Annotated in this window: 51 protein-coding genes, 2 tRNA genes and 1 pseudogene (2 of these 54 running past the window's edge); 27 read left to right on the top strand and 27 right to left on the bottom strand. The window is 68.3% G+C overall.

The genetic code is table 11. The features are described from left to right. Positions 1-1003: the 3' portion of an aldehyde dehydrogenase family protein gene (locus AB0M14_RS30125; protein WP_365000810.1), read on the top strand. It extends 524 nt beyond the left edge of the window; the window shows 1003 of its 1527 coding nt (coding positions 525-1527); its start codon lies beyond the left edge, outside the window; the stop codon is at positions 1001-1003. 20 nt (positions 1004-1023) lie between these two features. On the opposite strand, the gene AB0M14_RS30120 is transcribed toward AB0M14_RS30125, so the two are convergent. Next, positions 1024-2040: a nitroreductase family deazaflavin-dependent oxidoreductase gene (locus AB0M14_RS30120; RefSeq protein WP_365000807.1), complete on the bottom strand. Its 1017-nt coding sequence runs from the start codon at positions 2038-2040 to the stop codon at positions 1024-1026. Positions 2041-2170: 130 nt separating this feature from the next. Here AB0M14_RS30120 and AB0M14_RS30115 point away from each other — a divergent pair, with 130 nt between their 5' ends. Then, entirely contained in the window at positions 2171-2920 is a 750-nt protein-coding gene (locus tag AB0M14_RS30115) for an enoyl-CoA hydratase-related protein (protein WP_365000804.1), read from the top strand. Between the two features lie 9 nt (positions 2921-2929). Here AB0M14_RS30115 and AB0M14_RS30110 read toward each other — a convergent pair whose 3' ends face one another. Beyond that, on the bottom strand, positions 2930-3712 hold the full coding sequence (locus tag AB0M14_RS30110; protein ID WP_365000801.1) for a methyltransferase domain-containing protein: 783 nt from the start codon (positions 3710-3712) through the stop codon (positions 2930-2932). Positions 3713-3977: 265 nt separating this feature from the next. On the opposite strand from AB0M14_RS30110, the pseudogene AB0M14_RS30105 reads away from it, so the two are divergent. The 3 genes and pseudogenes from AB0M14_RS30105 to AB0M14_RS30095 form a co-directional block, all read left to right on the top strand. Next, a pseudogene (locus AB0M14_RS30105) lies at positions 3978-4165 on the top strand (acyl-CoA dehydrogenase family protein); the annotation flags it as partial. Between the two features lie 72 nt (positions 4166-4237). Beyond that, positions 4238-4732: a DUF6285 domain-containing protein gene (locus AB0M14_RS30100; RefSeq protein WP_365000798.1), complete on the top strand. Its 495-nt coding sequence runs from the start codon at positions 4238-4240 to the stop codon at positions 4730-4732. A gap of 1 nt (position 4733) precedes the next feature. Beyond that, a complete protein-coding gene (locus tag AB0M14_RS30095; protein ID WP_365000795.1) occupies positions 4734-6026 on the top strand; it encodes a phosphotransferase in 1293 nt (430 codons plus the stop codon). A 6-nt stretch (positions 6027-6032) separates the two neighbouring features. On the opposite strand, the gene AB0M14_RS30090 is transcribed toward AB0M14_RS30095, so the two are convergent. Further along, entirely contained in the window at positions 6033-6506 is a 474-nt protein-coding gene (locus AB0M14_RS30090) for an SRPBCC domain-containing protein (RefSeq protein ID WP_365000791.1), read from the bottom strand. Between the two features lie 82 nt (positions 6507-6588). On the opposite strand from AB0M14_RS30090, the gene AB0M14_RS30085 reads away from it, so the two are divergent. Beyond that, positions 6589-7263: a class I SAM-dependent methyltransferase gene (locus tag AB0M14_RS30085; protein ID WP_365000788.1), complete on the top strand. Its 675-nt coding sequence runs from the start codon at positions 6589-6591 to the stop codon at positions 7261-7263. Positions 7264-7297: 34 nt separating this feature from the next. Continuing rightward, on the top strand, positions 7298-7780 hold the full coding sequence (locus tag AB0M14_RS30080; protein ID WP_365000785.1) for a dethiobiotin synthetase: 483 nt from the start codon (positions 7298-7300) through the stop codon (positions 7778-7780). 139 nt (positions 7781-7919) lie between these two features. On the opposite strand, the gene AB0M14_RS30075 is transcribed toward AB0M14_RS30080, so the two are convergent. Further along, positions 7920-8402 (bottom strand): MarR family transcriptional regulator, encoded by a 483-nt coding sequence (locus AB0M14_RS30075; RefSeq protein ID WP_365000782.1) that lies wholly within the window; start codon positions 8400-8402, stop codon positions 7920-7922. 101 nt (positions 8403-8503) lie between these two features. Between AB0M14_RS30075 and AB0M14_RS30070 the strand changes: the two genes are divergently transcribed. After that, positions 8504-10105: a DHA2 family efflux MFS transporter permease subunit gene (locus tag AB0M14_RS30070; protein WP_365000779.1), complete on the top strand. Its 1602-nt coding sequence runs from the start codon at positions 8504-8506 to the stop codon at positions 10103-10105. 216 nt (positions 10106-10321) lie between these two features. On the opposite strand, the gene AB0M14_RS30065 is transcribed toward AB0M14_RS30070, so the two are convergent. The 3 genes from AB0M14_RS30065 to AB0M14_RS30055 form a co-directional block, all read right to left on the bottom strand. Further along, on the bottom strand, positions 10322-11365 hold the full coding sequence (locus AB0M14_RS30065) for an AraC family transcriptional regulator (protein ID WP_365000776.1): 1044 nt from the start codon (positions 11363-11365) through the stop codon (positions 10322-10324). Between the two features lie 245 nt (positions 11366-11610). After that, complete coding sequence (locus AB0M14_RS30060) at positions 11611-12249, bottom strand: TetR/AcrR family transcriptional regulator (protein WP_365000772.1); 639 nt, start codon at positions 12247-12249, stop codon at positions 11611-11613. Positions 12250-12252: 3 nt separating this feature from the next. Then, entirely contained in the window at positions 12253-12849 is a 597-nt protein-coding gene (locus AB0M14_RS30055; protein WP_365000769.1) for a helix-turn-helix domain-containing protein, read from the bottom strand. A 207-nt stretch (positions 12850-13056) separates the two neighbouring features. Between AB0M14_RS30055 and AB0M14_RS30050 the strand changes: the two genes are divergently transcribed. From AB0M14_RS30050 to AB0M14_RS30015, 8 genes are read left to right on the top strand one after another with little or no spacing between them, the layout of a single operon-like run. Then, a complete protein-coding gene (locus AB0M14_RS30050) occupies positions 13057-13875 on the top strand; it encodes an ABC transporter permease (protein ID WP_365000766.1) in 819 nt (272 codons plus the stop codon). Then, on the top strand, positions 13875-14741 hold the full coding sequence (locus AB0M14_RS30045) for an ABC transporter permease (RefSeq protein WP_365000763.1): 867 nt from the start codon (positions 13875-13877) through the stop codon (positions 14739-14741). The genes AB0M14_RS30050 and AB0M14_RS30045 overlap by 1 nt, the downstream gene beginning before the upstream one ends. A gap of 6 nt (positions 14742-14747) precedes the next feature. Continuing rightward, positions 14748-15800, top strand: a complete 1053-nt coding sequence (locus AB0M14_RS30040) for a mammalian cell entry protein (protein ID WP_365000760.1) — start codon at positions 14748-14750, stop codon at positions 15798-15800. Beyond that, positions 15797-16819: an MCE family protein gene (locus AB0M14_RS30035; RefSeq protein ID WP_365000758.1), complete on the top strand. Its 1023-nt coding sequence runs from the start codon at positions 15797-15799 to the stop codon at positions 16817-16819. The genes AB0M14_RS30040 and AB0M14_RS30035 overlap by 4 nt, the downstream gene beginning before the upstream one ends. Beyond that, positions 16816-17835: an MlaD family protein gene (locus tag AB0M14_RS30030; RefSeq protein ID WP_365000755.1), complete on the top strand. Its 1020-nt coding sequence runs from the start codon at positions 16816-16818 to the stop codon at positions 17833-17835. Before AB0M14_RS30035 ends, AB0M14_RS30030 begins: the two co-directional genes overlap by 4 nt. Position 17836: 1 nt before the next feature. After that, entirely contained in the window at positions 17837-18919 is a 1083-nt protein-coding gene (locus tag AB0M14_RS30025; RefSeq protein WP_365000753.1) for an MlaD family protein, read from the top strand. After that, the gene (locus tag AB0M14_RS30020) at positions 18919-19956 is read left to right on the top strand and encodes an MlaD family protein (RefSeq protein ID WP_365000751.1); all 1038 of its coding nucleotides are present in this window, start codon (positions 18919-18921) and stop codon (positions 19954-19956) included. Before AB0M14_RS30025 ends, AB0M14_RS30020 begins: the two co-directional genes overlap by 1 nt. Next, a complete protein-coding gene (locus AB0M14_RS30015) occupies positions 19953-20957 on the top strand; it encodes an MlaD family protein (RefSeq protein WP_365000749.1) in 1005 nt (334 codons plus the stop codon). The genes AB0M14_RS30020 and AB0M14_RS30015 overlap by 4 nt, the downstream gene beginning before the upstream one ends. Here the strand turns inward: AB0M14_RS30015 and AB0M14_RS30010 are convergent. Next, positions 20950-21588 (bottom strand): hypothetical protein, encoded by a 639-nt coding sequence (locus AB0M14_RS30010; protein WP_365000747.1) that lies wholly within the window; start codon positions 21586-21588, stop codon positions 20950-20952. The genes AB0M14_RS30015 and AB0M14_RS30010 overlap by 8 nt on opposite strands. Positions 21589-21695: 107 nt before the next feature. Between AB0M14_RS30010 and AB0M14_RS30005 the strand changes: the two genes are divergently transcribed. The 5 genes from AB0M14_RS30005 to AB0M14_RS29985 all read left to right on the top strand — a co-directional run bounded on the left by AB0M14_RS30005 (position 21696) and on the right by AB0M14_RS29985 (position 28252). After that, a complete protein-coding gene (locus AB0M14_RS30005; RefSeq protein ID WP_365000744.1) occupies positions 21696-22439 on the top strand; it encodes a TetR/AcrR family transcriptional regulator in 744 nt (247 codons plus the stop codon). A 264-nt stretch (positions 22440-22703) separates the two neighbouring features. Beyond that, positions 22704-24296 (top strand): DEAD/DEAH box helicase, encoded by a 1593-nt coding sequence (locus tag AB0M14_RS30000; protein WP_365000741.1) that lies wholly within the window; start codon positions 22704-22706, stop codon positions 24294-24296. 495 nt (positions 24297-24791) lie between these two features. Further along, complete coding sequence (gene thrS, locus AB0M14_RS29995; RefSeq protein ID WP_365000738.1) at positions 24792-26009, top strand: threonine--tRNA ligase; 1218 nt, start codon at positions 24792-24794, stop codon at positions 26007-26009. A gap of 67 nt (positions 26010-26076) precedes the next feature. Continuing rightward, positions 26077-26610, top strand: a complete 534-nt coding sequence (locus AB0M14_RS29990; protein ID WP_365000735.1) for a nuclear transport factor 2 family protein — start codon at positions 26077-26079, stop codon at positions 26608-26610. A gap of 67 nt (positions 26611-26677) precedes the next feature. Beyond that, positions 26678-28252: an FAD-binding protein gene (locus AB0M14_RS29985; protein WP_365000733.1), complete on the top strand. Its 1575-nt coding sequence runs from the start codon at positions 26678-26680 to the stop codon at positions 28250-28252. Here AB0M14_RS29985 and AB0M14_RS29980 read toward each other — a convergent pair. From AB0M14_RS29980 to AB0M14_RS29955, 6 genes are all read right to left on the bottom strand, one after another. Next, positions 28249-29295, bottom strand: a complete 1047-nt coding sequence (locus AB0M14_RS29980) for a mechanosensitive ion channel domain-containing protein (protein ID WP_365000730.1) — start codon at positions 29293-29295, stop codon at positions 28249-28251. The genes AB0M14_RS29985 and AB0M14_RS29980 overlap by 4 nt on opposite strands. Before the next feature lie 49 nt (positions 29296-29344). Continuing rightward, positions 29345-30193, bottom strand: coding sequence for a response regulator transcription factor (locus tag AB0M14_RS29975; protein WP_365000727.1), 849 nt, complete (start codon positions 30191-30193; stop codon positions 29345-29347). 52 nt (positions 30194-30245) lie between these two features. Continuing rightward, positions 30246-31556: a preprotein translocase subunit SecY gene (gene secY / locus AB0M14_RS29970; RefSeq protein ID WP_365000724.1), complete on the bottom strand. Its 1311-nt coding sequence runs from the start codon at positions 31554-31556 to the stop codon at positions 30246-30248. 113 nt (positions 31557-31669) lie between these two features. After that, positions 31670-32356, bottom strand: coding sequence for a hypothetical protein (locus tag AB0M14_RS29965; RefSeq protein ID WP_365000722.1), 687 nt, complete (start codon positions 32354-32356; stop codon positions 31670-31672). Beyond that, positions 32353-33756 carry a condensation domain-containing protein gene (locus AB0M14_RS29960; RefSeq protein ID WP_365000719.1) on the bottom strand — a complete coding sequence of 468 codons (1404 nt, stop codon included), beginning with the start codon at positions 33754-33756 and terminating at the stop codon, positions 32353-32355. Before AB0M14_RS29960 ends, AB0M14_RS29965 begins: the two co-directional genes overlap by 4 nt. A gap of 28 nt (positions 33757-33784) precedes the next feature. After that, positions 33785-40147, bottom strand: a complete 6363-nt coding sequence (locus AB0M14_RS29955) for an SDR family NAD(P)-dependent oxidoreductase (protein WP_365000717.1) — start codon at positions 40145-40147, stop codon at positions 33785-33787. A gap of 254 nt (positions 40148-40401) precedes the next feature. Here AB0M14_RS29955 and AB0M14_RS29950 point away from each other — a divergent pair, with 254 nt between their 5' ends. After that, a complete protein-coding gene (locus tag AB0M14_RS29950; RefSeq protein WP_365000714.1) occupies positions 40402-42585 on the top strand; it encodes an MMPL family transporter in 2184 nt (727 codons plus the stop codon). Here the strand turns inward: AB0M14_RS29950 and AB0M14_RS29945 are convergent. Beyond that, positions 42578-43561 (bottom strand): alpha/beta hydrolase family protein, encoded by a 984-nt coding sequence (locus AB0M14_RS29945; RefSeq protein ID WP_365000711.1) that lies wholly within the window; start codon positions 43559-43561, stop codon positions 42578-42580. The genes AB0M14_RS29950 and AB0M14_RS29945 overlap by 8 nt on opposite strands. Before the next feature lie 162 nt (positions 43562-43723). Then, positions 43724-44191 carry an NUDIX domain-containing protein gene (locus AB0M14_RS29940; protein ID WP_365000709.1) on the bottom strand — a complete coding sequence of 156 codons (468 nt, stop codon included), beginning with the start codon at positions 44189-44191 and terminating at the stop codon, positions 43724-43726. Positions 44192-44436: 245 nt separating this feature from the next. On the opposite strand from AB0M14_RS29940, the gene AB0M14_RS29935 reads away from it, so the two are divergent. Together AB0M14_RS29935 and AB0M14_RS29930 are read left to right on the top strand one after the other, a co-directional pair. Then, positions 44437-44508: transfer RNA gene (locus AB0M14_RS29935), tRNA-Ala, on the top strand. A gap of 2 nt (positions 44509-44510) precedes the next feature. Then, a tRNA-His gene (locus AB0M14_RS29930) sits at positions 44511-44587 on the top strand. A gap of 42 nt (positions 44588-44629) precedes the next feature. On the opposite strand, the gene AB0M14_RS29925 is transcribed toward AB0M14_RS29930, so the two are convergent. The 11 genes from AB0M14_RS29925 to AB0M14_RS29875 form a co-directional block, all read right to left on the bottom strand. Continuing rightward, positions 44630-45124 carry a hypothetical protein gene (locus AB0M14_RS29925; protein ID WP_365000706.1) on the bottom strand — a complete coding sequence of 165 codons (495 nt, stop codon included), beginning with the start codon at positions 45122-45124 and terminating at the stop codon, positions 44630-44632. A gap of 11 nt (positions 45125-45135) precedes the next feature. After that, positions 45136-45963 carry a hypothetical protein gene (locus tag AB0M14_RS29920; protein ID WP_365000703.1) on the bottom strand — a complete coding sequence of 276 codons (828 nt, stop codon included), beginning with the start codon at positions 45961-45963 and terminating at the stop codon, positions 45136-45138. 42 nt (positions 45964-46005) lie between these two features. Then, positions 46006-46344, bottom strand: a complete 339-nt coding sequence (locus AB0M14_RS29915; protein WP_365000700.1) for a hypothetical protein — start codon at positions 46342-46344, stop codon at positions 46006-46008. A 169-nt stretch (positions 46345-46513) separates the two neighbouring features. Beyond that, positions 46514-47680 (bottom strand): hypothetical protein, encoded by a 1167-nt coding sequence (locus tag AB0M14_RS29910; protein ID WP_365000697.1) that lies wholly within the window; start codon positions 47678-47680, stop codon positions 46514-46516. Between the two features lie 124 nt (positions 47681-47804). Next, on the bottom strand, positions 47805-49448 hold the full coding sequence (locus AB0M14_RS29905) for an alkaline phosphatase D family protein (protein ID WP_365000695.1): 1644 nt from the start codon (positions 49446-49448) through the stop codon (positions 47805-47807). Then, on the bottom strand, positions 49445-50251 hold the full coding sequence (locus AB0M14_RS29900) for a crotonase/enoyl-CoA hydratase family protein (protein WP_365000692.1): 807 nt from the start codon (positions 50249-50251) through the stop codon (positions 49445-49447). Before AB0M14_RS29900 ends, AB0M14_RS29905 begins: the two co-directional genes overlap by 4 nt. Before the next feature lie 41 nt (positions 50252-50292). After that, complete coding sequence (locus tag AB0M14_RS29895; protein WP_365000690.1) at positions 50293-51912, bottom strand: FAD-dependent oxidoreductase; 1620 nt, start codon at positions 51910-51912, stop codon at positions 50293-50295. Between the two features lie 9 nt (positions 51913-51921). Beyond that, positions 51922-52809 (bottom strand): diiron oxygenase, encoded by an 888-nt coding sequence (locus AB0M14_RS29890; RefSeq protein ID WP_365000688.1) that lies wholly within the window; start codon positions 52807-52809, stop codon positions 51922-51924. Positions 52810-52936: 127 nt separating this feature from the next. After that, the gene (locus AB0M14_RS29885) at positions 52937-53677 is read right to left on the bottom strand and encodes an MBL fold metallo-hydrolase (RefSeq protein ID WP_365000686.1); all 741 of its coding nucleotides are present in this window, start codon (positions 53675-53677) and stop codon (positions 52937-52939) included. Beyond that, on the bottom strand, positions 53674-54222 hold the full coding sequence (locus AB0M14_RS29880) for an SRPBCC family protein (RefSeq protein ID WP_365000684.1): 549 nt from the start codon (positions 54220-54222) through the stop codon (positions 53674-53676). The genes AB0M14_RS29885 and AB0M14_RS29880 overlap by 4 nt, the downstream gene beginning before the upstream one ends. Next, complete coding sequence (locus AB0M14_RS29875) at positions 54219-55190, bottom strand: alpha/beta hydrolase (protein ID WP_365000681.1); 972 nt, start codon at positions 55188-55190, stop codon at positions 54219-54221. Before AB0M14_RS29875 ends, AB0M14_RS29880 begins: the two co-directional genes overlap by 4 nt. Positions 55191-55341: 151 nt before the next feature. On the opposite strand from AB0M14_RS29875, the gene AB0M14_RS29870 reads away from it, so the two are divergent. From AB0M14_RS29870 to AB0M14_RS29860, 3 genes are all read left to right on the top strand, one after another. Then, positions 55342-55995, top strand: coding sequence for a TetR/AcrR family transcriptional regulator (locus tag AB0M14_RS29870; protein WP_365000678.1), 654 nt, complete (start codon positions 55342-55344; stop codon positions 55993-55995). 17 nt (positions 55996-56012) lie between these two features. Beyond that, a complete protein-coding gene (locus AB0M14_RS29865) occupies positions 56013-56642 on the top strand; it encodes a TetR/AcrR family transcriptional regulator (protein WP_365000675.1) in 630 nt (209 codons plus the stop codon). Positions 56643-56734: 92 nt separating this feature from the next. Continuing rightward, on the top strand, positions 56735-57171 hold the start of the coding sequence (locus tag AB0M14_RS29860) for an NAD(P)/FAD-dependent oxidoreductase (RefSeq protein ID WP_365000672.1). 1078 nt of this gene lie beyond the right edge of the window; only the first 437 of its 1515 coding nucleotides appear in the window; it begins with the start codon at positions 56735-56737; its stop codon lies beyond the right edge, outside the window.

The raw sequence follows: 57171 nt of genomic DNA, 5'->3' as shown, positions 1-57171 counted from the left end.
CGTCGAGCTCGGCCGCGGCTGGACCGAAATCGGTGCGCCCCCGGTGTTCTCGGTCGTCACCGGCGCGGGCAACACCGGGCACGCGGTGGTGGAATCGGCCGACTACATCCAATTCACCGGATCCACCCGCACCGGCCGCAAGATCGCCGCGGCCTGCGGTGACCGCCTCATTCCGTGCAGTCTCGAACTCGGCGGCAAGGACCCGGCCATCGTGCTCGCCGACGCCGACCTGGACCGGGCCGCCAACGGCATCGCCTACGGCGCCATGTTCAACTCCGGGCAGGTCTGCATCTCCATCGAACGGGTCTACGTCGAGGCCCCGGTCTACGACGAGTTCGTCGCCAAGCTCACCGAGCGGGTCGCCGCACTCCGGCAAGGCGACGACGCCGAGCCCTACAGCACCGACATCGGCGCGATGGCGACTCCGGCGCAGCGCGACATCGTGCAACGCCACGTCGACGAGGCGCTGGCCGCGGGCGCGCGCACCACGGTCGGCGGAAAGTCCACGGGCACCGGCACATTCTTCGAGCCCACCGTGCTCGTCGATGTCGACCACAGCATGTCGTGCCTCACCGAGGAGACCTTCGGGCCCACCATCCCGGTGATGCGGGTCGCCGACGAGGACGAGGCGGTCCGCCTCGCCAACGACTCGGTCTACGGCTTGTCGGCCACCGTCTGGACCGGGGACAAACAGCGCGGCGCGCAGGTCGCGCGGCGGCTGGAGGCGGGCGCGGTCAATGTCAACGACTCCTTCGCCAACATGTTCAGTTTCGCGCTGCCGATGGGTGGGTGGAAACAATCCGGGATCGGCGCGCGCTGGGGCGGTGCGGCCGGTATCCGCAAATACTGCCGCCAGCAAGCGATCACGGTCCCCCGCATCCCCACCCAGAAGTCCGAGATCACCTGGTTCCCGGTGTCGAAGGTGCGGACCCGCGCGGTGATCACGCTGTTGCAGGGCATGGCCGCGCGCGGCAAGCGGCGGCTGCCGGGAGCGCGCTCCTGACGGCCGGCTAGGCGGGCAGCTCACTCCGCGATATCGAAGACGATCACTCGAACCAGCCGCGTGCACAGCCGCGCGAGCGCCGGCAGCTCTTCGGCGCCGGCCGCGTCCACCACACGGGGCTCGGTGACCTTCTGTGTCTTGCCGCGATAAGTAATCTCGGCGCTCCCCGCGGCAAGCACGTTGCGCACCCAGTCGGCCTTGTCGCCGTAGGGCAGCGGCACCACCAGTTGGTCGCCAGTGTGTATCCCGACGACCGGAATCCGGTACGGCTTGCCCGACCGCCGCCCGAGGTGGTGAATCATCACGTAGGGCGGCACCTTCCCGGCCGCCACACCTTGAATCCGGTTGATGACCAGCTTGTTGACTCGCGGCAGCCAGCTCGGCAGGATCCCGTCGCCGGAGGCCGGGTCCCGTATCCAGCGCAGCGGCCCACGCCGCCACATCTCCGGTTCCGGTTCCACCCCATGACTTTTCAGCAGCATCGCCAGCATGTCGTAGTGCCCGACCAGCAGGCACAGCTCGGCCAGCTGTCCCGGTGAGAGGTGCTGCGAGAGCCCCGCCCAGGTGGGATCGGAGATCATGCGGTCGGCGTGCAGTTCGTCCACGGCACGCAACAGCAGCTGCTGCTTGCCGGTCCAGCCGGGCGCGTCCGGACCTTGCGCCACACGCTCGACGGTGTCCACCGAAAGCCCGCTCAACCGTGCTGCATACACGTGGTGATGCCACTCGTAGCGGGCCCCGGCGTCCCAGGCCGTGCGCAGCGTCGCCAGCTCGCAGTCGACCCGCGACAAGCTGCTGCCCGGCACCACCCGCAGCGCGAAAGGCAGATAGCCCCAGAACAATCCGGGGCTGCGGCCCATCACCTCGAGCAGTCTGATGGTGCGCCCGCCGCCGAGGAACCCGCCGATCCGGCTGACCAGCCAGGTACCCGCTTCGGTATCGCGCAAGGCGCCGAGTCCGGCGCCGCGCGCGGGATTCGCCACCGCCCAATGCGTCGACTCATCGGTGTATTCGGCGACATCGGCCTTCAGTCTCATCCTGGAACCTCTACTCGCGACGACTGGCTGTCTCAGACTAGGCTCTGCCGGGCGGCGCCGACCAGGGTCCGCACCGCCCGGCAGTAGATATTTTCGGCCAGGTCAGCATTCGCCTACCAGAGAGTTCACGATGACAGTCGACTACGAGAAGGCAGGCCGGGTCGCTGTGATCCGCCTCAACCGTCCGGAGAAGCGCAATGCCTTCGACTCGGCGATGACCGAGGGCCTCGACCGTGCGCTGAATGAGCTCGAGGACGATCCCGAAACCTGGGCCGCGGTGCTGACCGGTGTGGGCCAAGGCTTTTCGGCGGGCACCGACCTGGCCGCCGGATCCGGCGCGCACACCGAGCGCGGCGGTGAATACGGCATCATCCGCCGGCGCCGCACCAAGCCGCTGATCGCCGCCGTGGAAGGGTTCGCCTTCGGCGGCGGCATGGAGGTGGTGCTGGCCTGTGATCTCGTGGTGGCCGCGCGCACGGCCAAGTTCGGGCTGCCGGAGGTGCGGCGCGGGGTAATCGCCACCTGCGGCGGACTGTTCCGCACCCAGCGCGCGCTGCCGTTGAACATCGCGAAGGAAATGCTGCTCACCGGCGATCCGCTGGCTGCCGAGCGGGCGTATCAGGTGGGTTTCGTCAACGTCCTCGCCGAGGAGGGCACCGTCCTGAAGACCGCCACCGAGCTGGCCCAGCGGATCTGCCGCAACGCGCCCATCTCGGTGCGCGAAAGCCTGGTCGCGGTGGAACGCAGCAATTCCGCCGCCGACGAAACCGCCTGGCACATCACCGAACAGGCCATGCTCACCACCCTCGCCTCCGCGGACACCCGTGAGGGCATCGCGGCGTTCCTGGAGCGCCGCGAACCGCGCTGGACCGGCCACTGACCGCTCGCGTCAGGACAGCGGCAGCCGTCCCGCGACGATCTGCGCGACACCGGCGAACTCCTGGGTCAGACCGGCCACGCCGCGTTCCTCGAACGCGTCCACGATCTCGGTGCGCCCGAAAACGGTGACATCAGCGACTCTTTCGGCCAGTCGCTCCGCGGGGCGCAGCAGCGGCCACCGGCTCGCGCAGCTGGTGAGCACCGCGATACTGCCGCCCGGCTCGAGCACGCGCACCATTTCGTCGATCGCGCGGAAGGGTTCCGGCATCAAGAACAGCGCGGTGAAGCAGCTCACCGCGTCGAAGGCGGCGTCCGGGAAGGGCAACGCGTGCGCGTCGCCGCGGACGTACACCGTGTTCGCGGGCGTTCCGGCGCGCACCGCCTGCGCGAGCATGGTCGCCGAGATGTCCAAGCCCACCGCCAGCCCGTCCGGACCGACTTCCCGCGCGATCGAATCGGTGAAATTGCCGGGCCCGCAGCCGATATCGAGGACCGCGTCACCGACCTGAGGCGCCAGCCGCGCCATCAATCGCGCGCTCTCGGAACGCGGATCCAGCAGGTTGCGCGGACCGGCCGCCACCCGGCCGACCAGGGGCCGCCAGTACCGGTAGATCCGCGGATAGAACCAGCCCTCCATCACACTCTGCCCGAGACCTGGTTCCGGAGCGTCTTCCGCGAGCAGGTCGAAATAGCCACGCGCGGTTCCGATCACGGCGGGCACGCGCTCGGGATCGAACATCGCCCGCACCCGGTCCGCCGCACTGCCCAGCTCACTGTGTGTGGTACCCGCCATGGTCGTTCCTTTCGTGGCAGTAGTCCGCTGACTGTATACCGTCTCAGACAATCAAAACAACGATGTAAACTTGATGCGGTCCGGATGGCGAAATGCCCAAAGCGCCGCTGGGGCAGGCCGACCCGCAGGTTCGCGACCCACCGCTGCGGATTCGCGACCAGCCGACGGTCGCGGCTGCCAGCATGCTCGGTAAGACCGCCGAATACGACCGGCTCGGCGCCGCACCCGCCGCCCTGGACCACGAAATGCCTCGGACGTCTGCCATCTCGCCTTTCGCAATCTGCGCGGCAACCGGCCGGATTGCGCGGCCGCGGACCGGGCGGGCAAACCTGCGACGGGGTCGGCCATTCGCGCCACATGCCGTTCGAACACCTCTACCGTAGGCATCGCCGCTACCGGATCACCGAGGGCACAGACGAAGTGCAGCTGCGCCGCGTCGCGAAAGCACTGTTCGCGGTTCCCCGCAGCCGGAAGGCCGCGATCCCAGGGCCTGGCCCGGGGGACATCTCGAACGTAGGAGCACGCATGCCGCCAGACCTGCCTGCCGCCGACGACCTGGTCGACGTGGTCGCCCGGCATCTCGCCGAGCACACCAGGGCCGCGTTACCGGGAATGCGAGGGCTGGAGGCCCTGGCGGCGGCGGGGCTGCTGAAACTGGTGCGCGGCATCCCGATGGGGCGGGCCGCGGTACTGCAAGGCGTCGCGCTGTATCTGATGAAGCGCGCCCGGCCCGCCCTGCACGGCCGGACCGCGTACGAAACCCGCATAGCCGCGGACCTGGTGCTGATCGCCAAGCGCGAGATCGACATGGGCGCTGGAATCCGGCTGGCCGACCAGCACCGGCTGCGTCGACTGCTCGGCACAGCTGGTTCCCACCCAGAACTGGAACAGGCTCTCGTGCAGCGGTTCCGGCAGCCCGAACCGATCGACTGGGAACCCACCCTCGCTTACCTGCGCGCCGCGGCCGCCGAGCGCCTGCGCATCACCAACCCCGACTACACCCGCACCGGAGCCCGCTGAAATGCACTCCAGCACACCATTGCTCGCGCGCGACCTCACCGAGCTCCTCGCCCGGGAGCTGCCCGGCCCACTCACCGTGCTAGACCTGCGGCGAGTCACCGGCGGCACGTCCCGCGAAACCTGGTCCTTCGATGTCCTCGACGGCGAGGGCGCGCGGCACTCGCTGATCCTGCGCCGCGAACTACGCGACGGCCGCACCCAACACCCGGGCGAACCCGTCAGCCGCACCCAGGACCCGGCCGAGCCCGTCGGCCGCACCCAGGACCCAGGCGAACCCATCGGCCACACCCGGCACCCGGCCGAGCCCATCGGCAACACCCGGCACCCGGCCGAGCCCGTCAGCCACACCCGGCACCCGAACGAACCCGTCAGCCACACCCGGCACCCGAACGAACCCATCGGCCACACCCAGCACCCGGGCGAACCCGTCAGCCGCCACCCAGGCGAACCCGTCAGCCGCACCCAGAAGCCGGACGAGCCCTTAGGCCGCAACGACGCGCTGAACCTGGCCGACGAATTCGCACTGCTGCGGTACCTGCACGCCGTGGACATCCCCGTGCCCCGGCCGCTGACGGCCTCGCGGCCTGGTGACGTGCTCGATTGCTCCGTCATGGAACGCGTCGACGGCGAGACGCGCCCCTGGGTGCTCACCCGTGGCGGCGCCTTCGAGGAACTCCGCCCGCGGCTGGTCCGGCAACTGGCCGCGGCACTGGCCCGCGTCCATTCCCGCACCGCCGCTGAGCTGCCGTTGCTGCCGCAGCGACCGCTCGCCGGTCAGCTCGACCGTGTCCGCGACCTGCTCGATGCCGGCGGTCCGCCCCGGCCCGCGCTCGAGGCCGGGCTGCGCTGGTGCCGCGACCGCCTGCCGACCATCGGCCCGCGCCCGATGCGGTTGGTGCACGGCGACTTTCGCACCGGCAACTATGCCGTCGGCCCCGACGGGCTGCGAGCGCTGTTCAGCTGGAAGTACGCGCACATCGGGGATCCGGTCATCGACCTGGGCCACGCCTGCCTGCGTGCCTGGCGCTTCGGCGCCGAGGACCGGGAGTGCGCCGGGATCGGTTCGCGCGCCGACTTCCTAGCCGCCTATCAGGCCGCGGGCGGCACTCGCGTCGACGAACGCCTTGTGCATTACAGCGAGGTGCTCAACACGCTCATGACAGCGGGCCTATTCCTCGGCCGCGCACAGGGTTTCCGGTCCGGCGTGGATCGCACGGTGGAGTCGGCCGCTGCCGGCCGCCGCATCGCCGAGATCGAATACGACCTGCTCGCGCTCCTGGACCGGAAACCCTAGGGCGAGTCAGCTCTCCAGCAGCGCGGTCATCTTGTCCAGGCACTGCTCCAGCCCGGCCTTGGACTGATCCCGCACCTGTTCATCGGGATACCCGAACTCGGTGATCGTCATCGACGTGCGCCCCTCCGGCCCGGCGGCGAAGGTGACGACATGGCGCACCGGAGCCGGCACACCCGGCGGCGGCTCCACGCTGACTCCCGCGGCGTCGGTGAAGTCGAGATCGAACTCGATCGAACTGGCCGGTTCGATCCGGCGGTAGGTCCACGTGTTGTACATATCGAATCCCCCGAATTCGGCGGGCGCGCGCATACACACCAGCGACGTCCCGCCCACGCGGAAGTCCATCTCCGCCGACGGCGAGGTGAACCCCGTCGGCCCCCACCACTGCATCACGTATTTCGGATCCTCCCAAGCCCGCCACACCTCGGCGATCGGGGCAGCGAACTCGCGCGAACTGACGACATCATAGGAATCGGGCATCGAGACCTCCTGGGGCCACAACGGGTTTTACCCGATTAGACGAATCAGCCGCCCGAAACTCATCGCCGAATAGGCTGGGCGCATGGGCGATGATCCATTCCGCGGCAGGCTGCCGACCACTCATGAGCGCCAGTCCGGACAGCCGTGGGACGCGTCCTACCACGACGGTCCGGCGCCGTGGGATATCGACGGCCCGCAACCGGCGATCATGCGAGTCGCCGCCTCGGGCGGATTTTCTGGAACCGTGCTCGACGCGGGATGCGGTAGCGGCGAGAACGCACTGCACATCGCCGCTCTCGGCCTGCCGGTCCTCGGCGTCGACGTCGCCGAGACCGCGTTGGCCCGGGCACGGGAGAAGGCCGCCCAGCGCGGGATCGAGGCCCGGTTCGCGATCGCCGACGCGTTCCAATTGCACCGGCTCGGCCACACCTTCGACACCGTCCTGGACTGCGGCCTCTTCCACGCCCTCGACGCCGCCGAACGGGCAGCCTATGTAGCGAGCCTGGCCGCGGTCACCGAACCAGGTGCGACGGTGTACGTGCTGTGCTTCAGCGATATCGGCACCGACACCGGGCCGCACCCAGTCAGCCGCGAAGATCTCACCACAGCCTTCACAGAAGCCGCGGGCTGGAAAATCGCCGCCCTCGTCCCGGAGCGGGTGCACACCCGATTCCATGACAACGCAGGCGCCCCCGCATGGCTCGCGACCATTCACCGCACCATGTCGAAGCAGTTACGTCGACAGGCAAATGCCTAGAGCGGCAGCAAATCCCGCGATGATACGGACGCCTATGCCCCCTCTTCAGATCGCCGTCTGCGGCCCGCGCGACTGCACCCCGGCCGATGCCGCCGACGCCCGTGCGGTCGGCCGTCTCCTCGCCGAGGCGAGCGCCACCGTCCTGTGCGGTGGCGGAGAGGGCGTGATGGCCGCCGTCGCTGGCGGCGCTCGCAGCGCACGCGGTCTCGTCATCGGCATCCGCCCAGACACCGACCGCACCGCCAGCTGCGACGGCCTGTCCGCGGTCCTGTACACAAACATGGGCGAAGCCCGCAACGCCATCCTGGTTTGGTCCGCCGACGCTGTCATCGTCATCGGCGGCTCCTGGGGCACCCTCTCCGAACTCGCCCTGGCACACCGCCGCGGTGGTATCCCCGTCATCTCCCTCAACGGCTGGCACGTCACCGATGCCGCAGGCGAACCCCTCGACACCGGCTATACCGCCGACTCCCCCGAATCAGCAGTCGCCACAGCCCTTTCCGCTCTCAGGCGATAAGCGCTCGCCGCTGTCGTTGCCTTGTTTTCCGGGCTTCAGGCCCCAGGAGGACTCATATTTAGATGCGCATATCTACAGACTAGGATGCGAGCTGCTGATGTGAAGGATTGCCCTGGGGCTCCAGCACTTCCCCACTCTTCTACTGGTTGCCTGCCAGTCCGGTGTCGAGGGTCGCCCGCAGTTCGGCCAAAAGAGTCTCGAGCTGGTCGAGGACTTCCGGCGCGTAGCGGGCGAGCACCGCGTCCTGCTGGGCGTTGGGACCGGCGAAGAACGCGTCTGCCAGCTGTTTGATGTTGCCGCTGCCGCGGAGGGTGACTATGCGGCGGTCGGCGTGTTCGCGGGTTCGGGTGATGTAGCCGGCCTGTTCGAGGCGGTTCAGCAGGGCGGTCATGGCGCCGGAGGTGAGGGAGATGCGTTTGCTCAGGAGGGCAGGCGACAGGGGCGCGTCGCGTTCTTCGGCGGCGCAGATTTCGAGGAGGGCGAAGGCGTCGGTGGAGTGCACGCCCAGGGAGACGGCGAACCGGCGGCCCAGTTCGGTGATGGCCGAGCCGTAGGCGCGGAGTTGCTCGCCGAGGCGTTCGCGTTGTGCGGCAACGGCGTTCGGCGTCGTCGGCTGCGCCATCCGAGTGCCTCCCTGGGGTCTCGTGATCGGGGGTCGTGGTTGACAACCTACCGCCCGATGGATATATCTTCATCACAAAGATACTTTATGATGGAGATACATTGAAGAGTGCAGAACTAGATAGTTCGGCCCGGCAGTGGCTGGGCATCATCGCGGTCTCGCTCGGCGTGGCGTTGATCGTCGTAGACATCACGATCGTCAACGTCATCCTGGCGCCGATCATCGCGGACCTGTCGATCGATTCCGTACAGGCGCAATGGGTTCAGGAGTCCTACGCGATCGTCTTCGCGGCGCTGCTACTACTGGCGGGGCGCTGGTCGGACCTCTACGGCGCGCGCCGGGTCTTTCTCATCGGATTGCTCGTCTTCGGCGCGACCAGCTTGCTGGCCGCGATCGCGCCGAACGGGGAGCTGCTGATCGCGGCGCGGTTCGCGCAGGGCGCCGGCGGGGCGTTGATCCTGCCGACCTCCCTGGCACTGGTGAACGCGACGTTCACCGGAAAGGCCCGGGGGCAGGCGTTCGCGGTGTGGGGCTCGACCATCGGCGCGGCAGCGGCGGTGGGTCCGCTGCTGGGCGGATGGCTCGCGGACTTCTCCTGGCGCTGGGCGTTCGGCGTGAATCTGCCGCTCGTGGCGTTGATTCTGGCCGGGGTGCTGGTGTTTCTCCCGAAGTCGCCGCGGACCCGGGGGCAGGTCGACGTGCTGGGCGCGGCGCTGTCGGCGATCGGACTGGGCGTGCTGGCCTACGCGTTGATCGAGGGTCGCACGCACGGCTGGTTCCTGACCACCGAGCCATTGACCATCGGCGAATTCACCTGGCGCTCCGGTCTTTCCCCCGTTTTCATCCTGTTCCTGGTGGCCGCGCTGGTGCTGGCCGGATTCTGGCGACGGCAATCGGCGCTCGGCCGGGCCGGTGGCGAACCGCTGATGGATGTGCGCCTGTTCGGCATTCCCTCGTTCCGCAACGGCAATGTCGTGACGTTGATCGTGGGCCTCGGCGAGTTCGGGATCATCGCGGTCTTGCCGCTGTGGATGCAGTTCGTCCTGGATTACAGCGCGCTGCAAGCGGGTCTCGCACTGTGCGCGCTCGCGGTCGGCAGCTTCTTCGCCAGCGGCGCGAGCTTCTCGATGGCCGCCTCGGTCTCGGCGCCGGGTCAGGTCCGGATCGGATTGGTCCTGGAGGCAGCCGGATTGGCCCTGCTCGGCGTCATCGCCGCGACCGACAGCGCCTGGTGGTGGATCGCGGTCGCGCTGTTCGTCTACGGCGTCGGTGTCGGGTTCGCCACCGCCCAGGTCACCAATGTCGTGCTCGCCGACCTCCCCGCGGCGAGCGCCGGACAGGGCTCGGGAATCCAGAGCGCGGCACGCGAGTTGGGCTCGGCGCTCGGGATCGCGCTGCTGACGTCGCTGTACTTCACTACCCTCACCGGCAATCTGCGCGATCGCCTCGAGGAGCAGGGATTCCCCGACGCTCAGCGCTTCAGTGAAACGGTCACCGACAGCGCCGGTTCGGTCATCCCCGCGCTGGCGGCCGATCCCCGGACCGAGGCGGCGGCCGATGCCGCGCGCCAGGCGATGACCGCCGGACTGGAAGTGTCGAGCTACGTCTGTGCGGCACTGTTGGTGTTGGCGCTGGCCGCCACCGCCTTCGTCACTCCGGCCCGGGACCGCTCGGCTTCCGAAACTCTCACCACGGTCGACTGACCTCGGCGGCACCCGCCCCATGGCCGCCTCCGCCAACGCGCGGAAGTTGAGGTTGGGTGCACCCGACATCGGCCCCGATGACCGCTCCCCCAATCAAGATGGGCGGTCATCGGGGGGCGAGAGCTTCCGTGGGCGGTAACCGCAGGGTCCTGGGCGGGTCAGGCACCCGGCGGCCGAGAGCTCCCGCGGGTGGCGACCATAGTGTCCTGGGGCAGGTCAGACCAACTCAGGCACCCGGCGGGCGGCACGCGCCGAGCGCGCGCGGAATTCCTGTGGCGGACAACTCTTCCAGCGCCGGAACGCGCGGATGAACGAGGCCGCCTCCGCGTATCCGAGCCGGGCCGCGACTTGCTCGGTCGTCATATCCGTATGCATGAGCAGCTCTTCGGCGAGCATCTGCCGCACTTCGTCCAGCAGCGCCCGGAATGAAGTCCCCTCTTCGCTCAGCCGCCGCGACAAGGTCCGCGCGCTCATGAACAAGCCGGACGCGACCGTGGCCTGGTCGGGGATCTCCCCCGGGTTACGCACCAGCATGTCGCGCACCGAGCCCGCGACTCCCGTGCGGGCCCGCCGCCGCGCCAGCAGGTCACGGCAGAGCTGCTCGCAGGTGCCGCGCGCCCAGTCGTTGGCCTGCGGCAGCGGCATGTCCAGGTAGGCGGCGTCGAAGGCGACCACGTTGACGGGCGCGTCGAAGGCCGGTTCGCACCCGAAGGTCGCCCGATACCGGGAGATGTCGGCCGGGGCGGCGTGCCGGAAGCCGACCCGGTGGATCGGCACCGCCACCGAGAACAGCTCCTTGCCGATGGTCTGGATGCCGGCCAGCACCCGTTCGGTGAGGAACCCGCGCACGTCCTCGGGAATCTCGGTGCTGTCCAGCAGGAATCGGCCTTCGCCGTCCCGCTCGAGGAAGGTGAGCTGCCCGAAGGCGAAGGCCAGGTCCAGATGGCGCAGCGCCACGTCGATCACTTCGCGCAGCGTCCGGCTGGACAGCAGCGCCAGCCCCCACGGCCCGTACAGCGAGATGTGGTAGCGCCCACCGGCTTCCACGCCCAGTCCCGGCTCATCGCCGAACCGGGCCAGCAGATTGCGGACCACCCGGACTTCCTGGCGCGCGGTGATCTCGGCGTCTGGGTCAATCACCGCTCCCGGCGCCAGCGTCGTGCCTTCCAGACATTCCGCCGCCGTCATGCCGCGTTCCTCGGCGAGCCGGATCAGTACATGGACACTCGAGGTGCTGCGCAGGATATCCCAGTCGAACATATGGTGCTCGTCCTCAAAGCTACAGTGTTGTTTGGCGAAATGTATCAATCGACCAGGTGATCTGTCGGCAGAATGCCGAAATATTGTTACCCGCCATAACGCCTGGCCATCCCGGCTTGCCCGCATGGACAAGAGGTTGACCCTTCGCGCCACAACCGCTCCCGCACCGCCTCGGCGAGCCGCCCATCATGTCTGGGACAGAATCGCGGCGGCGCGTCCGGGTCACCTCCGCACGAGGTTGCCGCTCAGGGCGAATCGCCGAGCAGCAGCTCGATCGCGGCGATGATCCGCCGCGGTGCGAAATGCTCGGGATCGTCGAGAACGCGGCGCGCCAGCGTTTGCAGGCAGCCCTGCACGATCTCGACGAACACGTCCAGGTCGACCTGCTCCGCGGCCGGGCACTCGGCCAGCCAATCTCCCAGCAGGTTCCGCAACGGCAGCCGGAACTCGTTGCGCGCCTTGCGAATATGGTCGCGCAGCAGCGGCGGCACGCCGTCGATGGGAAAGTAGACCAGGCGCCAGGTGTCGGGCATCGTGCGCACGTCGCAGAGGAACCGGGTCAGCGCGGCGAGCAGCACTTCCCTTGTCTCCGTACCGGATTCGGGCTCGGCGAGCAGCGCGCGCCCGACCGCGGCGCGCATCCGCGAGGTCTCGCGTTCGATGAGCGCGGCCAGCAGCTCGTCCCGGTTGCCGAAGGAGTCGTAGACGACCGGGCGGGTGACGCCGCCGTGCTCGGCCACCGCGGCGATGGTGACCTCGGTGAATCCCGCGGTGGCGACGATCTTCAGGGCGGTGTCGAGCAACTGCTCACGGCGGTCGGCGGGCAGCAGCCGCTTGGCATAGCGGCGGCGCGGCGGCGGCGCCTCGGTCCGGGATCTGGCCATGGCTCAACCCTTTCCGAGGCCGGCCGCGGCGACGGCGCGGCGGGTCAGCCAGTGCAGGGTGGCGGCGACCGCGTCGCGGCGCTGCGGGCCGTCCTCGGCCAGCACCAAGCGGGCGGCGGTTTCCGAGGCGCTGATCACCGCGTAGCTGAACAGCTCGGCGTCGAGCTCGGTCTCCCCCATGGCCGCGACCACCCCGAGCATGGCCTGGGCCCGGACGCGCAACGCGGCGCGGCCGCCGGCGACGCGCTCGTAGGCCGCGCGCGGCATGCCCTCGCCGGGCATCAACACGAAACGCCAGGTTTCGGGGGCTTCGAGGACCACGTCGAGGAAGATGTCGGCGGCGCGCAGCGCGATCTCGGTCGGGTCGGCGCCGGGTTCCACCTCCGGGATGGCCGCCGCGGCCATGAGCAGCGCGCGCTCCTCCTCCCGGTCCAGCAGCGCGTCGAAAAGCCCGTCGCGGTCACTGAATTCGGCGTAGACGGCGGGGCGGGTGAGACCGGCGGCGCGGGCGATGGCGTGCATGCTGACGCTGGCGTAGCCGTCCCGGACGATCAGGGCCCTGGCCGCGTCGAGGATGTGCTCGCGGCGCGTGGACGACACCCTCTCCTCCATCATGGTCGGTCGCTTTCTTGCAGTCCCCGGTTCGATCGACCCGGCCGGGCCAGTCTACGCAACGAACCTTTCGCAACTCGCACTCAGATCTGGAAATTCGTTGAATCTTACGTGCTCCTTTGCGGTTTCGGCACGAAATTGACGTCGTTGTTTTACGGTAGCTCCGATGCTCGCGGGCAGGGTGAGGGAGGATTCATGACGGGTGCCATCCAGATTATTCGCCACAACGTCACCGGCACGGCCATCTCCGGAATTCGCACCTTCGGCCGCACGGTCGATCTGGGTATCGAATCGGTGCGCGGCGGCGTCGCCGATCTGCTGGGGATGCGCTTCCAGTGGCACGAAATGCTCCGCCAGGCTTGGTATCTCGTCACCGTGACCGCGATTCCGGCGATTCTGATGGCGGTGCCGTTCGGGGTCGTCGTCTCGGTGCAGGTGGGCAATCTGATCCATCAGCTCGGCGCCGACTCGATGATCGGGGCCGCGGGCGGGCTCGGGGTGATCCAGCAGGGCGCCCCGATCGCGACCGGCCTGCTGCTCGGCGGTGCCGGAGCTTCCGCGATCGCGGCCGATCTGGGTGCGCGCACCGTGCGCGAGGAGATCGACGCGCTGCGCACCATGGGCATTTCGCCGGTGCACCGGCTGGTGATCCCCCGGGTCGCGGCGATGCTGCTGATCGCGCCGCTGCTCAATATCCTGATCGTCTTCGTCGGCGTGGTCTCGGGATACGCGGTGGCGATCAGCGCGCAGAACGTGACGCCCGGCAGCTACTGGGCGACCTTCGGATCGTTCGCGGTGGTGGCCGACGTGTGGATCTCCCTCGCCAAGGCCATGCTGTTCGGGTTCCTGGTGGTGATCGTGGCCTGCCAGCGCGGGCTCGAAGCGAAGGGCGGACCGCGCGGGGTGGCCGACGGGGTGAACGCGGCGGTGGTGATCTCGGTGGCCTCGATCATCGTGGTGAATCTGGTGATCACCCAGGTGGTCACCATGTTCATGCCGCTCCGGGTGGCGTGATGACCGCTTCTCCGTACGCACCCAAGGGCCTGGGCTGGGCCTATCGCCTCGCGCGCCGGCCGGATCGACTGCTCGCGCCGGTCGAGAACACCGGGTTCCTGCTCGGCTTCGTCTTCCAGGCGCTGTGGGCGATTCCGTTGACGCTCAAGCGATATCGCGCGCAGACCATGCGCACCATCACCGATATGACCTGGGGCCGCGGCTCGGTCATCGTCGGCGGCGGCACCGTGCCGATGCTCATCGTGCTCGGCATCGCCATGGGCGCGGGGGTCGGCATCCAATCCTTCGCCGCGCTCGATCTGATCGGCCTCGGCCCGGTGACGGGTGTGGTCTCGGCCTTCGCCAACACCCGCGAGCTCGCGCCGATCGCCGCGGCGGTCGGCTTCGCCGCCCAGGCCGGCTGCCGGATGACCGCCGAGATCGGGTCGATGCGCATCTCCGAGGAAATCGACGCGATCGAATCCCTTGGCCTGCGGTCGATTCCGTTCGTGGTGACGACCCGGGTGATCGCCGGCGCGGTCGCCATCGTGCCGACGTTCCTGATCGCGCTGATCCTGTCCTACCTGGCCTGCTCGACGGTGATCGTGCTGCTGCACGGGGAGGCCGGCGGGGTCTACGACCACTACTTCTTCCAGTTCACCAGCGGCTACGACGTCTTCGCCGCGGTGGTGAAGATCCTGGTCTTCGGCGTCACCGTCATCCTGATCCATTGCTACTACGGCTTTTTCGCCTCCGGCGGCCCCGAAGGCGTCGGGATCGCCTCCGGCCGCGCGGTGCGGGCCAGCTTCGTCGCGATCATCGCCCTGGACATGGTGCTCACCATCGCGCTGTGGGGCATCAATTCCGCCATCGAATTCCCGGGGTGAACGCAGATGCCCAATTACGCGATCCCCGGTGTGACCATGGGCCGGCGCGGCGCCCGCGTGGTCGGCGCGCTCGCGCTGGCCGTGGCCGCCGTCGCCGCGCTGACCTTGCGCGCCGGGCTCGACGACACACCTGAGGACATCCTGCGACTACAGCTGCGCACCGAGCAGATCGGGCAAGGCGTCATCCCCGGCACCCGGGTCCGCCTGGACGGGGTGATGGTCGGCTCGGTCTCCGAGATCGAGCCGGTCGGCCAAGGTCAGCAGCTGCTCACACTGGACCTGGACCGCAGCCAAACCGCCACTCTCACCGACGCTTTGAGCGTCGACTACGCCCCGGAGAACCTCTTCGGCATCAGCGCGGTGACGCTACGGGCGGCCACCGGCGGCGCTCCCCTGCGCGACGGCTCGGTGGTCGATCTGTCCGGCGACAATGCCGCCAAGGTCAACGACGTGACCATGGGCGCACTCTTGCAGGCGCTCACCGAGACCTCCACCGACGTCCTCACCCCGCAACTGAGCGACCTGCTCCACCAGTTCAGCAGCCAATTGCGCTCCTTCACACCGCTGTTCGAGGCGATCATCGCCCTCAGCACCGCGGTCGCCGACACGCAGCGTTACCCCTCGGACTATCTGCTCGACCAGTACGCCGCGTTCTTCGCCGGGGCGGGCGAATTCACCAGCGCCACCTTCCGGCTGGTCAACGCCGTCATGAACATCGAAATCTTCGTCACCGACCGGCCACGCTACGACGCGTTCATCGACATGGTCGTCAACGGCGCCCTGCCCGCCATCGGCAAGGTCGGCGCGGCGTCCCAGCTGTACCTCAACGGCTACACCACAGCGGCGACGCCGGTCGTGGCCGCGATCGCCGCCACCGTCCCGGACCCGAAACGGTCCAAGGCCGAGATGGACGAACTCGTGCGCCGGTTACAGCAGATGTTCGTCGACACCCCGGACGGCCCGGCCCTCAACGTGGCCGTGACGCTGCGCGGGATGCCCGGTCTGGCCGTGCCGCTGCTCGGTCAGCAGGGCTATGACGCGCTGGGCGGTGCGCGATGACGCCCCTGACCATGCGTGCGGTGCTGCTGCGGCTGACGTTGTTCACGGCCGCCGTGCTCGCGCTGCTGCTGCTCATCGTGAACGCGATCACCCGGCCGATCGAGGGCGAAACCTCCTCCTACACTGCCGAGTTCACCGATGCGAGCGGCTTGAAGACCGGCGACGACGTGCGCATGTTCGGCGTCGGAGTGGGCAAGGTGACGGCGATCGAGCTGCGGGGCAGCCGGGCCGAGGTGCGGTTCACGGTCCAAGACGACCGGCCCGTCTACGACAGCAGCATGATCGCGATCCGCTACCAGACCCTCACCGGTCAGCGATACGTCGACATCCGCCAGCCCGACCAGCCCGGGCTACTGCTGCGGCGCGGTGCGGCTATCGGCACCGCGAACACGGTGCCTTCCTTCGACATCACTCAGCTGTTCAACGGGCTGCAACCGGTCATCCAGGAGTTCTCCCCCGGCGCACTCAACCAGTTCACCGAGAGCATGCTCGCGGTGATCGAAGGCAACGGCTCCGGTATCGGACCGGCGCTGGACGCGATCGAGAAGCTCAGCCGCTACACCACCGACCGGCAGGCCGTCATCTCCACCATCGTGGCCAACCTGCACAGCATCTCCCAGCAGATCGGCGGGAAGTCACCGCATCTGGTGACGCTGCTGCAAGGGATCGCCGATGTGATCACCGCCTTCCGCGCGAAACTCGACGGACTGCTCGACTTCGCCGCGGTCGCGCCGACCGGGCTCGGCCCGTTGAACCGGCTGATGGACACGCTCGGGTTCACCGAGCAAGCCAATCCCGACGTCTACAACGATCTACTGCTGCTGTTCCCCGATCCGCACGCCGCGGCCGAGGCGATCGGCAAGCTACCGGGACTGCTCCAGGCGCTGAGCAATCTGCTGCCGCCGGCGCAGGCCGCCGCCAACCAGGTCAGCTTGACCTGCTCCAAAGGCAATGCCGAACTGCCGCAGGTGCTTTCGGTACTGGTGGCCGGACAGCGGGTGACGATATGCAACGGATGACGCTCTTCTCCCTGGAGCGCTGGCTGCCGATGGCGCACACCCAGGACCGGCACGAGGCGGCCGCGAACCGCCGGGAATTCCGGCTCGGCATCGTGGGGGCGGCGTTCGTCGCGCTGCTGCTAATTGCCACCGCCGTCATCTATGTGCTGCCGCTGGGCAAAACGACGTACACCGCGGAACTCGCCGAGGCGCAGTCGATCCGGGAGGGTGCGCAGGTACGGGTCGCCGGGATCACCGTCGGGTCGGTGGCCGAGCTGGAGTTGCTGCCCGACCGGGTGCGGATGCGGTTCACCGTCGACCGCGAGGTGTTTCTCGGCGCGGAGACCAGCTTGGAGATCCGGATGCTCACCGCCGTCGGCGGGCACTATCTGGCGGTGTTCCCCGCCGGAGCGGAACCTTTGGGCAAGAAGACGATTCCGCCCGACCGGGTGCGCCTGCCCTACAGCCTGGTGCAGACGCTGCAAGACGCGGCCGCTCCGATCTCCGAGGTCGACGGCGAGACCCTGCGGAACAACCTCGCCGCGTTGCAGGAGTCGATCCAGCACAGCCCCGACGCGTTGCGTCAAATGGGCACCGCGACACAGAGTTTCGTGACCATTCTGCAGCGCCAGAACCAGGACGTGTCCCGGGCGCTGACCGTCATGGACGAATATCTCGGCGCCATCGACGTCAACAAGTCGCTGCTCGGCACCTTCGTCCGGGAACTCGGCATATTAATGATCATCGGCCTGAACAAACGCTCCGAGATCGAGGTATCGCTGACCATCACCGCGCAGCTCCTGTCCCGGATCGCGGCGCTGGAACCGTCCTATCAGGACATCCTGAAGCCGATGACCAGCAAGCTGCGGGAACTGCTGCCGCAGCTCGCTCACCTGAGCCAGCAGTTGGATGTGGCCTTGCCCGCCTGGCGGGAGTTGCGCGAACGTCTCGTCGCGGCAACAACTTCCGAGGAGGGACTGGTCATCGACCACTCGATGGTGAACGTGTGCGTGCCGGTACCGGGGCGGGGGTGCTGAGATGATCAAGCGGATCCTCGGCGCACCCGGCTTCGTCACCGTGGCCGGCGCGCTGATGCTGGCGATCGTCACGGTCATCGCGTACCTGATCGTGTTCGATCCGATGCGGAAGACCCTCTCCTACTGCGCGATGATGCCCGACGCGGTCGGGCTCTACCCCGGCAACCACGTCACCATGCTGGGCATTCCGGTCGGCACCGTCGACACCGTCCGGCCCGAGGGTACGGGCGTCCGCGTCGAGTTCCACCTCGACGCCGAACGGGCGCTACGGGGCGAGGTCAGCGCGACCACGGTGTCCGACAGCCTGGTCGCCGACCGCGACCTGGCGGTGCTCGGGGATGCCAGGTCCGCGGATCGGTGGGATCCCGCCGTGTGCATCACCAAGACGTTCACGCCGAAGAGCATCAGCCAGACGCTGCAAGGCTTTTCGCAGCTCGCCGATCAGCTCAACGGCGCCACCCGGCCCGGCGAGCGGACCCGCATCCACGACAGCGTGCTCGCCTTCGAGAACGCGACGTCCGGCACCGGACCCGCGCTGAACAAGTTGATCAAGGACCTGGGCCAGGCCCTGCGCGCGCCCGACGCCGCCGTCGGTCATATCGGAGCGCTGCTGGACTCCTATTCCGGGCTGATCCACAGCATCGCGATGAACTGGGGCATGATCACCGACGTGCTGGGCCGGGCCAGCACCGGTATCGCGTTCATCAATCAGCTGTGGGGCACCACGGTGCAGCTGATCGATTCGCTGCTGGTGATCCTGCCGTGGTTGAACGAGCTGGCGCGGGAATGGGGGCGGCCGTTGCTCGGGGCGCTGGACGGAGCACTGCCCGGACTCCGGCTGCTCTCGGCGAATGTGGCTACGCTGCAACAGATCGTCACAATGATTCCGCCGATCGTGGACGCGTTCGCGCAGCTGCTCGACCCGGTGACCGGTAAGCCGCGGCTGACCTACGCGCCGCCGAAAGTGCCGCTGCCGCAAGACCAGGCGGATCAGATCTGCGCGGCCGTCAACGCGCTGGTCCCCGGCAGATGCCGGACCGACGCCGCCCTGGTCCCGCTGCTACTCGGATCGGCTGGTGCGTGATGCGTTGCGGGACAGGGCTTTCGGTCGTCACGGTGCTGCTGGTCGCCGGTTGCGGGTTCGATCCCTCCCAGGTGCCGGTGCCCGGCGCGAACGTCTCCGGGCCAACGTATGCGGTGCGCATCGAACTGGCGAACGCGCTGAATCTACCCAGCCAGGCCAAGGTCGTCGCCAACGGCGCGCACATCGGGAGCCTGCGCGAAGTCCGGGTGGTCGATCCGGCGCCGGAGCGGCCCGGGCGGGTCGAGGCGATCGTCGATATCAGCGACTCGGTCCGGCTGCCCACCGGCAGCACCGTGCAGCTGCGGCAGAACACCATCCTCGGCGACATCTTCATCGGGATCGACACGCCCGCCACCGGTTTCGACCGGACCATCCCGCCCGGCGGCACCATTCCGCTGGCGCAGACCCGGCCCGCGCTGCAGATCGAAGACCTGCTGGCGGGCATGTCGACCTTCGTCGGCGGCGGGGCGGTGCAGCAGGTGCAGGACATGATCGTGCGGCTCAACCGGGTGCTGCCCGAACGGCCCGCCGAGACCGCGCGGATCTTCGACGTACTCGGCCAAGACGTGGAAGACGTCGCGGGGAACCTGGATTCGGTCGATCGGTTCCTGGACGCGATCGAGCGGGATCTCGACGCGGTGCTGGACAATCCGCGCGAGCTCGGGGAGCTACTCAGTGCACGCGGCGCGGTCGAGATTCCGGCCGATGCCAAATCGCTGGTGCTGACCCTCGGCGTGATCGGCGCGCTCGGGATCGTCGGACATGCGGTGGAGTGGCTCGGGCCGCTCCTGGAGGCCGGCGATGCCGCCGCCAAAGCGCTTGTCCCGCTGCTGTATTCCCGCCGTCCCATGGATCTCACCGCGCCGTCGAACCTGCACAGTCTGGTCGCCTTGATCCGGGACAAGATCATCCCGTTCGCACAGGGGCCGACACTGCATATCGGGCGGGTGCAGATCGAAGGCGCGCCCGCGGTCGCGACCGAGGAGCAGGTCACCGCGATCATCAACACGCTCAGAATGATCGGGGTGGTCCGATGAGTGCCGACACCGTGTCCGATTCGCGCGCCCGGCAGCTCGGATCCCTGGTCTCGCTGCTCGCGATCGGGACGATCCTTGTGGTCGGGGCCGCCTACCTCACCTTCGGAGTGGTCAAGGTCGACTGGTTCGCCGAGCGCCGGACCGCGACCATGGTGGTGCCGGATTCCGGTGGGCTGCTGCCCCGTTCGAAGGTGCTGCTGTCCGGGATCGAGATCGGCAAGGTCACCACCGTCCGGCACATCGGCGACGGGATCGAGGTCGCCTTCGACTACGACGCCGCCTATCAGGTGCCGGTGGCCGGCACGGTGCGGATCGAGGCGCTGTCCGGGCTCGGCGAACCCTATGTGGAGTTCCGCCCGGACCACAGCGGTGGGCCGTCCCTGCGGGACGGGCAGCGTGTCGACGCCGCCGTCATCCGGCCGCCGGTGTCGATTCCCGAGGTCGCGCGGACCGCGACCGAACTGCTGCAGCAGGTCGACCCGAAAGCGTTGAGCGCGATCGTCGCGAACTTCACCGTCGGATTGGAAGGCACGGAGACGGTGATCCCGCAGCTGTCCAGGTCCACCGATCTGCTGGCCGCGACGCTGCTCAGCCGGACCGAGCTGATCCGGCGGATGCTCATCGACATGCAGGCCGAGGCCGAGCAGATGGCGTGGGGCGGTAATCGGCTCAGCGAAGCCTCCGGCGCCTGGGCCGATTTCGGGCCGCGCGTCGCCGAGGTCGCCGACGCGATCGCCCGCGTCATCCGGATCGGTGACACCCCGGCCGATTACCTCACCGACACCGAGCAGATCACCGGGCTGGTGCCGCTGCTCGATCAGATCGCCGACAAGGTGCACAAGCTCGGGCCGGATCTGCGCGAACTGCTGCCGGTGTTCGAGCCGCTGTTCGCGATGCTGCCCGGACTGATCTCGCGGATCGATCTGGGGAGCCTGATCTCGCAGGCGCTGCATTCCACCAGTCCGGATGGCGCGGTGCATTTGCAGATCGGGATCAGATAGCGGCCCGCCTGGTGCGCAGCAAGGTGACGCTGATCGCCAGCAGCCACAGCATGATCAGGCCGCCCATGGTGGCCGTGGTGCCCCAGCCGTTGGCGGCGTAGAAGTTCGCGGGGTTGTTCCCGAAGAACAGCGACGGGACGAACAGCAACTGGATGACGGCCAGGAGGTAGGCCGATCGCGCGGTCCAGGCCGGCAGCAGCCGCGTCTTGGACATCACGAAACCGAAGGCGCCCAGGAACAGTGCCATCAGCAGCTTCGAGATCGAGCCGTAGAGGATGTAGGTGCCGGTCACGGTGATGGTGGGGTCGATCGGTTCGGGCGCCTCGATCACCGCGCCGACCTCGAGACCCATGGCGACGAATGCGATGGTGATCCACATCAGGCCCGCCGCGGTCACCAAACCGCCCGCCCATTCGTACTGCGGCGCATGGGCTTTCACGAGGTAGCGCAGGCCGGACATGAAGACTACAAACAGGGTCAGGCCGGTGAGGCCGAACAGGCTGCGCGTGAAGACATTCCAGTCCGGGGGCGGGCCGGCGTAGACGAAGTAGAGCGGTAGTTCGACCAGCGTGAGCGCGGTAGCGATCAGGCCGGCGGCCCCGGTGGCGGTGCGGATCGTAGTGCTGTCCATCGGTTTCACTCCAGACGGCCGCGGGCGCAGCCATTAGTATATTGCTTATACTTTAAGTGTTATACCCTGATGTCGGACAAGCCCGCATCAGACTGGAGAGTGAGTATTTGAGCGCCGATCTCCCCGACGATCTAGCCCGGCTCTGGCGGGTGCACCGAGGCTCTCGCCTCGGGCGGCCCGCCGCGCTCGACGTCGCGATAGTCGTCCGGACCGCCGTCGAACTGGCCGACCGGGACGGGCTGCCGGGTGCGACGCTGCCCAAACTCGCCGCCGAACTCGGCGTGACACCGATGTCGCTGTACCGCCACGTCGGTTCCAAGGACGAACTGCTCACCCTGATGGGCGACGCCGGATTCGGGCCGCCGCTGGAGTACGAGCCGCCCCTCGGCGACTGGCGCGACCTGCTGCGCCGCTGGGCGATGGCGCAGTGGGCGATCCACCGCCGCCGCCCCTGGCTCGCCCAGCTGCCGATCTCCGGTCCCCCACGCGGGCCGCACCTCGTCGGCTGGCTGGACGCCGGTCTGCGCGCGCTCCGCGACACCGGCCTGGACCCCGCCGCCGCACTCGGCGTCCTCAGCGTCGTCGGCGGCTATGTCCGGCACGCCGACCTGCTGGCCCAGCAACTCGCCGCGGGCTGGCTCGCCGACGGCGCCGCCCAACCGCAGCACGAGCAGAACTACGGCCGCCAGATGTCCGCGCTGATCGATCCGCACCGCTTCCCCGACGCGGCGGCCCTGTTCGCCTCCGGGTTGTTCGAGTCGCCGCCGCCCACCGACGACCCCACCGGCGACGACTTCGAGTTCGGCCTGGAGCTCATTCTCGACGGCGTGGCCGTTGCCGTGGCGGGCTGAGCGCCGAGTCCGGCCAGAGGCGACATGCCTCACCCGATGCGAAAGAAACGCCTGCCGCAGGCTATTGTTGATCATGTGCGTGACACGTCACGCCAAGCGTCGTAGATCGCATTCGCTTCGCAACCAGCGCTTGCCGCATCCGCTCTTTATTACGGCGATCGATTTTGCCCATCGGCAATCTCGCCATTCGTGCCCCCGGCGCGGACCTCGCGGTCCGCAGACGGCTCGGGCACCACCCGATGCCCGAAAGGCACCGCATTACCCATGACCTCTCCTGACATCTCCTTTGCCACGCTCGGCGTGAACCCGCCCCTGGTCAAGGCGCTGACGCGCGCCGGGATCACCGAGCCGTTCCCGATTCAGACCGACACACTGCCCGACTCACTGGCCGGGCGGGACGTGCTCGGCCGGGGCCGGACCGGCAGCGGTAAGACGCTCGCCTTCGCCATTCCGATGGTCAACCGGCTCGGCGGCGGGCTCGCCGGCCGGCGCGCACCGAGCCGCCCGACCGGTCTGGTGCTGGCGCCGACCCGCGAACTGGCCACCCAGATCGCGACCGCGCTGGAACCCCTCGCCAAGGCGTACCACTTGACCGTCACCACGATCTTCGGTGGCGTCCCGCAGAACCGGCAGGTGCGGGCGCTGCGCGCCGGCGTCGACATCGTCGTCGCCTGCCCCGGCCGGCTCGAAGATCTGATGAACCAGCGCCTGATCTCCCTGGACGCCGTCGAGGTCACCGTCATCGACGAGGCCGACCACATGGCCGACCTCGGCTTCCTGCCCGGCGTCACCCGCATTCTCGCGGCCACCCCCACTGACGGTCAGCGCCTGCTGTTCTCGGCCACCCTGGACAACGGCGTCAACAAGCTGGTCAACCGGTTCCTGCCGGACGCCAAGCTGCATTCGGTCGACGAGGCGAACTCCCCCGTCGCCGCCATGACCCATCACGTTTTCGAAACCGCGACCGTCGAAGCCAAGCGGGAGGTCGTGCATCGGCTGGCTTCGGGCTCCGGACGGCGAATTCTGTTCATGCGCACCAAACATCAGGCGCGCAAGCTGGCCAAGCAGCTGACCCTGGCCGGCATCCCGGCCGTCGACCTGCACGGCAACCTCTCGCAGGGCGCGCGTGACCGCAACCTCGCGATCTTCGCCGCCGGCGACGCCCGGGTGCTGGTGGCCACCGATGTGGCCGCGCGCGGGGTGCACGTCGACGATGTCGAGCTGGTCGTGCACGTGGATCCGCCCGCCGAGCACAAGGCCTACTTGCACCGGTCCGGCCGGACCGCCCGGGCCGGCAACTCCGGCGAGGTGATCACGCTGGTGCTGCCCGGCGAACGACGCGACCTGGCCGATGTGATGCGCAAGGCCAAGATCACCGTGACCCCGCAGCGGGTCACCGCCGAATCGCCGGTGGTGGCCGAGCTCGTCGGCACAGTCGCCCCATTCGTCGCCCCGTCGTACAGCGAGCGGGCGGCGCGGGACGACGATCGCCGCAGCAACGGTCATTCGAACCGCGGCGGGTCGCGCCAGGGCGGTGCCGGAGCGCGTCAGAGCGGTGGCGGTTCACGCCACGGCGGTGCCGGTGGGCGCCAGAGCAATGGCGAAGCGCGGCAGAGCAATGGCGGCCCACGCCACAGCGGTACCGGAGCGCGCCAGAGCAATGGCGAAGTGCGGCAGAGCAATGGCGGCCCGCGCCAGAGCAGTGCCGGACCGCGCCAGAGCAGTGCCGGACCGCGGCAAAGCAGTGCGGGACCGCGGCAAAGCAGTGGCGCAGCGCGGCAGGGCGGCGGTCGCCGCAACGGCGCTGCGGCGCAGGGACAGTCACGCGCCAACTCCTCGCGCGGAACGGCCGCATAGTCGCGGCGGCCGGCCCGCGCGAATCCGGGGCATAGCCTGGATCCACACCAATTCCGGACCGCGGCAAAGCGGTGCCGGACCGCGGCTAAGCAGTGGCGGACCGCGGCAAGGCGGCGGTCGCCGCAACGGCGCTGCGGCGCTGCGGCGCTGCGGCGCAAGGGCAGTCACGCGCCAACTCCTCGCGCGGAACGGCCGCATAGTCACGGCGGCTGGCCCGCACGAGTCCGGGGCACGGAGCCTGGATATCCACACAGCGGTTCCGGCATGGCCGTCGTCCTCCAGCTTGTCGCGCAGAACCGACCCGTTAACCGCCGTGGCCTTTTCTAGCTTGTCGCGCAAAACGGCGCGGGTGTAGCGTGCTGGGTATGCAGCGCGCTCACGCCACTACGACGCCGGACGACGTCCCGGCGCGCTGAACCATGTTCTGACAAAGCCCCGGGCGGATGCCCGGGGCTTTTCCGTGTGCTCATCCGCCCGTACTCGGGAGGAGACACCATGCACGACCATCGGAAACTGGGCCGAGAGCTCGGGCTGTTCGATACCGATCCGCTCATCGGGGCCGGGTTGCCGTACTGGCTGCCCGACGGCGCGATCGTGCGCCACGGCCTCGAGGAGTACATCCGCGCCGTGGAGCGGGAGGCCGGATATCAGCACGTGTACTCGCCTGCCCTGGGCAAACGTGAGCTGTATGAAATCTCTGGGCACTGGGCGCATTACAGCGACGACATGTACCCGGCGATGGACCTCGGCGGCGAGCAAGTGGTGCTGCGCCCTAGCCTGTGCCCGCATCACGCGCTGATCTACCGGTCACGTTCGCACAGCTACCGCGAACTGCCCCTGCGCATGGCCGAGCTCGGCGCGATGTACCGCTCCGAATTGTCCGGGGTGCTGGGCGGATTGACCCGGGTGCGCTGCATCCAGCTCAACGACGCGCACATCTTCTGCACCCTCGACCAAGTCGCTGACGAAGCGGCCGGCGCGCTCGCGTTGATCGGTTCCGCGTACCGCGCCATGGGAATCAGCACCGAACGCTACCGACTGTCCCTGCCCGGTGCGGGCGGGAAATACGTTGCGGCGCCGGAGATGTGGGACCACGCGGGCAAGATCCTGCGGGAGGTGCTCGACCGCTCCGGCGTGCCCTACGACGCGGTCGAGGGCGAAGCCGCGTTCTACGGCCCGAAAATCGATGTCCAGGTCAGTGATCACGTCGGCCGGGAATCGACCCTGTCCACCGTCCAGGTCGACTTCTATCAGCCCGAGCAGTTCGGCCTGCACTACATCGGCCCCGACGGCGCCAAACATCGCCCGGTCATGGTGCACCGCAGCATCATCGGCAGCGTCGAGCGCGCGGTCGCCCACCTGATCGAGCAGCACGGCGGCGCTTTCCCGGCCTGGCTCGCTCCACTACAAGCAGTGGTGTTGCCGATCTCGGCAGCCGAGGAGCCCGCGGCCGCCGCCCTGCACGAGCAGTGCCGCCGCGCCGGTCTGCGCGTGCGGATACTGGACGCGGAGTCAGGAAGCCTGGGCGCGCGCATACGGGAATCCCGGCTTGTGCCATACCACCTCATCCTCGGCCCCGCCGAGACCGCGAACGGTGGAGTGGCGGTCCGGCTGCGCGATGGACGCCGCTTACCCGCCCAGCCCGCGCACGACGCCGTCGCCCGAATCCGCGCGACTGTCGAAAACCGCGACACCCGCCTGTGGCTTGAGTAACCCGCGCCTGACATCTGCCCTGGCTGTGTCGTCGGACAAGAGCCGAGAGATCTTGAACGGAGACACGATGACCTCGAATGAAGCACAGATCAGGGCGTTCCTGGCGAGCCGGACCGATGCCCAGCGGTCGAAGGACATAGATCGCCTCATGTCCTTCTATGCCGCTGACATCGTCTATTACGATGCCGTCGCGCCTCTCCGATTCACCGGAATCGAAGACGTGCGCACCAATTTCGTGCGGTGGTTCGACGGGTATGTCGGTCCCGTCGGCTTGGAAACGCATGACCTGACGATCGTCACCGCGGAGGACACCGCTTTCGCGCACATGGTTCATCTGGACTCGGGAAAGCGGCGCGGCGGCATCGAGCTGCCGATCTGGGTGCGGGAGACCGTCTGTCTGCGGCGGATCGAAGGCGCTTGGGCGATCACCCACGAGCACATTTCGCTCCCGGTCAACCCGGCGAACTTTCAGGTTTGGTTCGCCTCCGGCAAAGACTCGGCTGCTCGGGGTGGCGGCCGATCGATAGTCGGGCTGGTCACCACGAGAGTGCTGGTGCGGCTCGGCTTGCGGCGTGCGGCATCCGGCGGTAGCCAACTCTGAGCAATGCCGCTCCCGCGCGACTGGGAGGTCCCCGGGTTCGCGTCGCGATCGTGATAGCACCATGCGTATGCCATTGTCACGACGTCGATTCATCGGAGCGGCCGGGCTCGGGGGCGGTGGGCTGCTGGCCGGGGCGCAGGCGGGAGCGGCGCCGGGCACCAGATCGCCGGTGACCGGTCCCGCTGTCGTCGGACCGGATGACCCGGAGTATCAGGCGCTGACGTTGCGGGGTTACAACCGGCGGTTCGTGGCTCGACCGGCGAAGATCTTTCTGCCCGCGTCCGCGGCGGAGACCTGTGCCGCGGTCGGGCAGGCCGTGGCCGGGGGCTTGCGGATCGCGGCGCGCTCGGGCGGGCACTGTTTCGACGGGTTCGTCGATGATCCACGGACACAGGCGATCATCGATCTGAGCCGGATGAACAAGGTGTATTTCGACCAGGCACATCAGGCCTACTCCGTCGACGCCGGGACCGAGATCGGTCCGATGTATGAGCAGTTGCTACACGGCTGGGGGGTGACGATTCCGGCGGGTATCTGCCTGGGCGTCGGCGCGGGTGGCTACCTGAGCGGCGGCGGCTACGGTCCGCTGTCGCGTCGACTCGGACTGGCCGCCGACCACGTGTTCGGCGTCGAAGTCGTGACTGTGGACGCGGCCGGAAAGCCCGCGGTGGTGGTATCCACCAGGGACTCCGATCCGGATCTGTGGTGGGCGCACACCGGCGGCGGTGGCGGCAATTTCGGCGTCGTGACGCGATTCTTGTTGCGATCACAGGATGCCGAGGGCCCTCGCCTGCTACCCGAGCCACCGGCGCACATGCTGCACACCCGGTTGGTGGTGCCGTTCGCGAGCGAAGCGTCGTTCGTCCGCCTGATCGGGAACTACCTGAGCTTCTTCGAGCGAAACAGCGCCCCGGACAATCGATTCGCCGGTTTGTACGCGCCACTGCACGTCAAACCGATCGCCGGATCCTGCGACATCCTGGTCCTGCTCGACGCCGACGCTCCCGACGCGCGGGCCTGCTACGACGAGTTCACCGCGGCGGTGAGCGAGGGCGTCCAGCCGCCGCCGATCGGACCACCCTTGGACCGGAAGTCCTACTCCGACATCGTGTCTCAGGTGTACTACGCCAAGGGCACGGTGCCGCCACGGGTGAAAGTGAAGGCGGCCTACCTACGCGAGGCCTACACGCCAGACCAGCTGCGAAAGATCTACCGGCACATGACCGACGCGCGCGCCATCGGCGAATCCCAGCTGGAATTCCTGCCTTTCGGCGGCGCGATCAACGCCCGTCCCGCCGACGCCACCGCCCTGCCGGTGCGCGACTCGTTCATGACGATGCTCATCCACGCCGCCTGGCGCACGCCGGGCGACGACGAGAAGTACCTCGCCTGGGCGCGCGAAATGTATCGCGACATCTACGCCGAGACCGGCGGCGTGCCGGTCCCCGGCGGCGCCGCCGGCGGCAGCTACATCAACTATCCGGACCCCGACCTGCGCGATCCGCGCTGGAACACCTCCGGCGTCCCCTGGCACGCCTTCTACTACCGCGACAACTACCCGCGGTTGCAGCGGATCAAGGCGAAATGGGATCCGCGCAACACATTCCGGCACCCGCTCTCGATCGAACCGGCGCGGACCTAGGCGAATTCGGGCGTCGGCGCGAGGCTGGTGGGGATCTTCGGCAGTGCGTACGGGTGCCGGCGGCCGAGCCAGCCGACGAGTTCCTCGCGCACCGCGCACCGCAACGTCCACACGTCGTCGGCATTGCGGGCCGACATCGAGGCCCGCACCACGATGTTGGTCGGCGCGCTGTCGGTCACCAGCAGATTCCAGGCGCGGCCGTCCCAGTCCGGACGGTCGCGCAGGTAGTCGTGCAGATGCTCGCGCAGTTCCGCCACCGGCGCACTGTGGTCGAGATGCAGGAACACCGTGCCGGTGATCTGCGGCCCGCCCCTGGACCAGTTCTCGTAGGGCTTGCTGTTGAAGTAGGACACCGGCATCGTCAGCCTGCGGTCATCCCAGATCCGCACGGTGAGGAAGGCGAGGGTGATTTCCTCGACCGTCCCCCACTCCCCCTCGACCACCACGGTGTCGCCGATCTTCACCGAATCGCCGAACGCGATCTGCAGACCCGCGACGAGATTGCCCAGCGTCGATTGCGCCGCGACGCCCGCGATCACACCGATGACGCCCGCCGACGCCAGCAGCGAGGTACCCAGCGTCCGCAGATCGGGGAACAACAGCAGCATCGCGACCGCCGCCGTGGTCAGCGCCAGGATCGCGGTCACCACCCGGCGGACCAGCGCGAGCTGGGTGTTGAGCTGGCGCACCTTCGAGGTGTCGGCGGTGCGGGCCGAATAGCGGTGCAGCGTGTTCTCCGCCAGCGCGTCGGTGACCCGGATGGCCAGCCACGCCGCCGCCATGATGGCCACGGTCGCCAGCAGGTTCCGGATCAGCGGTTCCTGCTCGAAATCCAACTCCGCCAGCGGAAACGTGCCGTGCAACGCGACCGACCCCAGCAGCACTTGCAGCGGCAGCTGCACCCGGCGCAACAGCCGGGGCAGCCGGGTCCCGGGCCGCCGATCCGCGCTGTACCGGAGTAGCCGGTCGATCAACAACCCGGCCAGCACCGTCGCCGCCACGGTTCCGCCGAGGACGATCAGGGGCCTGAGTATTTCCTCCACTGTCTCGAACTCCTTCCCATGCGGTCATCGTGATCTCTCCGTCGCCAGGCTACATTTCGGTAACGGGCCCCCGCAGATTCCGGACCGCGATCCGGTGGGTGTGCGCGTACACCGCGGCGTGTGTACGGTCCCGCACGCCGAGCTTGGTGAGCACATGGGAGACATGGGTTTTGACGGTTTGCTCGCCGATCCCGAGGGCGTACGCGATTTCCGGGTTCGTACAGCCTTTCGCGATGTAGTGCAGCACCTGATGTTCCCGGGGAGTGAGGGTTTCGACTTCCGGGGTGGCCGGAAACGGTTCGATGCCGGCGGACAGCCGAGTGATCAGCTGCCGGGTCAGCACCGGGTCGATGAGGGCGGTGCCGTGCACGGCGGTGCGGATCGCGGTGAGCAGGTCGCGGACGGGCGCGGAGCGCGCGAGGAACCCGGTCGCTCCGAGATGCAATGCGCGGTAAAGGTTCTCGTCCGTGTGCTCGGTGGCGAGGGCCAGGATCCGGGTGCCGGCGGTGTCGATCGGGGCCGTGTCACCCAGGCCCGGCAGATCGAGATCGACCAGGGCCACGTCCGGGCGCAGGCGGCGCAACTCCCGCAGCGCCGCGCTGCCGTCGCCGACCTCCGCGACGCAGGCCATGTCCGCTTGACCCGCGATCGCCGTCCGCATACCCGTCCGGAAGAACATCTGACCGTCGGCCAACAACACCGAAATACCCTGCGCGCGAGCGGGATCGGAGTCGATCGAGCGATCCGGACGCGGACCGCCGGGCTGCCGGTCCACCGCGGAGCTGGTCGAGGCCGGGTCCGCGTGCGCGGTAGCCACCGACAGCGTCATCGCGGTGATCGCGAGGACCAGCGAGGACACCACGCGCAGCAGCGGATGGGTCGAGGAATTCGGAACCATGGTTACCGACCGTAGGCCGATCGGCTGCCGGTGCCCAGGGGCCGACGTGGGTTCATCGCAGAAATCCCTGGTAATTCCGGTTCAGCACTTGGCTTTCGAGCTGTTTGACCGTGTCCAGCGCGACGCTCACCATGATCAGCGCGGAGGTCCCGCCGAAGGCCAGCCCGGCCGCCGAGCCGGAATCGCCGAAGCCCAGAACCACATTCGGCAGCACGACCACCGCGCCGAGATAGAACGATCCGGGCAGCGTGAGCCGGTTGAGTATGTAGCCCAGATGATCGGCCGTCGGCTTGCCGGGCCGATAGCCGGGGAGGAAACCGCCGAACTTCTTCATCTCCTCCGCACGTTCCTGTGGATTGACCGTGATCGCGACATAGAAGTAGGAGAAGAAGACGATCAGGGCGAAATAGCCGGTCAGATGAACCGGGTGATTCGGGTTCGCCAGGTACTTCTGGACGAACTCGCTGACCATGCCCGCGCTCCCCTGGGTGAACTGCACCAGCAGCGTCGGCAGATACAGCAGCGACGAGGCGAAGATGACCGGAATGACACCGGCCTGATTCACCTTCAGCGGCAGGTACGTCGAGGAACCCCCGTACATCTTGCGTCCCACCACGCGCTTGGCGTACTGCACCGGAATCCGGCGCTGACCCTGCTCGATGAAGACCACGCCGACGATCATCGCGGCGATCGCGAGACAGACTCCGGCGAAGACGAGCCCGCCCCGGCTCTCCAGAATCGAGGTGCCCTGGCTGGGAATCTGCGCGGCGATGCCGGCCAGAATGAGCAGCGACATCCCGTTGCCGACACCGCGCTCGGTGATCAGCTCACCGAACCACATCACCAGGGCGGCGCCCGCGGTCATCACGAGCACGGTGGTGATCATCGCGAACAGCGAGCTGTCGGCGAGAATGCCTTCGGGACATCCGCGCAGGAGCTGTCCCCGCGCGGCCAGCGCGACCAGCGTCGAGGCTTGCAGCAAGGCCAGCGCCATCGCCAGATACCGGGTGTATTGCGTGATCTTCGCCTGCCCCGCTTGACCTTCCCGCCGCAAGTCCTCGAAGCGCGGGATCACCACGGTCAGCAGTTGCGTGATGATGCTCGCGGTGATGTAGGGCATGATGCCCACCGCGAAAACCGATAATTGCAGCATCGAGCCCCCGGACAAGAGGTCGATCAGCTGGTAGATGCCGCCGGAAGCGCCGCCCATATTCAGCTCGATACAGCTGCGCACGGCCGCGAAGTCCACGCCGGGCGACGGCAGCGCCGCGCCCAGCCGGAACAACCCCAGCAGCCCGAGCGACCACAGCGCCTTCCGCCGCAATTCCGGTGTTCGGGCAGCGGACATGAGGGCGGAAAGCACAGCAGCTCCTGAAGGCGTGGCGCGGCAAGGGCTTTCGACGCTAAGGAAGATCAGGCCCTACTGGCGTCGGCCTCGGGACCTATTTCAGCCTCCCCCAGGTGGGGGAGTTACAGCTAGGTCACCAGTTCCAGCCAGCCCCGGGGATCGCCGGGCAGCGGGCCGGTCGGAAAGCCGACTCGGACAGTCCGGTGCGGCGGGGCGGCTTCGATGTGGACGACCGCGGGCGGGAGGAATCCGCCGAGGATCTTCTCGAACATGGGGTTCAGCCCGGCGAGCCGGGGCCGCAGTCGGAGTTGCCAGCAGTCGATCACGCCGGCCGGGACCTCGACCGGAACGCGCTGCTCGACCCGCGCACTCAGCGGAAGGTGCACCGAGAAGGCCAGCCACAGGTCCATCTCGGCGGTGGCGCCCTCGGTGAAATCCAGTCCGCGCAACAGGGTCAAGGCGCCCGCCAGCGGCATGATGTCGACCGAGAAGGGGGCCAGCCCGCCGCCGATCTGGAGGTGCCGCGTGCCGAGAAAGGCCGCTTCCTCGCGACTCACCACCGTGCCGCCGGAGACCGTTTCGGCGCGATAGCTGGCGGCTCGGAGCCGGCCGTCCAGGCGCTGGAACACCTGCTCCACGGTGATCGCGAAGCTGCCGGCGCTAGGGCTCGCCTGGATGATCGACCGGTAACCCTCGCTGTCGTGGTGGATCTCGCTGACCAGATCGAAGCTGGGCGGCTGGTCCGCCAGGCCGCAGACGTACACTGCCTTCTCCCCGTCAGAGATCCCGGGATCACGAAAGATGGTGTCACTCATACATTTTCCTCCCGTGCGGCGGCCGCGAAAACCGATTGGAGCCGCGTGATGTAGCGCTCGACGGAACTGTGCGCCACGGGGGTGTCGGGGTAGATCACGCTCAGCGTCGTCCCGGTCGCGAGCCGGTTGATCCAGATCAGAACATGCTCGGACGCGGCGCGATTGGCGTAGAGCCCGCACGACGCCACATCGAAGAACTCGTTGCCCAGCAACTCCCGGGCATCGACGTAGGACATCATCGGGCAGGACCAGCCCGGGCTCAGGTCCAGGTCGGAATCGGCGGGCAGCAACTCGACCACCCGTTGGAACGAGGTAGCGGTCAGCCGCAGCCCGTTCTCGTAGGCATGCTGGGCGACTTTCACGACACGGTCGAAGGACCGGCTCAGGCCCAAGGGGAACGCCACCGGCAGCAACGTCACGTACCAGCCCACCGAGGCGCGCTCGGCGGCGGTGCCGCGGGTGGTCACCGGAGTCATGCCGAAGTAGTAATCGCTGTCGACGAGGTCGTTTTCGGCCAGCGCCGCCGCGGCGAAGATACCGCCGACGAATTCCGCCCCGTGCGCGCGGCAGCGCCGCTCGAAGCGATCGGCGGCGGCTTCGTCGAACAGCGTCACCGTGCGATGGGCGCTGCGATTGTAGACATCGGCGCGCCGCCCCAGCTCCAGGGGGAACGCGGGCAGGCTGCCCCCATTGCCGCGGATCAGCTCCAGCCATTTCTGTACACCGGGCGAGGTGAGCGACATCTGCCCGGTATAGGCCCGCTCGGCCGTGCAGTAGTCGAGATAGCTGGCCGCGGGGCCGAGCAGGTCGGGCGTCTCGGCCCACACCTCGCGTGCGTAGAGCAGCGCGAGATCGAAGCCGGACAGGTACTGCCCGAACCCATCGGTGTGCAGGTGATCGACCGCGAGGTAGAGCGTGCTGGAAGCCTCGCGTTCGATCACCCCGAAGGTGAAGCAATCCCAGTCGAAGGGGCCCGGCGTGGTCTTCTGCACATGGTCGCGGACCGCGCGCGGGTCATCGACCCAGCCCCCGTCGATCGGCGCGAAATCGACGTCCGCGGCGGGGACCAGGTGCCGTTCGAGCGCGCCACCGGTTCCGATCCGGAACCAGGTCCGGAAGGTGTCGTGCCGCAACAGGAAGGCGTTGATCGCCCGGGTCATCGCGTCCCGGTCCAGGTCGCCGGTCGGAAGCTCGGCGGTGACCAAGCACAGCCCGGAATACCGGAACTCCGCCGCGGCGTGCTGCGCCGCCAGCCGCAGATACTGCTCCTGCTGGTGCGAGGGCGGGGCCGGGTGCACGGGCGCCCGGCGGGCCCGCGCCGCCGATTCCGGTGTCGCCGCCCAGCTGGTCAGCCGGCCGGGCGCCGGGGCCCATTCCTCGATCAGGCCGAAATCGACCATGCTGCACACTCTTTCCCGCTACCGCGGTTCACGCTGGAGCTCCTACCGGCACCGCCGCTTCGGCCTTCGCGGCCGGAAGCGGCTGCCCCTTGGCCGATTCCGCCGCCAGAATCAACTCGGCCACCTTCGGCCCGGCCTGCTCCAAGCTGAAGGATCGGCCCATCTGCATCGACATCAAGTCGATGCCGAGGGTTTTGGTGACCCGGGCGCCGAGTTCCACGGCCATCAGCGAATCCAGTCCGAGCTCGGGCACCGGAACGGTCATGTCGATGGATTCGACCGGGACGCCCATCACCACGGCCAGTTCCTCGGCCATCTTGCGGGCCACGAAGGCGCCCCGCTTGCCCTCCTCGATCGCGGCCACTTCGGCCCGCAACCGGGCCAGTTCGGAGGTGTCCTTGGCGGAGACCTGCGCGAGGGCGATCGTGCGTCCGGTGCGCGTCAGCTGCGGGAAGGTGCCGGTCAGCTTCGCCCAGTCGGTCGGGATGATGCCGGCCCGCGAAATGCCCAGGCGCAGTGTCTGTTCCAGGTACGCGGTCGCGTCGGCCATGTCGATCGGGTCGAAGCCGACCAGATCGAGGTATTTCACCGCGGTCTCGTCGGCGGCCATGCCGCCGGTCGCACCGGACAGGTGTCCCCAGCCGACGCACAGCGCCCGCTCCCCCGCCTTCGCCCATTCCTGCGCCATGGTCTCCACGGCGAGGTTGGCGGCGCAGTAGTTGTATTGGCCGTAGATGCCGTACATGGAGCCGCCGGAGGAGCACAGCACGAACATGTCCAGCCGGATTCCGGCCGCGGCCACCGCCTCGTGCAGCACCCGGGCGCCGTGCACCTTGGGCCGGTAAACCAGGTCGAGCTCCGGAAATGTCATGGCGTCCAAGCGATTGTCGGCGACCGCGCCCGCCGCGTGGAACACCCCGCGCAACGGATGGCCGTCGCTGTGCGCCCGGCCGAGGACCGCGGCGATCGCCCCGGCGTCGGTGACATCGGCCTGTTCCTGGATCACCTCCACCCCGGCCGCCGCCCACACCTCGAGCTGCCGCCGCGCCTCCTCGGTCCGCGCGCCGCTCCGGCCGACCAGCACCAATCGCCGCGCCCCGCGCAAGGTGAGCCAGCGCCCCAGCGCCATACCGAAGCCGCCGAAACCACCCGTGACCAAATAGGTTGCCGCCGGGTCGATCTCGACCTGCGGCAGGTGCGGACGCACCGCCGGTTCCGGTGCGTCCATGCGCAGCGCGATGCGGTGCAACCCGGTCGAGCGGATGGTCTCCTCGAACGCGGTGGCCACTTCGCCGGTCTCGAACAGCCGGTAGGACAGCGGCGTATACGTCCCGGCGAGCACCTTCTCGTAGACCCGTTGCAGCAGGGCGATCAGCCGGTGCGAATCGGCCGCGACCAGGCGGTCCAGATCCATCGAGAAGTAGGAGACGTTCTTGTCGAAATTGGCCAGCTCCAGCAGGCCGCCGGTGTAGATGTCGGCCTTGCCGACCTCGACGATCCGGCCGAATTCGGCCAGGGCGTTGAAGTTCTGGCGCAGGATCTCCCCCGGTGCGCTGCTCAGCACGACCTGCGCGCCTTTGCCCTCGGTCAGGGCGAGCACGTCGTCGACGAAGTTCAGCGAGCGCGAGTCGAGCGCGTGATCGGCGCCCAGTTCCAGCACGTGGGCCCGGCGTTCCTCGGTACCGGCGGTGCCGATGATGCGCGCCCCGCGATCCTTGGCGACCTGGATCGCGGCGGTGCCGACGCCGCCCGCGGCGCCGTGGATGAGCACGGTCTCCCCCGGTTCCAGCCGCGCCAGATCGAGCAGCGCGTATTCGGCGGTGCCGAAAGCGATTGTGCTGGTGCAATATCCAGGATCCACGTCCGGGGGCAGCAGGATGGCCCGGGCCCGTTCGGCCACCACGTAGCGCCGCATCATCCCCTTGGCCGCCACCGCCACCAGGTCGCCCGGCGCGAGATCGGTGACCCCCGGGCCGACCCGCACGACCTCGCCGACGCCTTCCATGCCCGGCGCGGTCCCGAAGTAGGTCGGGGCGAGCTCGCGTTCGCCGAGCAAGCCGATGACCTTCAGCGGATCCTTGTAGTTCAGGCCGATGACCTTCATCCGGACCTCGAGCTGCCCCGGGCCCGGTTCGACGCGCGGGCACTGCCGCCAGGCCAGCGCCGACAGGACGCGGCTGCGCGGCAGCTCCAGCGCGAAATTGGCCTGCTCGTCGGTCAGCGGCGCCGCGGTGTCCAGCGCCTCCAGCCGATCCGGCAGCGGCTTGGTCAGCAGCGGCGTCCAGCGGGTGCCGCGGCGCAGCGCCACCTCGTCGGTGTTGTCGCTCCAGAAGGCCCCGGGGACAGCGAGTTCGGTGATCAGGTCGGCTGTCTCGGTCTCGGCGGCCACGTCGATCAGTCGCCAGCGCAGTGCGGTCTGCTCGTTGAGCAGGACGCGGTGCGCGCCCGCGAGCGCCGCCTGCTCCGGGTTGGCGGGCGCGGGGTCGTCCGGGATCGCGAACGCGTGCTCGGTCACCAGGGTGACGTGGCACTGCCCGTCGTCGAAGCGCTGCGCCGCCTGCTCGGTGTGCTCCGGATAGGCGAAAGCGTTGACCGCGACCGCGACTCGCTTCAGCGTCCACAGCTCGGCGAGGTCGTCCGCCCCGGCGCCGGCGACCAGGACGACGTGCAGCCGGTCGGCGCCCTCGGCCCGCGCCGCGCGCAGCGTCTCGACCAAACCGCTCTCCGGCTCGTCGCCGGGCAGACCGGCATGGTGCAGCCGCGCGTGCGGGATGGCCGCGGCCAGCGCCTGCGCCCGGGTGCCGGCGCCGAGCGCGACCACGACCGTGCTGACCGAATCCTGCGGCAGCGCCGTGGGATCCAGCGGATCGCGAGCCTGCATGGTCTCCAGATAGAAGAAATCCGCCATCCGGCGCAGCGGATCCTGGCCCGGCGTGAGCGCGCCGATCTGCAAGCCGCTCAACCGCATCACGAGGTTGTGGTCGTCATCGAGCAGATCCACGTCGGCCCGCAGCCGCGCGCCGGGATCGCGCCGGGCGACGACGGTGATCCGCTCGGGCAGCGGCGCGACCACCCGCACGGCGGCGACACCGACCGGAACCAGCGTGCCCTCGTCCACCCGGGATTCGGCGAACAGCAGCGCCGCGGTCTGCATGGCGGCGTCGACGACCGCCGGGTGCGCGAAATGGCCCGAGTCCGCGGCGATGCTGCCGTCCACGGACGCGGTCACCGTGTCGGTCCCGACCCGCGCGGAGCGCACCCGCTGGAAGGCCGGGCCGTAGCGCAGCCCCGCCGCCGCCAGACCGCTGTAGAACAGTTTCGGGTCGATATCGACGCCCACCTCGATCTCGGGGACTTCCACCCGGGTCTGCCGATGGCTGCCGGTCAGCATGCGACCGGAGGCGTGCAGAGTCCAGGCGGTGCCGGTGGCCGAGCGCGAGCGGATCAGGAAGCGGCCGCTGGCCTCCTCCACGGTCAACGCGACCAGCGGCACGTCCGGCGCGCCCATGATCAGCGGCGCCACGAACCGGACCTGTTCCAGCGCAACGCGTTCGACCCCGAGCCGCTTCGCGGTGGCGCTCAGGGCCGCGTCCAGGTACGCCGCCCCGGGCATGATCTTGACGCCGTTGACCACATGATCGGCCAGCCACGGCAGCAGTTCGGTGCCGACTTGCAGCAGCCAATCCGGTCGCCCCTCGACATCCGGATCGCCGAGCATGGCGTAGCTGCCGGGGCTGCCCAGCCGGGCCTGTTCGAACAGCGGCAGCGCCGAGTGCAGCCGGGTCCGCTGCCACGGGTAGCGCGGCAGCGGCACGTGCGGCGTGGCGGGCCGGTCGGCGGGGAACAAGGTGTCGAGGTCGAGCACGCCCGCGCCGTAGAGACCGATCAGGGTGCGCCGCAGGCTGTCCGCGTCCGGCTGCTTGCGGTCCAGCGTCGCCACCGTGGTGCCGTTGACGTCCGCGCCCAGCAGCGTCTCGCGAATATTGCCGGACAGCACCGGGTGCGGCCCGATCTCGAGGAAGACCCGGTGCTGGGCGATCAGCGCGGTGACGGCGTCGGCGAAGCGGACGGGCTCGCGCACGTTGGCCGCCCAATAGGCCGCGTCCCACTCCGGGCCGGTGACCTCCGCGCCGGTGACCGAGGAATACAGCGGAATCGTCGGCGGCTGGGGCGTCAGCGTCGCGAGCACTGTGCGCAGCTCGTCCAGGATCGGGTCCATCAGCCGGCTGTGATACGGCACCTCGACGCGCAGCGGTCGCGCGAAAACACCGTCCTCGGTGAGCTTTTCGCCGATCTCGTCGAGCCGGTCGACATCGCCGGAGAGGGTCAGCGAGGTGGCGCTGTTGATCGCGGCGATATCGACCCGGGGATCGTCGGCGACGAGTTCGAGGGCCTGTTCGTAGGACATGCCCACGGCGAGCATGCCGCCGGTACCGGCGGTGCTCGCCTGGAGCCGGGCGCGGTGATAGACCACCAGAACGGCATCGCGCAGCGAGAGCATGCCGCTGATGTAGGCCGCCGACACCTCTCCGACACTGTGGCCGACGATGGCCGCCGGTGCGATGCCGTATTGCGCGAGTTCGCGCACCAGCGCCACCTGCACGAGGAAGTTGGCCGGCTGCGCGACTTCGGTGCGGGCGACCCGGGACTCGGCTTCCGGTTTCCGTAGTTCCTCGATGATCGACCAGCCAGCGATCGCCCGGAACTCGACGTCGATCTGTTCCGCTGTCTCGGCGAAAACGCCTCCGGCGGAAAGTAGTTCGCGCCCCATCCCCCACCACTGCGGGCCCATGCCGGAGAACACGAACACCGGTTCGGCGGTGCGCGCTACGAGGGTGCGTACCGCGTCGCGGCCCTCGCCACCGGCGAAAGCGCGCAGGTCGTGCACCAGGTCATCGGTGTCGCCGAGCAGCACGCCGGTGCGGAACTGGTGGTGCGCCAGGCGCGTCCACGCGGCCTCGGCCAGCCGTTCCGGCTCCGCGCCCGCGGTGATCAGTTCGGCGAACCGGCCCGCCAGCGCCCGCGCCGCACCCGTGCTGCGTGCTGAAATCGGCAGCACACCATAGTGTTTCGGCTCCCTCGCCGCTTCGGCCACCGGAGCCCGATATTCGCGCAGGATGGCGTGGGCGTTGGTGCCGCCGTACCCGAAACCGTTCACCGCGATCGACATCGGCGGCGCGTCCACGGGCAGGGGCTCGGCCTCGGTCTGAACGTGCAAGCCCAGGTCGTCGAAGGGGATGTCCGGGTTGGGCTTGTCGATCCAGCCCTGCGGCGGAATCGTGCGGTGCCGGATCGCCAGGGCCGCCTTGATCACGCTCGCGACCCCGGCCGCGGCCTCGGTGTGCCCGAGAGTGGATTTCACCGAGCCGACGCCCAGCGTCCGCGTCCGCTTGTCCGGGACCCCGAAAACCTTTCCGAGCGCCCGCAATTCGACCGGGTCGCCGACGAGGGTGCCGGTGCCGTGCGCCTCGACATAGGTGATCGCCTCCGGCGCCAGCCCGGCCCGGGTGCAGACCTCGCGGGCCAGCGACTCCTGGGAATCGGCGTTCGGGACGGTGATGGCGGTGGTGCGCCCGTCCTGGTTGGCGCCGGTCGCCTTGACCACCGCGTAGATCCGGTCGCCGTCGCGCACCGCGTCGTCGAGCTTCTTCAACGCCACCATGCCCGCGCCCTCGCCGCGGCCGTAGCCGTCCGCCGACGCGTCGAAAGACTTGCAGCGGCCGTCGGCGGCCAGGAAGCCGCCCTTGCACATCAGCACGAAGGTCTCCGGCTGCAGCATCACGTTGACCCCGCCGGCCAGCGCCACCGAGCAGTCGCCGTTGTCCAGCGCCTGGCAGGCCAGGTGGAACGCCACCAGCGACGACGAGCAGGCGGTGTCGACGGTGATCGCGGGCCCGATCAGGTTGAGCGCGTATGCGATTCGGTTCGACAGCATGGTGTAGGACGCGCTGGCGGGTGTGTGCATGTCGGTGTGGAACAGCGCCGGGCCGACCACGCCGATCACCGACTGGTCCACCACGAAACCGCCGACGTAGACGCCGACCGGCGCGCCGGCCGCGTGCCGTGCGATACCCGCGTCGTCCAGCGCCTCCCAGGTGACCTCCAGCAGCAACCGCTGCTGCGGGTCCAGCACCGTGGCCTCGCGCGGGGAGATGCCGAAGAAGTCCGGATCGAACTGCCAGGGATCGGTCGTCATGAAGGCGCCGCGCTTGGTGTAGCTGCGGCCCGGTGTCCGCGGTTCCGGATCGTAATAGCGGCGGAAGTCCCAGCGATCGCCGGGCATATCCACGACTCCGTCCCGTTTATCCAGGACGAATTCCCAGAATGTATCCGGGGAGTCGATCCCGCCCGCGAATCGGCACCCTATTCCGACAATTGCGATATCCGACATGACGTCCTCCCGGGCCGGAACCTGCTCAGCGGCAATGCTTTCCGAAGCCGGTGTAAAGGCCGGCTGGCAATTGATCACAGTAACGGCAGGCGCCGCGGCCTTCGCGGCTTCAGGGACACCTCACAAATCGATCCGGACCGGATTGTGGAATCTCGAACACCTCGAATGAGGTTCTGCGGAACCGATTGCGGTTTCCTATGTTACGAAGGCCGGCGGTCCGCGCCGGGCCCAGAATTCTCGAGTGGGAGACCGCGATGGCCGGTGCGTTCAGCTGGATCGATCTCCTCGTCCGGCGGCGATGCACCGTCCTCGGCGTCGTGGTCGGCGGGCTGCTGGCGCTGGGGATGTACGGCCTCGGCCTGCACGAGCACCTCAGCGTCAGCGGCTGGGACGACCCCGGCTCGGAATCGGCGCGGGCCGCGCGGTTGCGGGACCACGCGTTCGGCAACGATCACGTCGCCGACGTCCTGCTGCTGTTCCATGCTCCCGCCGGGACCACCGTCGACGACCCGGCCTTCGCCGCCACCGTGGTGCGGCACCTGAACAATCTGCCGCAGCGTTTTCCAGGCCAGATCGCCGAGATCAACGGCGCCTACTGGGAAACCGAGACGGGCTTGGCGGCGCCGGAGATCTTCGGCACCGCGGCCCGCGATCACGCCTTCGCCTCGATCGCCGTCCGCGGCGCGGACGACACCACGGTCCTGAACAACTACCGCGAGATCGCGGGCGAGCTCGCACTGCCCGGCGTCGAGATGGAGGTCGCGGGCGGGCAACCGGTCGCGCTCGCGCTCAACGACACCATGGCCCACGATCAGCGCCGGATGGAACTGATCGCCATCCCCGCGGTGGCGGTGCTGCTGTTCCTGCTGTTCGGCGGCGCGGTCGCCGCGGCGCTCCCGCTGGCGGTCGGCGGGCTGACGGTGCTCGCGGCGTGGGGCGTCGTCCGTACCCTGACCACCTTCATGGCGGTGAATTCCTTCGTCTCCCCGGTGGTTTCGATGATCGGCCTCGGCCTGGCCATCGACTACGGGCTGTTCATCGTGAGCCGATTCCGCGAGGAGCTGGCCGCGGGCCGGGATGTGCCGGCCGCCGTGCGGGCCACGGTCACGACAGCCGGCCGGACCGTGGTGTTCTCCGCGACCATCGTGGTGGCCGCCGCCGGCGCGCTCCTGCTGCTGCCGCACGGGTTTCTGCGCTCGTTCGCCCTGGGCGCCATGGTGACGGTGGCGCTGGCGGCCGCGGTCTCGGTCACCGTGCTGCCGGCCGCGCTGGCCGTCCTCGGCCGCCGGGTGGACCGGCTGGGGTTCAACCGGTTCCACGCCCGCCGCGCGGACGCCGACCAGCGCGACAATCCGTGGGGCCGGATCGCCGGCTGGGTCATGCGCCACCCGATCGCCGTCGCGGTCCCGGTGGTGGCGATCCTGGTGCTGCTCATCGCGCCGGTGCGCGGTGTCGCCTTCGGCGGCATCTCGGAACGCTTTCTGCCGCCGGAACATCCGACCCGGACCGCCCAACAGCATTTCGACGAGCTCTTCCCGCTGCGCCAGATCAACCCGGTCGAGCTCGTGGTGATCACGCGCGCCGACGCGGACATGGACACGGTGCTCGACACCGCGAACCAGGCGCCGGGCCTGAAAGCGCCGTTCCCCGCGCCCCTGCACGCGCCGTCACAGCTGGGCGTCTTCACCACCTCGACCGTCCTGCAGGACGCGCACGACGCCGAGCGGACCATCGACTATCTGCGCGCCATGCCGCTGCCCAGCGGCACGACCGCGCTGGTCGGCGGTCAATCGGCGATCGAGCGCGACAGCGTGGACGCGCTGCGGGACCGCATGCCCTGGGTGATCGCGCTGGCGTTCCTGCTCACCACCGCCCTGATGGTGCTGGCCTTCCGCTCGCTGGTGCTGCCCTTGCAGGCCGGGTTGCTCAACCTGCTCGGTCTCGGCGCCACGCTCGGCGTACTCACCTGGATCTTCGTCGACGGGCACGGCGCCGGGCTGCTGGACTTCACGCCGCAGCCGATCATGGCTCTCGTACTGGTCCTGATCATTTCGGTGATCTACGGCCTGTCCACCGACTATCAGGTGTTCCTGCTGGCCCGGATCCACGAGGCGCGGGCCAGCGGTGCGAGCGACGTCGAAGCGACGCGCCTCGGCATCGCGCGGACCGGGTGGATCATCACCGCCGCCGCCCTGATCCTGGCCGTGGTGTGCGGCGCCTTCGCGCTCTCGGATCTGGTGATGATGCAGTACATCGCGATCGGCATGGTGACCGCGCTGGTCATCGACGCGGTTGTCCTGCGGATGCTGCTGGTGCCGGCCAGTATTCGACTGCTCGGCGGGCTGTTCTGGTGGGCTCCGGGTTCGGCCCGCCGACCGGCGCGGGCGAGCAGGCCGGTCGAGATCGAGGAGCCGACCCGCGAATTCGAGCCTATTTGAGCGCCGCCGCGAACATCGGCCAGGAGCTGTGCAGATCGTCCTGCCAGTAGGGCCAGGAGTGGGTCCCGGTGGGCCGCAGATCGAAGGTCGCCGGAATCCCCTTGGTGTGCAACAGGTCCCGGAGCTGCCGGGTACACAGGTTCGCGATCACCTCCATCGGAGCGCCGAACATGAACTGATAGAGCAGGTGCAGGACGTCGCCGCGGTTTCTCTCGAGATTCTCGTTCGGCCCCGGGAGACCGGTCCCGGTGGCGACATAGATCGCGGTGCCGCGCAACCGTTCCGCCTGCAGATAGGGGTCGTGCGCCCGCCATGCCGGATCACCCGGCGGGCCCCACATATTGGCGACGGTGCCGCGCTGGGTGGTCACCACAGCCTGCACGATCGCCTGGCCCGCGGGGTCGCTGGTGCGGACGCACCCGCTATAGGAGCCGATCGCCCGATAGAAACCCGGTGCGGCGAGCGCCAATTGGAACACCGAGGTGCCCGCCATCGACACGCCGGCGATCGCGTTCGCCCCCGTGCCCCGGAATTCGCGATCCACGATCGGCGGGAGCTCCTCGGTGAGGAAGGTCGCCCAGCGTTGCTTCCCGAGAATCGGGTCCGCCGCCCGCCAATCGGTGAAATAGCTGCCCGCACCGTCCAACAGCACGACGACATTCACTTGCTTGTCCGCGAAGAACTCGACGGCATCGGTGCGGTCGAGCCAATTGCCGTCCGATCCCCCGCTCGACCCGTTGAGCAAATACAGCGTCGGCGCCGGTTCCGCCGGATCGGCCGCGCGCAACAACGTCATCCGCACGGTCCGTTCCATCGCCGCCGAATACACCCCGAGCACTGTCTGCCCGCGCACCCCGTCGCGCATTTCGACAATTCTCGAAGCGCCCGGATCGGCCCGCGCACCCGTCACCACCCAGGCGAGCAGAAGCGAAACAACCAGCAGCACAGTGCCGGTCCGCCGCGATTGTGCCGACATGTCGACCCCAGCTTCGATGCGATAACTCCGATTCGCAGTCAAAGACACGACGTCCGGGCCGCGCCACTGATCGGCGAAACGCTGTGGCGGTTACCAATCTGCCGCGGTGCCCATTCAGTGCGGTCCCAACCGCTGCGCACCGATCCGGCGAGTGGACCCGGCTCAGTACTGGATCAAGCCGCCGACTGGAGTCGGGGCAACGTGACCGGTGGGCGGGCCGGTACGGGCCAGCGCCAGACCGGTATCCACGAGCGACGACCGCCGCAGCGCGCGCACCTCGGCGAGCGGGGTCCAGGTCGGATCGATGGTCGCGCCATCGAGCTCGGCACGGAGCTTGCCACCGGTCACCCGAACCCGATAGAAGATGCCGACATTCTGGTGCTCGACTCCGGCATGAGCGACGACCGCGGGAATCACCCGCGAGTCCACACCGAGCAGCTTCTCGACCACCCCGCGGTAACCGGTCTCCTCGGTCAGTTCACGAATCACCGCGTCGAACGGATCCTCCGCGTGCTCGACCCGGCCACCCGGCAACGTCCAACTGGTCGCGCCGGACTGAGCCACGTGACAGGTGAGCAACACCAGCTCGTCCTGGACGCACACGGCGTAGGCCGCCAATCTGAAACTCATACCCACCTCCACCGAATTAAATAGGTTTCCCCCGAGCAGATCGGCTGCTACCTTGGGGACACACAACAACGAAAGGTACCGGAAGATGATGGGGCATAAGGCATTCGAGGCGGCACGGCATATGGCCGACGGCTCCTCGAACCATGCCTCGACCGGTCCTTGATGAGATTTCGAGTACTCATCAAGGGTCGCACCACACAATGTGGAGCGGCCCTTTCTCTTTCTACACCAGCCTTTCTATTCCCGGGCTCGTAGCTCAACGGGAGAGCAACTGCCTTGCACGCAGTCGGGTGTCGGTTCAAATCCGATCGAGTCCACGCAGAGCGAAGCCAAAGCGGTCGCGGCACCAGTTTGTGGAACTGGTCGTAGCGGGTTCGAGTCCCGTCGCTCTGCCCAAACTTCCCAGGTCAGATCAGCAGTGGCCATTGGTGGCGACGGTCAGCGGGCGGGTGTGTGGTCGAGCCACCGTTTGGTTGAAGGTGACGACGCGAGAGCCAGGGTCACGAGGGGGAACAGGAGCGCGATGGCCACCGTGATCGAGAAGTCGACGGCGTCCGAATCGGTAATTTCCCTGGTACTGATAAGGATCGCGACTACCGCTAGGCCGACCAGGTGGCTGACGAGTGCGAGGACACAGCCCTCCTGTACCCGTGTTTGCCCTTTGTGGCGTCGGCGGAACAGCCCGAATGCTCCCGCCGCGAGTAGACAACCGACGCTGAGCAGAACAATGCCGATGCCTCCTGCCACGGCGAGATGCGGCAGGTAGGCGGGCTGGGGGCAAGGCTGGCGATCGCAATACACCCGCGGAGGGATGAGTGCCACGATGAACGAGCCTGCGGCGCTTAACAAGTGGGCCAGGCTACCGAGGGCTGCCAGCACCCCGGCGCACATCGCGGTAGCACCACTCGGCGCTGGAGTTTGCGGATAACTCACTTCATCACTCGCTAGCCGATTTTCGCCGACGGCGGGACGAATTCTGCCGGGACCACGAAGACCGCCAGATAGTGTTCCGCCTGCGCACAGGCGAACCGTTCACCACCGGTCAGCACCGCCTTCAACCGGTCCTTCGAGATCGTGAGATAGGCGCCGTCATTGCGGCAGCCGGACAGGGCGAAACCGTAGGCGCGCAGCCCACGGCCGCGGCCCAGCACTTCGGAGGTCAGCGACGACGCGGTGTCGGGTGGCATGCGCACGTCAGCGAGAAAGCGCTGCAGTTGGTCCAGCTGACTGATCTCTGCGCCCCATTCCTTTGAACTTGAATGCAATGACTGCCCGAGCAGCATGAGCCGCGCGGGCCCCGGGCGACCGGGAGCGAGACCACCGAGTGTGGTTTGCGGTGGTGCCTCGGCCACCGGAATCGCGAAGACAGCGAAGTACTTCCACTGCGCGGCGCATTCGTCGGGCGGGTCGCCGGCCCCAGTGAGTCGGGCCGAATAGTTGGCACCGCCGGAGGTCGTCAACTTCGCGCCGTTGCCCGGAGAGCAGCTCCCGCCCCAGGTGAAGGCGATCAATACTTCAGTGTCGAAGTTGCGGCGTGACAGCGTTTCCTGGACCAGTTCCTGCCGGATATCGGGATAGTTCGCGAAACGGCCCGAGTACGCGGTCACCTCCGCGACCGACCGCAGAATCGCATCACCGGGCGGTACGTCGTGTGCCGACTGGAACAACACCAGCTCGGCATGTTCGACATCGTCGTTTCGGCGCTTACCGTCGTCGGCGATCCTGAGCATCGAGCCCAAAAATCCTCCAGCTACGAGCCCGATGACCAGCATCGTGATGAGTCCCGCCCAATACTTCCCCCGAACACGCACGCTTCACTCCGGACCTGGATCGGCAGCATCCAATAGCGCCGCAACGCGTTCGGCAGTCTTCTGACCTGCACGCTGCTTGATCAAGCCCTCCTTCGCGAGCACCCGGAACCGGGCCCGATCGGGCGCCGCCGCCATTACCTCCGGATCCGCGCCGTCGCCCAAGTCGACGAGCAGCGAGTGAACGCGCTCGACCGCAAGATCGAAACTCCGCAGCACTTCACGGTCGAACTCGACGATGTCATTCTCGAGGAACCTCGCGGCGAACTTCGCACCAGAATCGATGCGGCCCATAGCCTCGGCCAATAGTTCGTCTTCTGGCTCCCGCTTCCGTACTCGGCGCATCTGTGCCTCCCCTGTATCGCCCCTGAGTACCGACGACACTTCCCCAACCGGCTTACAGGGCACTTAACATCCGTCTAAAGCTCGTCGTTCCCGCTACTCCCGCACCGTCGCTCCGGGGCGGGTTCGAGTCCCGTCGCTCTGCCCAAACTTCGCCGGGCGCATGCGGGGACTACGCGGTGCACATCGATTGCATGACGCCGCGCAGGATCGGCGCACCGTAGGTGGCCGGCGCGAACGCGAGGGCATGTGCGAGGGCCAGCGGGAAGCCGGCGACGCCCGCGGTGGCGAGGCCGGCAACGGTGGTGCCGGCGGAGGTCAGCAGGCTCGCGACGTCGATGGTGAGAGTCACCAGATCGAAGACGTTCTCCACTTCGATGTCGGCCAGTCGCACGGTGTCGAGCGCTCTGCTTTCGTAGATGTCGAACCCGAGATTGGCGAGGAAGGTCAGCGGCCCGAAGTCCGCGGAGTCGACGATCATGCCGAGTTCCTCGGTGCGTCGCATGAGCAGGACCTTGGCGATGTAGTGGTCGTCGAGGAAGGCGAGGGTCGATTCGGCCGCCGCGTGCATGGCGGCCCGGTCCAGCGGCAGCTGGGAGCTGTGCAGGAAATCGCGGGTCTTCTCGACGACCGAGCGGATGGTCAGGTCGGCGATCGGCGTGCACATCCCGTCGGCCCGCACGACACTGTTGGCCAAGTCGATCAATGCCTTGGGCAGCGGGACAGTTTCGATGACCGGCTCACCGAGGTCGAGGTCGGGGTAGGTCTCGGGCGGGAGACATTTGTTCGCCAGGTGGTCCTGCACCGTGCGGGCCACGGTCTTCACGCCATTGGCCAGTGCGTTGACCACAGGCTTCAGAAAGAACCCGACCATGGGGACCGCTCCGGCCGCGAAATGGGCCGGGATCCTGACGATTCCGGTGGCCAGTACGAAGACCTCGATAGCGTCGTTGACGGTCAACTCGGTGACCGACACCGTGGTTCCGATGCGGCCGGCGCGCACCGCGTCCAGCCCGTTGACCAGGTAGGTAACGATCGGATCGTCGAGTAGGTCTGTCCGCTCGTTGACCGTGCTCGGGTGCACCGGTAGCAGGCCGCGGTCGACTCGCACAGTGGCGATGTCGTGGCGGAAATCGTTGACCGCGCGGTCGTACTCGGTTCTCTGGGAGACGGGAACGACGCTGCGAATGGCGGTGGCAGCGCTGGTGACCACATTGTCGAAGGTCGGGGCACCCTGAATACAGCCCACCTCGCTGCCGGCGATCGTGGTCTCGGCCAGCGTGGCAGGTTCGGCCGCGTGCACGGGCACGGCCGAGCCGATGGCGGTGGACAGGATCACGGCGCCGATCAGAGGGCCAAAGCAATGCTCGAGTTTCATGACAGGGTTCGCTAACTGAGGGACGAGGGACGTGCCCGGGGATCGGAGATCGAGGAATTCAGCGGGGCGCTCACGCCGGCGGCACCTATTCGAGCACCGCCCTGCCCGTCCGGACTGTGAGCGACATAGCTTGGCGCACACCGGTTCCGGGGTCGGCGATATCAGTGACGTAGCACCACTCCATGCGTGCGTGTTCGGCGTCGAGATGGAGCACCCCGTAGCCGTGGGAATCGAACTCGACGTAACGAAGGTGCGGATTGATCGCTGTCACCGCCCCTTCGACAGCTCGCGATACCGTGCGCGGCGGGACCGGAATCGCGTCGCCGACCCCCTTCGCGGTCACCGACGGCACGATGAATTCGACTCCGACGCGGGGCCCATGCGGGTACTCGGCGAGATTCGCGGGCAGTTCCGCCGCCCAGGAGCTGTGGATGTCACCGGTGAGGAAGACGACGTCGGTGATCGCCTGAGCGGTGATGGTGTCGAAAAGCCGCCGCCGATCGGCTGCGTAGCCGTCCCACTGGTCGACCAGCGCGACAACGCCGGACTCGGGTGTTCCCAGGCTGTCGTGCAGGGCCGCGGCGAGGTCGGGATTCAGCGGCGGCAGCACCAGTGGTGCGATCATGACAGGATTACCGATGAGCTTCCATCGCGTCGGCGCGGAGGCGACACCCGCGATCAGCCAGTCCATCTGGTCCTTGCCGGTAATCGACCTGGCGGGATCTTCGGTGACCTGCGATCCGAGCACCGGCGTGGCCTGCTTGCTGCGATAGCTGCGCAGGTCGAGCATCGACAGTTCGGCCAGGGTGCCGAACCTCAGGCGCCGGTACAGCTTGACGTGCGGGCCGGTCCCGTTGGCGCGTACCGGCATCCATTCCAGATAGGCCCGCATGGCGGCCGCGCGGCGAGTCCTCCAGTCTCCTGACAGGAACGGGATTTCGATGCCCTGCCCACCGGACCAGGCGTTGTCGGCGATCTCGTGATCGTCCCAGGTGCAGATGAACGGGAACCGCGCGTGCAGCGCGGCCAGGTCCGAGTCGGTCTTGTATTGGCCGTGCCTGATGCGGTAGTCGGCCAGCGTGGTGATCTGCCGTGCGGGCTCGTGCGCTCGCACCGAGCCCGCACGGCCGCCATACGCGCCGCGCGCGTACTCGTAGAGATAGTCCCCCAGATGCACTATCGCGTCGAGGTCGTCGCGGGTAGCGAGATGCCGGTACGCGGAAAAGAACCCCGCTTCCCAATTCGCGCACGAAACGACGCCCAGCCGCAGCCGATCGATGTCGGCCTCGTCGGCCGCGGCGGTGCGCGTCCGGCCGACCGGAGAGACCTGCCCGAGTGCGGTGAAGCGGTAGAAGTAGTCCCGGTGTGGTCGCAGACCCGCGGCGTCGATCTTGACGGTGTGATCGTGATCCGGGTCCGTGGTCACGGTTCCTCGGCCGTGGATGTCGCGGAAGTCCACGTCGGGGCTGATCTCCCAGTCGACGGCGACCGGATCGCCGAGTCCGGAGCCTGGTGTGGCGTGCGGCGTCGGCGTCACCCGGGTCCACAGGATCACCGCGCTCGCAAGCGGATCGCCGGAGGCGACGCCGTGTTTGAAAACGCTGCTATCGGCGCGGGCAAGTCCGGTGACGGTGAAGGCCGCGGCGGCGGCAACGACACCGCCCTTGAGCACCGTGCGCCGCTCCGGCAGCGCGGCGGAGACCCTGTGCGGCAGTGCCGCGGGCATCATCGGCCGCTGTCCGTGCTGTGCTCGGCCGGGGTGTCGAAAGCTCCGTGCCGGCCCGCACCTTCGGTGAATCGCAGCGCTCCCGTGAGGGTGTCGGCCGCTATGGAGATCAGTCCGTGGCGGTATTCGTTGACGAGAGCGTCAGCCTCATCGCGTCCGTCCTGCTCGAGCAGCGAGACGCGGTCGTGGCGCAGGCAGGTTTGCGGGAAGACCGTCAGAGAACGGGCCAGTTCCCGCGCCGCGATCAGCGCGGTGCCGGCCGGGACAACGCGGTTGACCAAGCCCATCCGCAGCGCCTCTTCCGCCGCCACCGGCCGACCGGTGAGGACGAGATCCATGGCGTTACCGGTTCCGATGAGCCGCGGTAGCCGGACGGTGCCGCCGTCGATCAGTGGCACACCCCAACGTCGGCAGAAGACGCCGAACACCGCGTCGGCGGCGGCGACGCGCAGATCAGCCCAGATCGCGAGTTCGAGACCGCCGGCGACCGCATGTCCTTCGATGGCGGCGATCACCGGTTTGGACAGTCGCATCCGGGTCGGGCCCATCGGTCCATCGCCGTGGGCGGACACTCGATTGCCGTCCCCGGCCGACATAGCTCGCAAATCTGCTCCGGCACAGAAACTTCCCCCGGCGCCGTACAGCACAGCCACCGCGGCGGCGGGGTCGGCGTCGAAGTCCCGGAACGCTGCGGCGAGCAGGTCGGCGGTAACGCGGTCCACCGCGTTGCGCACGGAGGGGCGGTTGATACTGATCGTGGTGATCGGTCCGTCGCTATCGACGTGGACCGGTGGTGGTGTAGACACGAATTTCCTGTCTCTTCGCCGTAATTCGTTCCGGCGATGGTTCATCGGCGCGCGACGGCGGCCTGTTCGACGGGGTCGACGAGCTTTATTCGGGGGCGATCGGCCACCCGTCCGCGACGTTGTTCTTCGCGGTCCAGCCGGTGCCAGTTCCGGCGATCCAGCGGCCGCACACCGCGTTTCGCCAGTAACGCGTCGACGGTTCCGGCCGGGGGCGTGAGCAGATCGGCCGCGAAGTCGTCGAGCAGCGCGGCGACAGTCTCCTGCGAGCAGAAGCGGTTCGTACCGATCACTCCGCTGGCGCCTCGTTTGTGCCATCCGACGGTGTAGAGGCCCGGAATCGCTGGGCCACCGGGGAATTGGAGAACTCTCCCGTTCCGGTGCGGAGTCCGGCCGAGGACCGGGTCGAACGGAACACCGGGCAGCTGCCGGCTGTCGTGCCCGATGGCGTGCACGACCAGGTCGGCGGGAACAGTTCGGTGCTCGCTGCCGGAGCTGGTCCGGACCTCGATCTCGACGGCTCGGACTCGCTCATCGCCGAGAATCGCGACAACGGTCGAATGGAAGCCGAACCGAACGCGCTTGCCCCCGACCGCCGCGGCCTCGCGGGGGCTACGCAGCAAGGCGAGCTTGCGCCGCACGTGCGGCGGGTCGCACTCGGTCCAGTCCAGATCGCCCGCGACGAGGGACCGGGAGTCCGCCTCGACGGAGCCCTCGCCCATCCGCGCCAGGGCGGCGAGTTCCGGTTCGGTGCAAGCCGCGAACCGCGGGCCCCGCCTGCCCAGGATCAGGACATCCTGGAACCTGCTGTGCGCCAGTGCTTTCAGCGCATGGTCGGCGATGTCGGTCCGGTTCAGCCGGGTGGGGTCGGTGATGAGCAAGCGTGCGATGTCGAGCGCGACGTTGCCGTTGCCGATGACGACGGCGCTGTCGCCGGACAGGTCGACAGCACGACCGGCGAAATCAGGATGTCCGTTGTACCACTGGGCGAGATCGGTGGCGGAGAGGCTTCCGGCCAGGTCGGCGCCGGGTACCGCCAAGGTGCGCCCGTGGGCGGCGCCGGTCGCGACGATCACCGCGTGGTAGTGCCGGCGCAGCTCCTCGATGGCGAGGTCGCGGCCGATCTCGACACCCAGCCGCAACCGGAGATTGTCCTCGCGCGCAAGCAATTCGAACGTCCTGGCTACCGCTTTGGTCTCGGGATGATCCGGTGCGACGCCGGACCGCACCAGCCCCCACGGAGTGAGCAAGCGCTCGTACACGTCGACCTCGGCTCGGCGGTGCCGCAGCAGCTCCTCGGCCGCGTACATTCCCGCGGGCCCCGACCCGACGACAGCGACCCGGAGCCGACCACGGCCCGGCAGGACCGGAATGGCCCGAACAGGCCCGATCGACTGTCCGGATGCCGGACGCCCGGCGAAGTAGTCGGCGTTGACCGCTTTGTAATGGTGTTGCGCGACCGGCAGTTTCGACAGTGGAGCGATCGCGTCGACCGGACATGCATCCGCGCAGGCCCCGCAGTCGATGCAGGTCGCGGGATCGACGTGCAGCATCTCCGCCGTGGCGAAGCCGGGCTCGTCCGGGCGCGGGTGAATACAGTCCAGCGGACAGGCGGCAACGCATCGCGCGTCGCCACAGCACGATCCGGTGATGACGTGTGGCATGCGCGGGCCTCAGAGCACGCCGGCCGCGCGGCACACCGCGTCACCGAAGCGGTTGCGGATACCCAACTCAGCGAACGTGCGCATGGCCTGTTCTGCGGCCCAGCGCTGGGTCTCCCGCCAGTGGCGGTTGCGCCGCGCCGCACGGGTGGCGGCCCGCCGGTCCAGACCGGAGTTCTCGAATACCTCAGGCGAGACCATGAACCGGGTCACGACGTAGGCGATGGGTCCGTAAAGCACTGCCAGCAAAGCCTTTTCGAACGGTGAGCGCGGAACCCGCTCGACCAGTTCGGCCCGCGCGAACTTCAGGTGCCGCGACTCCTCGATGACATGGATGTGGCTGACCCGTCGAACCAGCGGCTGCACCGACTCGTCAGCGGCGGCCTCGCGCTGCAGCGCGTCGCCGTACTCCTCGAAGAACATCGCCAATGCCATCGCGATCACCGGCGGAGCGAAGGCGCCGAACAACTTTCCCGCCTGCCGCGCCCACCACGGCGGACCGTAGGTCGGTGCTCCGGTCGCGGCCACCATCCGGCCGAACATGGTCGAATGGCGGCACTCGTCGGCGATCTCGGTGTAAATGTGCCACGCGTAGGGCGTAGCGCCGTCGGCATTGTTGACCTGCCGGATCAGCATCTGCATCAGCAGCGTCTCTACCCACCACTCGATCGCGTGCATCGAGGCCAGCTGATGGATCGAGTACTCCACCTTCTGTTCCCAGCTCAACGCGTCCCAGATCGGTGTCCCGTACAGGGCGCTGCGATGCTCGGGTCCGAAGGCCATGCCGGGCACGAACCCGGCGTCCCAGTCGATATCGGTGTGCACATCGAACGACAGTTGCGCCGCACTGTCCACCAGCATCTGCGCGATCTCGTCGATATCCGAAGCGTGTAGCGCCATTGCCGGCTCCTCTGAATGACGATTCGAACGAGCCAATTATCCGTGACTCTCACTCACAGTATTACAGAATCTCATCAACCGCTAGACCTTTGTAATAAGCGGCTGGACGGTGCGCGCCACTCCCCACTCAGAACTCCAACGCCCACACCGATTCCGCATGGATCGGCCGACCGTGTCCCGGAAGCAGGTGCGCCACCGGCAAGTCGCGCAGTCGGCGCCTGGTGCGGTGCGCGGCCGCGGCGTCGACGATGTCCGGGGCGAAACGAGGCCGGCCGCCGATCGTGATGACGGCGTCGCCGGAGAGCAGCGTGCGTGTGCGCTCGTTCCAGAACACGATGCTGTCGTCGGTGTGCCCCGGGCTTTCGATCACAGTCCAGTCCGGCGCTTCCGGCAACGACATCCCTTCGGCCAGACCACCGGCAGGACGCGGTCCGGTCCACATCATGCCGCGCGGGCCGCCGAATCCGGCCGTGAAAGTGGCCTGGAGCGACCCCATCGCACCGCGGCGATCGAAGGGCTGCCCGATCAGCAGCGGCCACGCCCGCGCCATGTGCGCCAAGGACGGAGTCTTCGGGCGCGCCTTGTCGAGATAGGTCAAGGTGACCGCGGGCAGATAGATCGCCGCGCCGTATCGGCGCGCCAGGACCGCCGCACCGCCGACGTGATCGCCGTGCCCATGGGTGGCGGTGACGACTCGCACGGAACCGGGCAGCCCGGCCGTGATCGGCGCCAGATCCTCGGCAATCCGCGGCATCCCGGGATCCACCACTACCAGCGCGGCCGCATCGCCCAGGAGGTAGCAGTTGAAGAACCACCGCGAAACCCGGGCCACCGCCAGCCCGGGCATTTGTTCGACCACCAGACTCATGGGAACTCCGCGGTCGGCTCGGCCCGGCCGAGTCCGCGGACGGCCTGCGCGGTGAACGCCCGGTGTAGCGGCCGGGCGATCATCCGGGGCACCGGGATCCGCGGCGTCATCGCGACCCGCACGGTCAGCAAGGTGGAACCCTGTGCGACCGGCTGCAATTCGTAGGATTCGACGGCGGAGATCAGCGCTGGAACCGACATGCCGGTGAAGGTGTAATCGAGCCGTTCGCCCACCCGGTAGGTCGTGAACTCTTCACGGACTGCCAGCAGTGGATTGAGCAGCACTCGCGTCGCTCCCAGGCCACGATGGGGCGAGTCGTAGCGGAAGCCGGATACTCCCGCAAGCCAGGAGAAGCACGATTCGTCGATCAGGGCGTCGAAGACGGCTGTCGGCGGCATCGGCAGTTCGGCGTGCACGGAGGCCGTGACGGGTGCGGTGGCGAGATAGTCGTCGCTGCGTTCGGCGGGGATCGGCTCCAGTCGGAACCGCGACGCTGCCGCCACCGCACCGCCGGGCAGCAACCATTTGCGGACATCGGATCTCATGAATTCTCCTGAATGAAGCGCGCCATCTCGGCGATGGCTGGAACCGACTCCGGCAGAACGCCGAAGACGGGAAACCCGTGCGGCTGCCGGTCCCACAGTTGCAGTCGGCACAGAACGCCCGCGGCGGCCAGTCGCCGAGCCATGAGTTCGGCGTCGCAGCGCAGGAGTTCGGCGGTGCCGACCTGGATCAGCACCGGTGGCAGACCGTGCAGATCCGCATCCACCGGCGAGTCGGCGTAGCGCCCCCGCTCGTCGACGAGGAAACGACGGACCAGCCGCTGCACAGCGGAGGCGGAGAAGAAGACTTCGGTCCGGCGGTTCGGAGATTCCGCTCTGGCCGCGCCGTCGAAGTCCGTCCACGGCGACGCCGCCACGATGCTGCCCGGTAACGGCAGGCCCACGGCCCCGGCCGCCAGCGGCACCGCGAACGCCAGACATCCGCCGCTGGAGTCCCCGGCGCAGACCAGACGATCCGGCGAGAACCCGCGCGCCAGCAGGTATCGATAGGCCTGCACACCGTCGGCGACGATCTCCGGAAGTCGCGCAGGCAGCTTTCGATAGCCCACCAGGCATACCGGCAGTCCGGTCGCGGTCGACAGTCTCGCCGCCATCCCCCGGAAGGTGCGCAATCCGCCGGCGGCGAACGCGCCACCGTGGAAATACAGCACCGCGCCGGGAGCCGATTCCGGCGTTGCCGCGGTCGAGCACCACACCCATTCGAGGTCGAGATCCGGCAGGTACACCGGCCGCCTGGACCGCCCCTCAGGTGTTCGGTGCAGGATTCCCGCATAGTCGCTCACCGCCGCCAGTCCCACATTCCACGGGCGCGCGAACACCGAGGAGAACTCGATGACCGTGCGCGCGACCGGCCGCAGGGCCGTGGTCACCACCCGGGATCGCCGGCTTGCGGGGCCGAACTGTTCGACAACAAGACCGTCTACCGCGGGGCTGTTCGCGCGCACACTCACGATCGGCGACAATATGACAGTGCCGTAAGACACGCAATGGATCGTCGCCTGAATGGCGAATAAGCGCCGATGGCCGGGTGATAAAGTCGAGCACGCCTGTTCTCAGGCCGTTGCCAGGAGGCAAACTCGGATTCGACCGGAAGAGGTGGCCGTGACGGCGGGGCGGAACACTCGCGCCAAACGGCGATACGCACCGCGGTTGACCCTCCCCGAGCGCCGGGAGCAACTGATGGACGCCGCCATGCGCCAGATCGCCGAATCCGGTTTCCAATCGGTAAGCGTCATGGCCATCACCCGCCGCGCCGAAGTGACCCGCCCGGTCTTCTATGACGCCTTCCAGGGCACCGACGACCTGCTGCTGGCATTGCTGGAGCGCGAGGGGCAGCGCGTCACCGCCCAGATCGACTCGGTCTTCCCCGCCGAAATCGCCGCTCGCGTCGCCGATTTCGATCTCGACAGCATCATCGGAAACTTCCTCGCACTGGTGGTTCGCCACCCCGATACCTGGCGGCTGGTCTTCTCCGGAGCCGCCGGCCTGCCGGAAACCGTGCGGCAGTGGATCTCCGCGCACCGCGAGAGCCTGCGCACCCGGCTCGCCGCGGTACAAACCGAACTCGCCGCCACCGGCCGGGTGCCCGGCGATCTCGATGTCGAGGTCGCCTCGCATCTGGTGATCGGCTTCGCGGAGATGGCGAGCCGGCTGGTGCTCGAAGACCCCGACCGCTATCCCCCACAGCGCGTCGTGGATTTCTACTCGACGACCATCACCGCGGCGGGGAAGTTGCTCGCCGCCGACCCGGACTGAAAGGGGACATACCAGCGATGCCACCCACAGGCCGGACCGGACACGGCCGCTCCGCGCAACGCGAGCGACGTGAGCAGATCCTCGACGCCGCACTAGATCTCGTTGTAGCACAGGGCTTTCCGGGCTGCACGATGCAGTCGATCGCGCGCAGCCTCGGCGTGACCCGACCCGCCCTGTACGAGTACTACCGCGACCACGAGCAGCTCCTCGCCGACCTGGTCGCCCGCGAGCACCAGAAGACCGTCGAGCTGGTCGTCCGCTGCACCACCGCCGCCGCCGCGGACAACGAGGACCCCGAAGGCTTGTTCGTGGCGTTTCTGCGCGAATACCTCGACAGCGTGGCGGCGGCGCCACGCACCTGGCGGTTCATGCTGACCTCGCCGCTGGGTGCGCCGTTGCAGGTCCGCGATGACATCGACGCGTTGCGCCGCCTGGTCCTCGAACAGGTGCGATTCGCAGTGCGCTCGCTGCCCGAACCCTACGGCGGGGCCGAGGTCGACGCCGAGATGGCGGCGTTGTCGATCATCGCCGGGGCCGAGTCCGCGGCCCGGCTGGTGCTCGAGGACCCCGAGCGCTTCCCGCCCGAGCGGGTCGCGACGGTGATCTCTACGCTGGCCCGGCAGGTGGCCCGGGCGTGGCCGCGCTGAGGGCGCGGCCCTCCGGTACCGAATTCGACTGTTGACCTCCTCGACGGCGGCCTTTACTGTCCAATATGACACCGCCGTAAGTAGGAGCGTTCATGATCGCAGCAGTTGCACCCGATTACGAAGTGGCCGTTCTCGGCGGGGGGCTCGGCGGACTCGGCGCCGGCGCGATGCTCACCCGAGCCGAAATAGCCGACTTCGTGATCATCGAAGGCACCCAGGCCCTCGGCGGTACCTGGCGGGACAACGTCTATCCCGAGGTCGCCGTCGACGTGCCCGCCCTCGCGTACCAGTTCTCGTTCGACAAGTATTCGCAGTGGACTCGGGTGTACGCGCCGGGCGAGGAAATCCGCAGGTACATAGAGCATTTCGCCGATAAGTACGCGCTGCGTGAACGCTGCCGGTTCGGCACGGTGGTCGAACGACTCGAATACGACGAGGACCGCGGGTGGTGGCGGGTGCGGACCTCGGGCGGCCTGATCACCGCGCGGTACGTGATCTCGGCGCTCGGCGGTCTCACCGAGCCGAAGCT

It is taken from the genome of Nocardia sp. NPDC051832 (assembly GCF_040681285.1).
In the GTDB taxonomy this organism is placed as follows: Bacteria; Actinomycetota; Actinomycetes; order Mycobacteriales; family Mycobacteriaceae; genus Nocardia.
This window is presented reverse-complemented; position numbering and strand designations above follow the sequence as displayed.

Bases quoted from the DNA above. Each gene is read 5' to 3' on its own strand.
- AB0M14_RS29920 (WP_365000703.1), bottom strand. From the start codon at position 45,963: ATGCTGGTCATCGGGCTCGTAGCTGGAGGATTTTTGGGCTCGATGCTC.
- AB0M14_RS30120 (WP_365000807.1), bottom strand. From the start codon at position 2,040: ATGAGACTGAAGGCCGATGTCGCCGAATACACCGATGAGTCGACGCAT.
- thrS (WP_365000738.1), top strand. From the start codon at position 24,792: ATGCACGACCATCGGAAACTGGGCCGAGAGCTCGGGCTGTTCGATACC.
- AB0M14_RS30085 (WP_365000788.1), top strand. From the start codon at position 6,589: ATGGGCGATGATCCATTCCGCGGCAGGCTGCCGACCACTCATGAGCGC.
- AB0M14_RS30035 (WP_365000758.1), top strand. From the start codon at position 15,797: ATGACGCCCCTGACCATGCGTGCGGTGCTGCTGCGGCTGACGTTGTTC.
- AB0M14_RS30100 (WP_365000798.1), top strand. From the start codon at position 4,238: ATGCCGCCAGACCTGCCTGCCGCCGACGACCTGGTCGACGTGGTCGCC.
- AB0M14_RS29945 (WP_365000711.1), bottom strand. From the start codon at position 43,561: ATGTCGGCACAATCGCGGCGGACCGGCACTGTGCTGCTGGTTGTTTCG.
- AB0M14_RS29960 (WP_365000719.1), bottom strand. From the start codon at position 33,756: ATGGTCGATTTCGGCCTGATCGAGGAATGGGCCCCGGCGCCCGGCCGG.
- AB0M14_RS30020 (WP_365000751.1), top strand. From the start codon at position 18,919: ATGCGTTGCGGGACAGGGCTTTCGGTCGTCACGGTGCTGCTGGTCGCC.
- AB0M14_RS30040 (WP_365000760.1), top strand. From the start codon at position 14,748: ATGCCCAATTACGCGATCCCCGGTGTGACCATGGGCCGGCGCGGCGCC.
- AB0M14_RS30115 (WP_365000804.1), top strand. From the start codon at position 2,171: ATGACAGTCGACTACGAGAAGGCAGGCCGGGTCGCTGTGATCCGCCTC.
- AB0M14_RS30075 (WP_365000782.1), bottom strand. From the start codon at position 8,402: ATGGCGCAGCCGACGACGCCGAACGCCGTTGCCGCACAACGCGAACGC.
- AB0M14_RS30095 (WP_365000795.1), top strand. From the start codon at position 4,734: ATGCACTCCAGCACACCATTGCTCGCGCGCGACCTCACCGAGCTCCTC.
- AB0M14_RS29865 (WP_365000675.1), top strand. From the start codon at position 56,013: ATGCCACCCACAGGCCGGACCGGACACGGCCGCTCCGCGCAACGCGAG.
- AB0M14_RS29955 (WP_365000717.1), bottom strand. From the start codon at position 40,147: ATGTCGGATATCGCAATTGTCGGAATAGGGTGCCGATTCGCGGGCGGG.
- AB0M14_RS30060 (WP_365000772.1), bottom strand. From the start codon at position 12,249: ATGGCCAGATCCCGGACCGAGGCGCCGCCGCCGCGCCGCCGCTATGCC.
- AB0M14_RS29950 (WP_365000714.1), top strand. From the start codon at position 40,402: ATGGCCGGTGCGTTCAGCTGGATCGATCTCCTCGTCCGGCGGCGATGC.
- AB0M14_RS30080 (WP_365000785.1), top strand. From the start codon at position 7,298: ATGCCCCCTCTTCAGATCGCCGTCTGCGGCCCGCGCGACTGCACCCCG.
- AB0M14_RS30025 (WP_365000753.1), top strand. From the start codon at position 17,837: ATGATCAAGCGGATCCTCGGCGCACCCGGCTTCGTCACCGTGGCCGGC.
- AB0M14_RS29985 (WP_365000733.1), top strand. From the start codon at position 26,678: ATGCCATTGTCACGACGTCGATTCATCGGAGCGGCCGGGCTCGGGGGC.
- AB0M14_RS29915 (WP_365000700.1), bottom strand. From the start codon at position 46,344: ATGCGCCGAGTACGGAAGCGGGAGCCAGAAGACGAACTATTGGCCGAG.
- AB0M14_RS29975 (WP_365000727.1), bottom strand. From the start codon at position 30,193: ATGGTTCCGAATTCCTCGACCCATCCGCTGCTGCGCGTGGTGTCCTCG.
- AB0M14_RS30000 (WP_365000741.1), top strand. From the start codon at position 22,704: ATGACCTCTCCTGACATCTCCTTTGCCACGCTCGGCGTGAACCCGCCC.
- AB0M14_RS29895 (WP_365000690.1), bottom strand. From the start codon at position 51,912: ATGCCACACGTCATCACCGGATCGTGCTGTGGCGACGCGCGATGCGTT.
- AB0M14_RS29885 (WP_365000686.1), bottom strand. From the start codon at position 53,677: ATGAGTCTGGTGGTCGAACAAATGCCCGGGCTGGCGGTGGCCCGGGTT.
- AB0M14_RS30010 (WP_365000747.1), bottom strand. From the start codon at position 21,588: ATGGACAGCACTACGATCCGCACCGCCACCGGGGCCGCCGGCCTGATC.
- AB0M14_RS30065 (WP_365000776.1), bottom strand. From the start codon at position 11,365: ATGTTCGACTGGGATATCCTGCGCAGCACCTCGAGTGTCCATGTACTG.
- AB0M14_RS29905 (WP_365000695.1), bottom strand. From the start codon at position 49,448: ATGATGCCCGCGGCACTGCCGCACAGGGTCTCCGCCGCGCTGCCGGAG.
- AB0M14_RS29890 (WP_365000688.1), bottom strand. From the start codon at position 52,809: ATGGCGCTACACGCTTCGGATATCGACGAGATCGCGCAGATGCTGGTG.
- AB0M14_RS29940 (WP_365000709.1), bottom strand. From the start codon at position 44,191: ATGAGTTTCAGATTGGCGGCCTACGCCGTGTGCGTCCAGGACGAGCTG.
- AB0M14_RS30045 (WP_365000763.1), top strand. From the start codon at position 13,875: ATGACCGCTTCTCCGTACGCACCCAAGGGCCTGGGCTGGGCCTATCGC.
- AB0M14_RS30090 (WP_365000791.1), bottom strand. From the start codon at position 6,506: ATGCCCGATTCCTATGATGTCGTCAGTTCGCGCGAGTTCGCTGCCCCG.
- AB0M14_RS29990 (WP_365000735.1), top strand. From the start codon at position 26,077: ATGACCTCGAATGAAGCACAGATCAGGGCGTTCCTGGCGAGCCGGACC.
- AB0M14_RS30015 (WP_365000749.1), top strand. From the start codon at position 19,953: ATGAGTGCCGACACCGTGTCCGATTCGCGCGCCCGGCAGCTCGGATCC.
- AB0M14_RS29880 (WP_365000684.1), bottom strand. From the start codon at position 54,222: ATGAGATCCGATGTCCGCAAATGGTTGCTGCCCGGCGGTGCGGTGGCG.
- AB0M14_RS29965 (WP_365000722.1), bottom strand. From the start codon at position 32,356: ATGAGTGACACCATCTTTCGTGATCCCGGGATCTCTGACGGGGAGAAG.
- AB0M14_RS30050 (WP_365000766.1), top strand. From the start codon at position 13,057: ATGACGGGTGCCATCCAGATTATTCGCCACAACGTCACCGGCACGGCC.
- AB0M14_RS30110 (WP_365000801.1), bottom strand. From the start codon at position 3,712: ATGGCGGGTACCACACACAGTGAGCTGGGCAGTGCGGCGGACCGGGTG.
- AB0M14_RS30030 (WP_365000755.1), top strand. From the start codon at position 16,816: ATGACGCTCTTCTCCCTGGAGCGCTGGCTGCCGATGGCGCACACCCAG.